46 protein-coding genes, 1 tRNA gene, 3 rRNA genes and 1 other annotated feature (1 of these 51 cut by a window edge) are annotated in these 57,671 nt (G+C 44.3%); of the genes, 40 read left to right on the forward strand and 10 right to left on the reverse strand.

The features are described from left to right. Positions 1-235: 235 nt before the first annotated feature. Both MAHAU_RS02960 and MAHAU_RS02965 read right to left on the reverse strand, forming a co-directional pair. The gene (locus MAHAU_RS02960) at positions 236-703 is read right to left on the reverse strand and encodes a hypothetical protein (RefSeq protein WP_171804957.1); all 468 of its coding nucleotides are present in this window, start codon (positions 701-703) and stop codon (positions 236-238) included. Between the two features lie 632 nt (positions 704-1,335). Beyond that, a complete protein-coding gene (locus MAHAU_RS02965; protein ID WP_245543935.1) occupies positions 1,336-2,451 on the reverse strand; it encodes an ISNCY family transposase in 1,116 nt (371 codons plus the stop codon). 297 nt (positions 2,452-2,748) lie between these two features. Between MAHAU_RS02965 and MAHAU_RS02970 the strand changes: the two genes are divergently transcribed. The 31 genes from MAHAU_RS02970 (at position 2,749) to MAHAU_RS03120 (ending at position 39,325) form a co-directional block, all read left to right on the forward strand. Further along, a 16S ribosomal RNA gene (locus MAHAU_RS02970) occupies positions 2,749-4,287 on the forward strand. Positions 4,288-4,428: 141 nt separating this feature from the next. Next, positions 4,429-7,345: ribosomal RNA gene (locus tag MAHAU_RS02975) — 23S ribosomal RNA — on the forward strand. 42 nt (positions 7,346-7,387) lie between these two features. Next, a 5S ribosomal RNA gene (gene rrf, locus MAHAU_RS02980) occupies positions 7,388-7,504 on the forward strand. The 16S, 23S and 5S rRNA genes sit together here, the layout of an rRNA operon. A 121-nt stretch (positions 7,505-7,625) precedes the next feature. Continuing rightward, positions 7,626-9,323 (forward strand): arginine--tRNA ligase, encoded by a 1,698-nt coding sequence (argS, locus tag MAHAU_RS02985; RefSeq protein ID WP_013780243.1) that lies wholly within the window; start codon positions 7,626-7,628, stop codon positions 9,321-9,323. A gap of 48 nt (positions 9,324-9,371) precedes the next feature. After that, positions 9,372-9,569, forward strand: a binding site (T-box leader). 52 nt (positions 9,570-9,621) lie between these two features. Further along, on the forward strand, positions 9,622-11,535 hold the full coding sequence (gene thrS, locus MAHAU_RS02990; protein ID WP_013780245.1) for a threonine--tRNA ligase: 1,914 nt from the start codon (positions 9,622-9,624) through the stop codon (positions 11,533-11,535). Positions 11,536-11,770: 235 nt separating this feature from the next. Beyond that, on the forward strand, positions 11,771-12,274 hold the full coding sequence (gene infC, locus MAHAU_RS02995) for a translation initiation factor IF-3 (RefSeq protein ID WP_013780246.1): 504 nt from the start codon (positions 11,771-11,773) through the stop codon (positions 12,272-12,274). Between the two features lie 22 nt (positions 12,275-12,296). Further along, positions 12,297-12,494, forward strand: a complete 198-nt coding sequence (gene rpmI, locus MAHAU_RS03000) for a 50S ribosomal protein L35 (protein WP_013780247.1) — start codon at positions 12,297-12,299, stop codon at positions 12,492-12,494. A gap of 37 nt (positions 12,495-12,531) precedes the next feature. Beyond that, entirely contained in the window at positions 12,532-12,891 is a 360-nt protein-coding gene (gene rplT, locus MAHAU_RS03005; RefSeq protein ID WP_013780248.1) for a 50S ribosomal protein L20, read from the forward strand. 88 nt (positions 12,892-12,979) lie between these two features. Beyond that, positions 12,980-13,054 (forward strand) — tRNA-Glu (locus MAHAU_RS03010). Positions 13,055-13,228: 174 nt separating this feature from the next. Next, positions 13,229-15,628 carry a stage II sporulation protein E gene (gene spoIIE / locus MAHAU_RS03015; RefSeq protein WP_013780249.1) on the forward strand — a complete coding sequence of 800 codons (2,400 nt, stop codon included), beginning with the start codon at positions 13,229-13,231 and terminating at the stop codon, positions 15,626-15,628. Positions 15,629-15,700: 72 nt separating this feature from the next. Then, on the forward strand, positions 15,701-16,384 hold the full coding sequence (locus MAHAU_RS03020) for a vWA domain-containing protein (RefSeq protein ID WP_013780250.1): 684 nt from the start codon (positions 15,701-15,703) through the stop codon (positions 16,382-16,384). 1 nt (position 16,385) lies between these two features. Continuing rightward, positions 16,386-17,261 carry a protein kinase domain-containing protein gene (locus MAHAU_RS03025; protein WP_245543950.1) on the forward strand — a complete coding sequence of 292 codons (876 nt, stop codon included), beginning with the start codon at positions 16,386-16,388 and terminating at the stop codon, positions 17,259-17,261. Positions 17,262-17,364: 103 nt separating this feature from the next. Next, positions 17,365-18,726, forward strand: coding sequence for a tRNA lysidine(34) synthetase TilS (tilS, locus tag MAHAU_RS03030; protein WP_049783328.1), 1,362 nt, complete (start codon positions 17,365-17,367; stop codon positions 18,724-18,726). An 11-nt stretch (positions 18,727-18,737) separates the two neighbouring features. Further along, complete coding sequence (gene hpt / locus MAHAU_RS03035) at positions 18,738-19,274, forward strand: hypoxanthine phosphoribosyltransferase (RefSeq protein ID WP_013780253.1); 537 nt, start codon at positions 18,738-18,740, stop codon at positions 19,272-19,274. Positions 19,275-19,341: 67 nt separating this feature from the next. Next, the gene (gene ftsH / locus MAHAU_RS03040) at positions 19,342-21,150 is read left to right on the forward strand and encodes an ATP-dependent zinc metalloprotease FtsH (RefSeq protein WP_013780254.1); all 1,809 of its coding nucleotides are present in this window, start codon (positions 19,342-19,344) and stop codon (positions 21,148-21,150) included. Between the two features lie 99 nt (positions 21,151-21,249). Beyond that, entirely contained in the window at positions 21,250-21,660 is a 411-nt protein-coding gene (locus MAHAU_RS03045) for a thioesterase family protein (protein WP_013780255.1), read from the forward strand. A gap of 2 nt (positions 21,661-21,662) precedes the next feature. Continuing rightward, positions 21,663-22,055: a hypothetical protein gene (locus tag MAHAU_RS03050; protein ID WP_013780256.1), complete on the forward strand. Its 393-nt coding sequence runs from the start codon at positions 21,663-21,665 to the stop codon at positions 22,053-22,055. Continuing rightward, positions 22,036-22,404 (forward strand): ArsR/SmtB family transcription factor, encoded by a 369-nt coding sequence (locus MAHAU_RS03055; protein ID WP_049783330.1) that lies wholly within the window; start codon positions 22,036-22,038, stop codon positions 22,402-22,404. The genes MAHAU_RS03050 and MAHAU_RS03055 overlap by 20 nt, the downstream gene beginning before the upstream one ends. A 58-nt stretch (positions 22,405-22,462) precedes the next feature. After that, positions 22,463-23,140: a TVP38/TMEM64 family protein gene (locus MAHAU_RS03060; RefSeq protein ID WP_013780258.1), complete on the forward strand. Its 678-nt coding sequence runs from the start codon at positions 22,463-22,465 to the stop codon at positions 23,138-23,140. A gap of 5 nt (positions 23,141-23,145) precedes the next feature. Beyond that, positions 23,146-23,871, forward strand: a complete 726-nt coding sequence (locus MAHAU_RS14870; protein WP_013780259.1) for a TVP38/TMEM64 family protein — start codon at positions 23,146-23,148, stop codon at positions 23,869-23,871. A gap of 406 nt (positions 23,872-24,277) precedes the next feature. Next, complete coding sequence (locus MAHAU_RS03070) at positions 24,278-24,592, forward strand: hypothetical protein (RefSeq protein ID WP_013780260.1); 315 nt, start codon at positions 24,278-24,280, stop codon at positions 24,590-24,592. 2 nt (positions 24,593-24,594) lie between these two features. Further along, on the forward strand, positions 24,595-26,577 hold the full coding sequence (locus tag MAHAU_RS03075; protein ID WP_013780261.1) for a V-type ATP synthase subunit I: 1,983 nt from the start codon (positions 24,595-24,597) through the stop codon (positions 26,575-26,577). A 4-nt stretch (positions 26,578-26,581) separates the two neighbouring features. Next, the gene (locus MAHAU_RS03080) at positions 26,582-27,055 is read left to right on the forward strand and encodes a V-type ATP synthase subunit K (RefSeq protein WP_013780262.1); all 474 of its coding nucleotides are present in this window, start codon (positions 26,582-26,584) and stop codon (positions 27,053-27,055) included. Positions 27,056-27,060: 5 nt separating this feature from the next. After that, entirely contained in the window at positions 27,061-27,669 is a 609-nt protein-coding gene (locus MAHAU_RS03085; protein WP_013780263.1) for a V-type ATP synthase subunit E, read from the forward strand. After that, a complete protein-coding gene (locus tag MAHAU_RS03090) occupies positions 27,670-28,659 on the forward strand; it encodes a V-type ATP synthase subunit C (protein WP_013780264.1) in 990 nt (329 codons plus the stop codon). It abuts the gene before it with no gap. A gap of 1 nt (position 28,660) precedes the next feature. Then, a complete protein-coding gene (locus MAHAU_RS03095; protein ID WP_013780265.1) occupies positions 28,661-28,984 on the forward strand; it encodes a V-type ATP synthase subunit F in 324 nt (107 codons plus the stop codon). 4 nt (positions 28,985-28,988) lie between these two features. Next, positions 28,989-32,315, forward strand: a complete 3,327-nt coding sequence (locus MAHAU_RS03100) for a V-type ATP synthase subunit A (protein ID WP_013780266.1) — start codon at positions 28,989-28,991, stop codon at positions 32,313-32,315. A gap of 10 nt (positions 32,316-32,325) precedes the next feature. Beyond that, complete coding sequence (locus MAHAU_RS03105; RefSeq protein ID WP_013780267.1) at positions 32,326-33,720, forward strand: V-type ATP synthase subunit B; 1,395 nt, start codon at positions 32,326-32,328, stop codon at positions 33,718-33,720. Positions 33,721-33,723: 3 nt separating this feature from the next. Continuing rightward, on the forward strand, positions 33,724-34,365 hold the full coding sequence (locus tag MAHAU_RS03110) for a V-type ATP synthase subunit D (RefSeq protein WP_013780268.1): 642 nt from the start codon (positions 33,724-33,726) through the stop codon (positions 34,363-34,365). 87 nt (positions 34,366-34,452) lie between these two features. Beyond that, on the forward strand, positions 34,453-37,095 hold the full coding sequence (locus MAHAU_RS03115; RefSeq protein WP_013780269.1) for a GH116 family glycosyl-hydrolase: 2,643 nt from the start codon (positions 34,453-34,455) through the stop codon (positions 37,093-37,095). A 106-nt stretch (positions 37,096-37,201) separates the two neighbouring features. After that, positions 37,202-39,325, forward strand: coding sequence for a GH92 family glycosyl hydrolase (locus MAHAU_RS03120; RefSeq protein WP_049783332.1), 2,124 nt, complete (start codon positions 37,202-37,204; stop codon positions 39,323-39,325). Positions 39,326-39,376: 51 nt separating this feature from the next. Here MAHAU_RS03120 and MAHAU_RS03125 read toward each other — a convergent pair whose 3' ends face one another. Further along, the gene (locus MAHAU_RS03125) at positions 39,377-40,198 is read right to left on the reverse strand and encodes a metallophosphoesterase (RefSeq protein ID WP_013780271.1); all 822 of its coding nucleotides are present in this window, start codon (positions 40,196-40,198) and stop codon (positions 39,377-39,379) included. A gap of 654 nt (positions 40,199-40,852) precedes the next feature. Here MAHAU_RS03125 and MAHAU_RS16015 point away from each other — a divergent pair. The 5 genes from MAHAU_RS16015 (at position 40,853) to MAHAU_RS03145 (ending at position 44,574) form a co-directional block, all read left to right on the forward strand. Then, positions 40,853-40,987, forward strand: coding sequence for an ABC transporter ATP-binding protein (locus MAHAU_RS16015; protein WP_013780272.1), 135 nt, complete (start codon positions 40,853-40,855; stop codon positions 40,985-40,987). 89 nt (positions 40,988-41,076) lie between these two features. After that, complete coding sequence (locus MAHAU_RS03130) at positions 41,077-42,204, forward strand: ABC transporter permease (protein WP_013780273.1); 1,128 nt, start codon at positions 41,077-41,079, stop codon at positions 42,202-42,204. A gap of 16 nt (positions 42,205-42,220) precedes the next feature. Beyond that, entirely contained in the window at positions 42,221-43,492 is a 1,272-nt protein-coding gene (locus MAHAU_RS03135) for an FtsX-like permease family protein (RefSeq protein ID WP_013780274.1), read from the forward strand. A 1-nt stretch (position 43,493) separates the two neighbouring features. Then, complete coding sequence (locus MAHAU_RS03140; protein ID WP_013780275.1) at positions 43,494-44,171, forward strand: ABC transporter ATP-binding protein; 678 nt, start codon at positions 43,494-43,496, stop codon at positions 44,169-44,171. Then, positions 44,164-44,574 (forward strand): hypothetical protein, encoded by a 411-nt coding sequence (locus MAHAU_RS03145; protein WP_013780276.1) that lies wholly within the window; start codon positions 44,164-44,166, stop codon positions 44,572-44,574. The genes MAHAU_RS03140 and MAHAU_RS03145 overlap by 8 nt, the downstream gene beginning before the upstream one ends. A gap of 37 nt (positions 44,575-44,611) precedes the next feature. On the opposite strand, the gene MAHAU_RS03150 is transcribed toward MAHAU_RS03145, so the two are convergent. After that, positions 44,612-45,451, reverse strand: a complete 840-nt coding sequence (locus MAHAU_RS03150; RefSeq protein WP_013780277.1) for a 2-oxoacid:ferredoxin oxidoreductase subunit beta — start codon at positions 45,449-45,451, stop codon at positions 44,612-44,614. Beyond that, on the reverse strand, positions 45,444-47,129 hold the full coding sequence (locus MAHAU_RS03155) for a 2-oxoacid:acceptor oxidoreductase subunit alpha (RefSeq protein WP_013780278.1): 1,686 nt from the start codon (positions 47,127-47,129) through the stop codon (positions 45,444-45,446). Before MAHAU_RS03155 ends, MAHAU_RS03150 begins: the two co-directional genes overlap by 8 nt. A 190-nt stretch (positions 47,130-47,319) precedes the next feature. Between MAHAU_RS03155 and MAHAU_RS03160 the strand changes: the two genes are divergently transcribed. Then, entirely contained in the window at positions 47,320-49,551 is a 2,232-nt protein-coding gene (locus MAHAU_RS03160; protein ID WP_083809936.1) for a glycoside hydrolase family 3 C-terminal domain-containing protein, read from the forward strand. 131 nt (positions 49,552-49,682) lie between these two features. Here MAHAU_RS03160 and MAHAU_RS03165 read toward each other — a convergent pair whose 3' ends face one another. The 4 genes from MAHAU_RS03165 to MAHAU_RS03180 all read right to left on the reverse strand — a co-directional run bounded on the left by MAHAU_RS03165 (position 49,683) and on the right by MAHAU_RS03180 (position 53,786). Then, a complete protein-coding gene (locus MAHAU_RS03165) occupies positions 49,683-50,510 on the reverse strand; it encodes an SDH family Clp fold serine proteinase (RefSeq protein WP_013780280.1) in 828 nt (275 codons plus the stop codon). Positions 50,511-50,538: 28 nt separating this feature from the next. After that, on the reverse strand, positions 50,539-51,234 hold the full coding sequence (locus MAHAU_RS03170; RefSeq protein WP_013780281.1) for a rhomboid family intramembrane serine protease: 696 nt from the start codon (positions 51,232-51,234) through the stop codon (positions 50,539-50,541). A gap of 84 nt (positions 51,235-51,318) precedes the next feature. After that, complete coding sequence (locus MAHAU_RS03175) at positions 51,319-52,557, reverse strand: Nramp family divalent metal transporter (RefSeq protein ID WP_013780282.1); 1,239 nt, start codon at positions 52,555-52,557, stop codon at positions 51,319-51,321. Next, a complete protein-coding gene (locus MAHAU_RS03180; RefSeq protein ID WP_013780283.1) occupies positions 52,554-53,786 on the reverse strand; it encodes a magnesium transporter MgtE N-terminal domain-containing protein in 1,233 nt (410 codons plus the stop codon). Before MAHAU_RS03180 ends, MAHAU_RS03175 begins: the two co-directional genes overlap by 4 nt. A 233-nt stretch (positions 53,787-54,019) precedes the next feature. On the opposite strand from MAHAU_RS03180, the gene MAHAU_RS03185 reads away from it, so the two are divergent. Together MAHAU_RS03185 and MAHAU_RS03190 are read left to right on the forward strand one after the other, a co-directional pair. Further along, positions 54,020-55,015, forward strand: a complete 996-nt coding sequence (locus MAHAU_RS03185; RefSeq protein ID WP_013780284.1) for a Gfo/Idh/MocA family protein — start codon at positions 54,020-54,022, stop codon at positions 55,013-55,015. A 20-nt stretch (positions 55,016-55,035) separates the two neighbouring features. After that, the gene (locus MAHAU_RS03190; RefSeq protein WP_013780285.1) at positions 55,036-56,193 is read left to right on the forward strand and encodes an MFS transporter; all 1,158 of its coding nucleotides are present in this window, start codon (positions 55,036-55,038) and stop codon (positions 56,191-56,193) included. On the opposite strand, the gene MAHAU_RS03195 is transcribed toward MAHAU_RS03190, so the two are convergent. Further along, entirely contained in the window at positions 56,194-56,673 is a 480-nt protein-coding gene (locus MAHAU_RS03195) for a protease complex subunit PrcB family protein (protein ID WP_013780286.1), read from the reverse strand. It lies immediately after the preceding gene. A 150-nt stretch (positions 56,674-56,823) separates the two neighbouring features. On the opposite strand from MAHAU_RS03195, the gene MAHAU_RS03200 reads away from it, so the two are divergent. After that, positions 56,824-57,671, forward strand: the 5' portion of a protein-coding gene (locus MAHAU_RS03200; RefSeq protein ID WP_013780287.1) for a homocysteine S-methyltransferase family protein. It continues 394 nt past the right edge of the window; only the first 848 of its 1,242 coding nucleotides appear in the window; its start codon is at positions 56,824-56,826; its stop codon lies off the right edge, out of view.

The following is a 57,671-nucleotide window of genomic DNA, read 5'->3' on the forward strand; positions in this document are numbered from 1 at the left end:
GCTCCTGCTGTCTCAAGAAAGCCGCGATGTGGTCGTAATAGGCAACGATCCAAGGGAATTTGAGTAGTTGGGATTCGGATTTAATGAGGAAGGATTTTTTAATTTTATATCGAGTATCTATAATAAGCAAGCTAAAAACAGGGCTGATGCAAATGATAGTGTGTGTATGGAAGCACAAGAAACTTTCGGAACTGAAAGCAAAACAATAAAGCCTGCAAGCCCAAATATATAAAGTCTATTCATGATGTATCGTGAAGTTGTTAAAAAATTCATATTTTATTTCGCTTTTAAGATTGTCATAAACCTCTTTATAGAAATCATCGTCGTCATAAACTGAAAAATCGCCGCTATTATAGCGTTTCTCCAACCATTTGCCTATAGTCAGCAAATCGGCTACGTCGGTGGTTATCTGATCTATATGCTCATAGTTACCACCTTGCCCGCTTATGAGATACTGCCTATAATCGCGAATGTCTTTCAAATAACCGTTTGATATAAGCCATTCTGATTGCGAAAATCCCGCCGATGTATCGGCAAGTTGAAATTGGGAAACGCAATGAGTTGCCACATTATAATATGTCTCGGCCATCTGTATGTATTCTATCATATTATTTATATTTTCCAAATTTCCGATATAATCCTCAAGATTTTGTTGTGTCAAGCCTACCAATCCATTTGAAAACGTCGCTTCAGCATTGCTCATATGATATCCTGCCAAGTCATAAGCCTTTTGTCTCTCATCTAAAAGTCTGCTGTATTGATATGCATTAAAACATATTGAAATTATGAGGAATATGCTTAACAACGCAACTATATGCTTTTTCAATTTACACACCACCTAATTTGCAAAAAAATTATAATTGAATTATAGCATATACCATCGATATATACAATCCCAACTTTTACAATTGTTATTATTCTATGATGTTGTCATAGTGAAATATTCTGCGATAATGTCTATCTGAGGAGAGAGCGATGTTGCGATCTGTTTTTCCGTTGTCAATGGTCAACGAAAATGTCATAGTAAATGGCTGATATTTATTCAGCGAAAATTTCATAACGAGGCATAGATTTACTATAATTGGAACATTAAATATAGATTATATTACAGTAAGCTGGTTATATAACTTTAGCAACTTACATTAATATGATATGAGAACATATATTACCACCAAATGAGCAAAAAAGATAATACTATCTTAAGGCTTACTGCTTTGCTAAATTCTAGCTGCTCCATTCCCGTGCGTAAAGGGTAAAATAAACAAGCTCCGCTTGCCCTTGACGCACGTTCATTTCGCAGCTATTATATAATTAGGCTGTAAGCCTTAATACTGGCTAGTGCCAGGCGCGTGAGGAATTATACAGAGCCTCTAAAATCTCTCTGTCTGATTCCTCATACCAATATGATGGCGCCTTCTGCCAACCTTGTTTCCAAGGATGAGTGGGAGAAGGCTTATAAGGCTTAGCTGTGCTCGATGAACTTGCCTTATTAGCTTTCTGAGCTTTCTTAGGCGGTTCATCGAGCTTTTTCACAGCATATATATTATTGCCATACTGCACCCGTATACCTATCCTAGGGCTGGTAAGAACCGTTATCTTAGCTCTAGGAACGATAGGTGCAACGGTTTTGCCATCATCACATACAACTTGATAATATTGGCTGTGTAGAGAAAATACGCCGCCATTATCAACTTTTCTAGATAACTTAACACAAAGTATATTATCTAAGTCGATATCCGGCGGTAATTCTCTAAAAGCAGGCTCGGGATCTTGAGGCTCTATGGCGAACCTTTTATTATATCTCTCCAGGAACTTAGGCAAAAACTCATTGGCCTTTTCCATAGAATCAATGCCATAAATCCTCAATTCTGCCCTGAGCCTATCCTGCAAAGTATTCCATAGCCTCTCTACGCGGCCCTTAGCCTGAGGGGACCTGGCATTAATGATAGATATACCCAATGTACTCATAGCCATTTGGAACTGGGTTTCATTTACCACTTTACCCTCAAGCTGCTCCTCGATAGAGATTTTACCCTTATTAGGAGAAGCAAATATAGTATGCTTATCGGCATATAGAGATATAGGGATACCATATTGGCCAATGATGGTACGCATGAGCTCAAAATAGCCATTCATGCACTCGTTTTCAGTAAAATAGAGCGCGAGGACCTGACCGGTGGCATCGTCTATGGCACCGTGGAGAGCCATATTACCTACAGAAGGAATCCATTCAAAAGAGGTGCAATCGATTTGCACCAACATGCCAGCCTGAGGCATACGTTCCCTTCTAGCATGAATCTTACGAGGGCGTCTATGCTTTCTAGGGCTTTGAATACCGGCATTATCAAGGATTCTATAAACCGAGGAATTACTAAGAATAATACCCTTATCATCCTCAAGCAAATCTCTAAAATGAGAGAAATTCGTATCAAAATACTGTTCCTTTCTCATAATGACATTATCGCAGAATAATTTTACTATGACAATATCATAGAATAATAACAGGAGCAAAATTACCATTTGACAATACATATGAGAAGTGGTATATTAATAAAGCCGCCGATGAAGGCGGAGAAATAATAGCAGCATAAAGGTCGAAAAAAGGGTATTGACAAGGGGTAAATAAGCTGCTAGAATATAAAAGTCGCTCACGAGAGCGGCATGGACATTGAAAACTGAACAGAATGAAAGAACACACAAAACGCTTTGCGGACCAAAGAGTCAAGGATAAAAGGTGTACTCTACCACAAACAAGAGAGTTTGATCCTGGCTCAGGACGAACGCTGGCGGCGTGCCTAAAACATGCAAGTCGAACGGATATACTAACATTAAGCGATTAATGGGAGTATATTAGTGGCGGACGGGTGAGTAACACGTGAACAACCTGCCCTGTACAGGGGGATAACAGACCGAAAGGACTGCTAATACCCCATGAGACCACAGCATCGCATGATGCGGGGGTCAAAGGAGCAATCCGGTATAGGAGGGGTTCGCGGCCCATTAGCTAGTTGGTGAGGGTAGAAGCCCACCAAGGCGACGATGGGTAGCCGGCCTGAGAGGGTGAACGGCCACACTGGGACTGAGACACGGCCCAGACTCCTACGGGAGGCAGCAGTTGGGGATATTGCGCAATGGGCGAAAGCCTGACGCAGCGACGCCGCGTGAGGGAAGAAGGTCTTCGGATTGTAAACCTCTGTCGAGTGGGAAGAAAGAAATGACAGTACCACTGGAGGAAGCCCCGGCTAACTACGTGCCAGCAGCCGCGGTAATACGTAGGGGGCTAGCGTTGTCCGGAATTACTGGGCGTAAAGGGCGTGTAGGCGGTAGAGCAAGTCAGGTGTGAAACCCCCGGGCTCAACTCGGGGCATGCATCTGAAACTGCGATACTTGAGTGCAGGAGAGGGAAGCGGAATTTCTGGTGTAGCGGTGGAATGCGTAGATATCAGGAAGAACACCGGTGGCGAAGGCGGCTTTCTGGCCTGCAACTGACGCTGAGGCGCGAAAGCGTGGGGAGCGAACAGGATTAGATACCCTGGTAGTCCACGCTGTAAACGATGGATACTAGGTGTAGGTGGTATCAAAGCCATCTGTGCCGAAGTTAACACATTAAGTATCCCGCCTGGGGAGTACGGCCGCAAGGTTGAAACTCAAAGGAATTGACGGGGGCCCGCACAAGCAGCGGAGCGTGTGGTTTAATTCGAAGCAACGCGAAGAACCTTACCAGGTTTTGACATGCATATGAATTATGCAGAAATGCATGAGGCTTATCGAAAGATAAGACATATGCACAGGTGGTGCATGGTTGTCGTCAGCTCGTGTCGTGAGATGTTGGGTTAAGTCCCGCAACGAGCGCAACCCTTATTGTTAGTTGCCAGCACGTAGAGGTGGGCACTCTAACGAGACTGCCGTGGATAACACGGAGGAAGGTGGGGATGACGTCAAATCATCATGCCCCTTATGATCTGGGCTACACACGCGCTACAATGGCCGGAACAAAGAGGAGCGAAGCGGTAACGCAGAGGGAATCTCAAAAAACCGGTCTCAGTTCAGATTGTGGGCTGCAACCCGCCCACATGAAGAAGGAGTTGCTAGTAATCGCGGATCAGCATGCCGCGGTGAATACGTTCCCGGGCCTTGTACACACCGCCCGTCACACCATGAGAGTCTACAACACCTTAAGCCGGTGAGCTAACCGCAAGGAGGCAGCCGTCCAAGGTGGGGTAGATGATTGGGGTGAAGTCGTAACAAGGTAGCCGTATCGGAAGGTGCGGCTGGATCACCTCCTTTCTAAGGAGTAAGACCTTGACGACAAAAAAGGACGCAAAGCCAGAGTTCACTCATTCTGTTTAGCTTCCAGGGTCCATGACCTTGGGGACAAGATTGCACATTGAAAACCGCATAATGCAAGAGAAAAACAATTTTCCGGGCGATCAAGGAAGAAAGAGCATAGGGTGGATGCCCAGGCACTGGGAGCCGAAGAAGGACGTGGTAAGCTGCGAAAAGCCATGCGTAGCCGCAAACAGGCGAAGAGGCATGGATATCCGAATGGGGCAACCCGCTGCAGGTAACGCTGCAGCATCGCATGATGAATACATAGTCATGCGAAGGGAAACCGGGGGAACTGAACCATCTAAGTACCCCGAGGAAAAGAAAGAAACATCGATTTCCCAAGTAGCGGCGAGCGAACAGGAAAGAGCCCAAACCATAGCGATAGAGATATCGCTATGGGGTAGAGGACCGGCAGACGTAGGGAACAATATAGCCGAAGGCGGAAGGGAAGCCGCGCCACAGAAGGTGACAGCCCTGTAGGCGAAATATTGGTAACTACAGCCGGTATCCGGAGTACCACGGGACACGAAGAATCCCGTGGGAATCAGGGAGGACCACCTCCCAAGGCTAAATACTACCCAGTGACCGATAGCGGATAGTACCGTGAGGGAACGGTGAAAAGAACCCCGAGAGGGGAGTGAAAGAGAACCTGAAACCCTATGTTTACAAGCAGTGGAAGAGGAATAAAAACCTCGACCGCGTACTTTTTGTAGAACGGACCGGCGAGTTGCTTTATGATGCGAGGTTAAGGACAATAAGTCCGGAGCCGAAGGGAAACCGAGTCTGAACAGGGCGAATAAGTATCATGGAGCAGACCCGAAACCAGGTGACCTATCCATGGACAGGGTGAAGCGCGAGTAAGATCGCGTGGAGGCCCGAACCACGTTGTCGTTGAAAAGGCATGGGATGAGCTGTGGATAGCGGAGAAATTCCAATCGAACCTGGAGATAGCTGGATCTCCCCGAAATAGCTTTAGGGCTAGCCTCAATCGATGGACCAAGGAGGTAGAGCACTGAATGGGCTAGGGGCCTAACGGTTACCGAACCCTATCAAACTCCGAATGCCATGGGACTAAGAGATTGGGAGTCAGACTGCGAGTGCTAAGATCCGTAGTCAAAAGGGAAACAGCCCAGACCATCCGCTAAGGTCCCCAAATCCAGATTAAGTGTAAAAGGATGTGTAATTACTCAGACAACCAGGATGTTGGCTTAGAAGCAGCCATACATTAAAAGAGTGCGTAACAGCTCACTGGTCAAGTGAATATGCGCCGAAAATGTCCGGGGCTAAATCTGGTACCGAAGCGGTGGCAGCGCGAGAAGCGCTGGGTAGGGGAGCAATGTATGCAGGGACGAAGCATAAGCCGGGAGGCGATGTGGACCGCATACAAGAGAGAATGCCGGTATGAGTAGCGAAAGGGTGGTGAGAATCCACCCCGTCGAAAGCCTAAGGATTCCTGAGCAAGGCTCGTCCGCTCAGGGTAAGTCGGGACCTAAGCCGAGGCCGAAAGGCGTAGGCGATGGACAACGGGTTAAGAATCCCGTACCCCCAAGAGTCGCAAAAAGAGAAGCAGGGACACAGGAGGATAACAGCAGCGCGCTGATGGTAGAGCGCGTTCAAATGCAAAGCCGAGGCAGGCAGGCAAGACCACCTGTCGATGGTGAAGCATGATGAGGACCGAAAAAAAGTAGGGAAGGCTGCGAATCCACACTGGCGAGAAAAGCTGCTATCGAGACTTGCGGGGCCCGTACCGCAAACCGACACAGGTAGGCGAGGAGAGAATCCAAAGACGCGCGGGAAAACCCTCGTTAAGGAACTCGGCAAAATGACCCCGTAACTTCGGGAGAAGGGGTACCACGAGAGTGGTCGCAGAGAAATGGCCCAAGCGACTGTTTAGCAAAAACACAGGTCTCTGCCAAATCGGAAGATGAGGTATAGGGGCTGACGCCTGCCCAATGCCGGAAGGTTAAGGGGAAACGTAAGCGGGAGACCGCGAAGCGTAGAACCGAAGCCCCGGTCAATGGCGGCCGTAACTATAACGGTCCTAAGGTAGCGAAATTCCTTGTCGGGTAAGTTCCGACCCGCACGAAAGGCGTAACGACTTGGGCGCTGTCTCAACGAGGGGCCCGGTGAAATTGAAGTACCAGTGAAGATGCTGGTTACCTGCGACTGGACAGAAAGACCCCGTAGAGCTTTACTGTAGCCTGACATTGGACTTTGGCACATGATGTACAGGATAGGTGGGAGGCAAAGAAGCATAGGCGCCAGCCTATGTGGAGCCGCCGTTGGGATACCACCCTTCATGTACCGAGGTTCTAACCTAGGCCCGTTAACCGGGATAGGGACACTGTCAGGTAGGCAGTTTGACTGGGGCGGTCGCCTCCAAAAGAGTAACGGAGGCGTCCAAAGGTTTCCTCAGGATGGTTGGGAATCATCCGAAGAGTGCAAAGGCAGAAGGGAACTTGACTGCGAGAGAGACAACTCGAGCAGGGACGAAAGTCGGGCTTAGTGATCCGGCGGCATTGCGTGGGCAAGCCGTCGCTCAACGGATAAAAGCTACCTCGGGGATAACAGGCTGATCTCCCCCGATAGTCCACATAGACGGGGAGGTTTGGCACCTCGATGTCGGCTCGTCGCATCCTGGGGCAGAAGTATGTCCCAAGGGTTGGGCTGTTCGCCCATTAAAGCGGCACGCGAGCTGGGTTCAGAACGTCGTGAGACAGTTCGGTCCCTATCCATCGCAGGCGTAGGATATTTGAGAGGAGCTGTTCCTAGTACGAGAGGACCGGAACGGACGGACCGCTGGTGTATCAGTTGTACCGCCAGGTGCATAGCTGAGTAGCCAAGTCCGGATAGGATAAACGCTGAAAGCATCTAAGCGTGAAGCCAACCTCAAGATAAGATATCCCATAGCGAGAGCTAGTAAGACTCCAGAGAGACTAACTGGTAGATAGGTCAGAGGTGTAAGCGCAGCAATGCGTTGAGCTGACTGATACTAATAAGTCGAGGACTTGATCCAACGGAAGATGGCATTATGCGGTTTTGAGTGTGCAAAACAAGACCGGGTGACAATAGCGAAGGGGAAACACCTGTACCCATTCCGAACACAGAAGTTAAGCCCTTCAGCGCCGATGGTACTGAGCGGGAAACCGCTTGGGAGAGTAGGCCGTTGCCCGGTCTTTTTTATTTTTCTCCATCCATGTGCTTGTCTATTGCAGTGGCAAATGCTATAATAAATCGATAATTACTGAGACATACATATGTGATGCTAGGAGGAGAGAGCCGTTTAACGGCGTAACATGATGATTTTTGATATACAACTGGCTGATGAATTAAGCGCCATTGCGCATTTACCGGTTCAAGAAATAAGCGATATGTTGGAGATACCGCCGGACAGGCAATTGGGCGACCGAGCCTTTCCGTGCTTTAAGTTAGCCAAAACCATGCGGAAAAATCCTCAGCTTATTGCACAGGAAATCGCTGACCATATAAAAAAACCGAATTTTATTGAACGGATAGAAACCAAGGGCGCTTATGTTAATTTCTTTTTTAACAGGGCTGTATTTGCCCAAACAGTATTAGAAGATATTTTGAATAAAGGCGAGCGCTATGGTTCATCTGATAAGGGAAACGGAAGTGTCATATGCATTGATTTCTCGGCTCCCAATATAGCCAAGCCCTTTCATATAGGTCATCTTCGTTCTACCGTTATAGGGAATTCACTCTATAAGATATATGAATTTTTGGGCTATAAATGTATAGGTATAAATCATCTTGGGGACTGGGGCACTCAGTTCGGCAAGCTTATAACAGCCTATAAGCACTGGGGGATAAAAGATGACCTGGAGAAAGAGCCTATAAGAGCCCTATTAGATATATATGTGAAATTTCATGATGAAGCCGAAAAAGATCCTTCACTGGAAGACGAAGCACGCATGTGGTTCAAACGTATGGAGGATGGTGATGAGGAGGCTCTCAGCTTATGGCGTTGGTTTAAGGATTTGAGCTTGCGCGAATTCAATAAGATATATGACATGCTCGGCGTTAAATTTGATTATTATACGGGTGAAAGCTTTTATAACGATAAAATGGATAGGGTGGTAGAATTGCTCCAGGAAAAGGGCTTGTTGACAGAGAGCCAGGGAGCACTTGTCGTGGATTTAAGCCAATATGATATGCCGCCGTGCATGATAAAGAAAACCGATGGCACCACGCTTTATGCTACGAGGGATATAACAGCCGCCATATATCGCAAAGAGACATTTGACTTCGATAAATGCCTGTATGTCGTAGCTTATCAACAGGACCTGCATTTCAGGCAATTGTTTAAGGTTATAGAGCTTATGGGTTTTGATTGGTATGACAAGCTGTTTCATGTTCCTTTCGGGATGGTTAGCATGGAAGAAGGTACGCTCTCTACGCGCAAAGGACGCGTTGTTTTCCTCGAAGATGTGTTGCAAAAGGCTGTCGATAGAACGCTCGATATAATAAAAGAGAAAAATCCGGGTTTGGAAAATAAAGAGGATGTAGCAAAACAGGTTGGCATTGGGGCGGTTGTATTCCATGACCTCATAAATAATCGCATAAAGGATATAGTATTCTCATGGGATCAAGTCCTCAATTTCGACGGAGAAACCGGTCCGTATGTGCAATATGCTCATGCACGGGCTATGAGCATATTGGCAAAGGCGACGCAAACAATAACCGGTGAAATGGGAGGCGATCTACTTACAGAAGATGAGACACTGGAGTTGATAGATCTTTTGGCTCGCTTTCCGGAAGCCATAGAAGCTGCATGCCAGGCTAATGAACCATCTATTGTGGCACGGCATACTATAGATATAGCGCAGGCTTTCAATAAATTCTATAAAAACCATATGGTTATAGTAGAGGATGATGAGCTGCAAAGGGCAAGGCTTACGCTGGTATATGCCACAGCTCAGGTTATACGTATTGGTTTGGGCCTACTCGGCATACAAGCACCGGCTAAAATGTGATTATTGACAGATTGCCGGTAATGCTGTATCATATAACAAATACAATATATAAATACGATGAAGAAGAAGAGTACATCAAACTCAGCTCGCAGAGAGAGGATGCCTTGGCTGGGAGCACCCTTGAGCGTGAAGGATGGAAGACCGCCTTCGGAGTTGCATAAGCCGCTGGCCAGCGTTAGGGTATAATGAGAGGATACATATGTATCCATAAGGGTGGAACCACGGGAATAAGCTCTCGTCCCTGCTTGAGGGATGAGGGCTTTTTTGATAGAGTTTTTACATGTAGGGAGGAATTTGTTTGATAAAGATAAAGCTAAAAGATGGATCGATTAAAGAATATAGTGAAGGTATTACACCGGCTCAAATAGCAGCCGACATAAGCGCAGGACTGGCGAGAGAAGCATTGGCCGCACTTGTGAACGGGCAGGTAATGGATTTGAGCATGCCAATTTACGAAGATGCCGACTTGGCATTGTTGACCTTTGATGATGAAGACGGTAAAAAAGCCTATTGGCATACTACATCCCATATAATGGCGCAGGCTGTATTGAGGCTTTTCCCTGAGGCAAAGCTGGCTATAGGGCCGGCCATAGACAACGGCTTTTATTATGATTTCGATATCGATAAACCTTTTACGCCTGAGGATTTAATCAGTATAGAAGAAGAAATGCGAAAGATAATAAAAGAGGATTTATCGTTGGAGCGTTTTGAATTACCACGGGACGAAGCTGTAAAATTTATGCAGGAAAGAAACCAGCCATACAAGGTAGAACTTATAGAGGCGCTGCCCGAGAACGCCGTAATATCATTCTATAAGCAAGGGGAATTTGTGGATCTTTGCGCCGGTCCCCATATACCGTCTACCGGTAAGATCAAGGCGGTGAAGCTGCTCAGCGTTGCTGGGGCCTATTGGCGAGGAGATGAGCACAATAAGATGTTGCAGCGCATATATGGTATCTCATTTCCCAAAAAAAGCATGTTGGATGAATACCTCACTCGCATAGAAGAAGCTAAGCAACGCGACCATAGAAAATTGGGGCAGGAACTGGATCTTTTCAGCCTTCATGAGGAAGGGCCGGGCTTTCCGTTTTTCCATCCAAAAGGTATGATCATACGCAATGTGTTAGAAGATTTCTGGCGCAAAGAGCATAGGAAACACGGCTATGAGGAGATAAAAACGCCTATAATATTGAATAAAGAGCTGTGGATACAGTCCGGCCATTGGGACCATTATAAAGATAATATGTATTTTACTAAAATAGACGACCAAGATTATGCTATAAAGCCCATGAATTGTCCGGGTAGCATGATAATGTATAAGCGGACCATGCACAGCTATAAAGAGCTTCCCATACGCTTGTGCGAATTAGGTCTTGTGCATCGTCACGAAAAATCTGGCGTACTACATGGGCTTATGCGTGTGCGCTGTTTTACCCAGGACGACGCTCATATATTCATGTTGCCGTCGCAGGTAACCGATGAGATAATAGGCGTTATAGATTTGATAGATTACTTTTATAGTCTGTTTGGTTTTAAGTATCATGTGGAGTTGTCTACGCGTCCCGAGGACTCCATGGGCACCGACGAACAATGGGAGATGGCCACTGAAGCGCTTAAAGTAGCGCTGGGAAAGAAAGGCTTGGATTATAAGGTGAATGAAGGTGATGGTGCGTTTTATGGGCCTAAGATAGATTTTCACCTAGAAGATAGTATTGGGAGAACATGGCAATGCGGCACTATACAGCTTGATTTCCAGATGCCCGAGCGCTTTGACTTAACGTATATAGGTGAGGATAGCGAAAAGCACCGTCCGGTCATGCTGCACCGCGTTATATTTGGTAGCATAGAACGGTTTATCGCTATATTAACTGAACATTATGCTGGCGCTTTGCCAACCTGGCTGGCACCCGTTCAAGTAAAGATTTTACCCATAACTGATCGTTCGCTCGAATATGCACGCAGTTTACAAATGCACTTGGAAGAACTGGATATACGCACTGAGCTCGACAACCGCAATGAGAAGATAGGCTATAAGATAAGAGCGGCTCAGATAGAGAAAGTGCCGTATATGCTGGTTATCGGGGATAAAGAAGTGGAAAACGTCGCGGTGTCGGTGCGCTCTCGCTCCAAAGGTGATATGGGGAGCATGAGCGTGGATGATTTCGAAAACCTCATAAAAACTGAAATAAAATCGAAAAAAGCCATTGACTGATTTATGGTTTATATGATAAGATAATTGACGTAAAGAAGAAGCTATCCACTTCTCACCTTTCGGCTGGCGCTAAAAGGTTATTGATAGAATGTAAGCATTATATAAAGTGGGTAGTATATACCCGCTTTTATTTTTGCTTATTATTGAATAACCATATAGCGCCGGGATAGATGTATCGGGTAAGTAGAGGAAGCTCCTAAATTTTCGGAGGTGAAGCGTTATTTTTAAAGATTTGATGGTAAATGAGGAGATACGGGAAAAAGAGGTCCGCGTAGTCGATGTGGACGGTAAGCAGTTGGGTATTATGCCGCTTCGTCAGGCGCTGGAATTAGCGCAGAGAAAGCAGTTGGATCTCGTAAATGTGGCTCCTCAGGCAACTCCACCTGTATGCAGGATAATGGACTATGGTAAGTATAAGTATGAAGCCATCAAACAAGAAAAGGAAGCTAAGAAGAATCAAAGGATAATAGACATCAAGGAAATCAGGCTTTCCACTACTATAGAGGAACACGATATAGATGTGAAAATAAAGAATGCTATAAAGTTCCTTAAAAACGGCGATAAGGTGAAGGTGACAGTGAGGTTCAGAGGCAGGCAGATAACTCATCCGGATATAGCCGCTGAAATATTGAAAAATTTTGCTGAGAAGGTAGCCGAAGTGGGTACAATAGAAAAAGCCCCGCAGATGGATGGAAGGAATATGCTGATGATACTGACGCCAAAAGCTGATGTGAAGTGATTTTTGAAAGGAGGATTTATATATGCCTAAAATGAAAACGCACAGAGGTGCTGCTAAACGCTTTCGCGTTACGGCCAGCGGTAAGATCAAAAGAGGTAAGGCTTATAGAAGCCATATACTGACAAAAAAGACTACCAAGCGTAAAAGGAATCTACGCAAAATAGCCTATATGAGCGATGCTGATCAGAAGAATATAAAAGAGCTTTTGCCATATAAGTAAAACGAATTTTAATCAGTGAAAGGAGGATACGTTATAAATGGCTAGAGTAAAATCGGGTGTAACCACCCATAGAAGGCATAAAAAAGTATTAAAATTAGCTAAAGGTTATTGGGGCGGAAAAAGTAAGCAGTACAAAGCAGCTAATGAAGCTGTTATGAAAGCGTTGGCATACGCTTATGTCGGTCGTAAACTGCGCAAGCGTGATTTCCGCAGGCTCTGGATAGCGCGTATAAATGCCGCATCTCGCATGAACGGCTTATCATATAGTAAATTTATAAACGGTCTTAAGAAAGCCGGAATAGAGATAAACAGAAAAATGCTGGCTGAAATGGCCGTAAGCGACAGCAAGGCGTTTACCCAATTAGTAGAAGTGGCCAAACAGCAAATGGGTGCATAAAAATTTTTTGATTTAAACCTTGCGTTTTTGTCGCCTATATTGTATAATATCCATTGTCGGCTCGGTTATGAAGAATGCCGACAATAATGGCCCCGTGGTCTAGCGGTTAGGACATCACCCTTTCACGGTGGTAACATGGGTTCGAGTCCCGTCGGGGTCACCATAAGATATTGATAAAGCGGTCTTTGACCGCTATTTTTTTGTCCTTTCATATTCGATTAACGCATATTATGATAAAAACTTCTATTATTCAACGCCAAGTAATGACAAACAATACAGCCTATGATCTGTTATAATATCCTTTGTCTTGAGAATAGGTATATGGATGGTGGTATTTATGATAGGCAAAGGACAAGCAGCTTTATATAAGCGCAATTTGTATAAAAGCCATGATATAAGGAAAGCGACTTTTAATATATCATGGCATGAAACCATTATATTATTTGCGACGTTCTTTATAGGCAGGGTATCCATCATAGAATATTTAATGCCTTTTAGCATAGCCTTTTTGGCTGTAGTATTTGCATTTTACAGGCGCGATGTTATATTTGGGATAGCTGCTGCCGCGGGAATACTGACGGCTCACTTTGACGTAGATTCTTTTAAGTACATATTGACCATAGTTCTGCTGTATACGGCATTCCATCTTTATGTGGAAAATGAGCGTTCAAGGCTGGACGAGCATTCGATCACATGGCGTGCCGCTGTATCGGCCTTGATATGCGTGTTTGTATCGCATATTGTATTCAATGTCTTTAAGGGCATCACATTATACAATATGTTTCTTGCACTGAGCGATGCCCTTATAACCTTCATATTTATCTTAATATTCAAAAACGTGCAGAACGTGCTCTTTATGCCTGCTCGCCGCCGTATACTCTCATCTGAAGAGATAATAACTCTAGGAATTGTTATAGCATTGGTAGTAGAAGGTTTTTTCGATATAAGATTATGGGATATATCGCTGAAAAATGTGATAAGCTTGTTCACGGTCATGACTTTGGGGTATATATGGGGTACAGGCGTCGGATCTTCGCTGGGTATTACCGTCGGCATTATAATGTCGCTTTCGGGTTCTATACCGAGCTATGCCATAGCCGATCTCGGATTTTGCGGTATGCTGGCCGGCGTATTCAACCATCTGGGTCGGTGGGGTTCTATAGCTGGTTTTATAATAGGCAATGCCATATTGACCTATTATATGAACGGATCTTCGGCTGTTATAATGCCGTTTGAAGATATCATAATAGCTGGTATTATATTGATAGCACTTCCGCGTAAGGTTATAGAGTTCTTGAAGGAATATACAGGTTTCTACAGGCTGGAGGCTCAAAAGGATTATATAAGTAAGATAAAGGAGTTTTTAAACAGGCGGCTGATGGGGTTTGCTAAAATGTTCGATGAATTGGCTCGTACTTTTGATACAAATAAACAGGATATCGACGACTTGCGCCAGCAAAATGTATCAAATATACTAAATATAACGACCAGCAAAATATGTCGGTACTGCTCTTCCTATAAACAATGCTGGGAACAAGAGCCATATAATACATATCAAAATATGCTGACATTGATGAAAATAGTTGAAGACAAAGGCAAAACAAAAAAAGGCAGCATATTAATGGATTTACGCAGAAAATGCCCCCATGTAAGCGAAATAAAACGGGCGATGGAACAAACGTATGCCAGCAGCGGCTTTGATTATAAATGCCAGCAGGTTATGGAGGAAAGTCGGAAGCTGGTGTCGGATCAACTGGCTGGCATGTCCGAAGTTATAGCCGAGCTGGCGTCTGATATAGATATTTATATGAGCTTCGACAGCGCTGTAGAGGATGCAATCATGGTGGCATTGGATCAAAAAGGTATAAGGGTGAGCAACGCGGTGGTTACGCAAAACAGCGACGGCAAACTGGAGATAGAGTTGGTGTGCAGACAGTGCGATGATAATCTTTCGTGTGCCCACCGTGTAAGCGGCATTGTATCCGCAACGCTGAATAAAGATTTCATGGTGAGAAGCAGTGCTTATACCGGCAGTGACCGGACTGAATGCGTAATACGTCTGGTGGAAGCTGAGCGTTTTAATATTGTCACCGGAGTGGCTCACAGAGTAAGGCATGGGGCAGTGGTATGCGGGGATAATTACACCTTTATGCCTTTCAAAAACGGCAAATATATTATGGCTGTAAGCGATGGTATGGGAACAGGACAAAAGGCGGCTGCTGAAAGCCTAACTGCCATAACCTTGCTGGAACAGATGCTGGAGGTCGGCTTTGACAAAAATCTTATTATAAAAACCATAAATTCTGTATTAATGCTGCGCGATCCCGGTGAGATGTTCGCGACCATGGACATATGTTTGCTGGATATGATAGAGGGAGTGGCGGAGTTTATAAAGATAGGGGCATGTCCATCGTTTATAAAAAGCAACGATAAAGTAGAGATAGTTTGTTCTACATCACTACCTATCGGTATAGTGGCTGATGTGGAATTTGACAGTATAAAACGCAAATTCAGAAGCGGCGATTTTATAATAATGATTACCGATGGCGTATTGGATGCAAATAAAAAAATAGAGGACAAGGAGAGATGGCTGGCCGACCTTATAGAAAATATTATGACACCTAATCCTCAAGAAATGGCGGAGCGCATATTGTATAACGTGTTGGAAGAGGCGGAACTGGACTTTCCTGAGGATGATATGACAGTACTGGTTTCACGCTTATGGGAAAGCAAATAATCTTTCATCTCGGTTGAATAGATATAGCATCTATGGTAAAAAATACTATATATGCTATTGGAGGTGAAAGATATGGAAATGAAGCAAATTCTGCTTATTACCGATGGACGATCCAATGTCGGAGGGGACCCGGCCAGAGCGGCGGCCTATGCCGCTCAAAACGGTATAACCGTAAATGCTGTAGGTATTATAGATGGTGATAACGATGTGTTATCGAGCGATGAGATAAAAGCGATAGCTTTAGCGGGGAATGGCACGTGGCAGATGGTACCGCTTGGCATGCTGTCGGCTACTATGTGTACTGTAACGTACAGATCAATGCATAATACGCTGGAGAATATCGTGAACGCTCAAGTCAAAAAAATAGTGGGGTCGGATATGTTGGATATAGAGCCGGCTATGAGACTGCCACTGGTGCGATATGCTGATACTCTGGCCGATGAAACGCCGTTAAGATGCGTTATACTGGTGGACTGCAGCAATAGTATGGCAGTAAAGCTCAAAACAGCTCGTGCTGCTATACTCGATTTACTGGCTTCGTTTAAGGTGAGAAGGGCCGGTGGTAATCTGGCGGTTATCGCATTTCCAGGGCAAAGTGGCAGCCATTATCAGATGATTTGTCCTTTTACGGATGATATGGAATTGCTAAAAGGGCACTTAAATGAATTGAAGCACCGAGGAAATACGCCTACCGCTCATGCCATCAATGCAGCTATATCGTATATATTGAACGATGAGCAGCCGTTTTTTGTTTAAAATGGAAGATATACATTTAGGTTCTGATATATGTGGACGCTGGCACAATCGATGTTATAAGGTAAGCAAGCTGTTGGGGCGGGGAGGTACGGGCAGTGTCTTTTTGGCGCAGCGCGTAGATGACGGCAAAAAAGTAGCTTTGAAAATCTCGTGTGTGGGAGAGGATTTGATATACGAATACCATTCGCTGACCGATATGGCATGCTTATCTATGGTGCCTGAGGCCATAGAGCTGGATGAGTGGCATGGCTACACATTTCTTGTGCTCGAATATATAGAAGGATATGACCTAAGCTATTATATAGGAGCAGGCAAATGCTCATATGCTGGAGCCGTGCGTTTGGGTTGTATACTAGCTTTTTTGATGAGCAAGGTGTGGGGGAAAGGATACTGCCTGACCGATGTAAAGCCGGAAAATGTGATGGTGGATATAGCTAACCGAAGGATTATAGTGATAGATTGGAGCAGTCTTACCGAAGCCGGTGCCCCTGTAAAAGAATTCACTCCTACTTATGATATAGCGAGTTGGGGTGTCGGCCGGCGCCTGGCCGATCAAAGATATATGGTATTTGCCATATCGATGATCATGACGGTGCTAATAATGGGTAAATCGTACAGCCCTGTAAGTGTATCCATAGATGAGGTTACAGGGGATATGAAACATACCAAATGTCCGATTGGAGTAAAAAATATCCTAATTGCCGGCTTAAAGGGTAGGTACGATACATTGCAACAATTTTATAATGCAATGAATGCGCTCGATATGTATGATCGATCATCCGAAAATGATCGAATGGATAAAATAATAAATATTACACTGGCAGCAGCCGCATTATTTGCTTTTTTGTCTATTGCAAATTGGCTGATATTGATTTAAAATATCATTTAATATAACAGGTAAGGATTTTTATATATTGCAGGGTAATGATATTTTATCGTCGGTTCAAAATAGGGTGATGTTATATATAAGGAAGTATAAAATGATACAGCCAGGCCAAAAAATAGTGGTGGGCGTATCAGGAGGTCCGGATTCGTCGGCATTGCTGCATGTATTGATGAGCCTGCGCGGTAAACTAGATGCAGAGCTTATAGTGGCACATGTGGAGCATGGCATGAGGGCTCAGCAATCGGTCGAAGATGCTCAATATGTCGTCTCGATGGCACAGCGCATGGGCTTGTCAGTATATGTAAAGCATTGCGATGTACCGTCGTATGCAAAAGAGCATGGTTTATCGCAAGAACAGGCAGGTCGTATCATAAGATATGACTTTTTCAGACAAATATGTAGGTATAGAGGTTGCAACAGTATAGCGGTTGCACACAATAAAGATGACAATGCCGAGACCATACTTTTGCATATATTGAGGGGCAGTGGCCTGGATGGTTTGGTAGGCATAAGGCCGGTGCGCGGCGATATAATACGTCCTCTTCTGGATGTATCCCGGACCGATATAGAGGCATATTGCGCCGCTGCGGGCATGAATCCCCGCCGCGATTATACAAATAATGATCCGAGCTATATGCGTAATCGTATACGACTGAAGCTCATACCGTTTTTGAGTCAAAATTTCAACCCCAATATAGTAGACTCTTTGGTGCGCATGTCTCATATCTTAAGCGATGACAATGAATTTTTAAGTATGTGCGTCGAGGAGGCCTTTAAAAGGTCGGTTCATATAGATGATGATATAGCAGTATTGCATATACCTGATTTTAAAACCCTTCATAAAGCTTTGCAGCGTCGACTGTTAAGATATATTATATCCAAACTTAAAGGTGATGCAGACAGCATAGAATACCTGCATATAGAGCAGCTCATGGCATATATCGAGCAAGGCTGTGTCGGTCAGAAACTGACCTTGCCTGCTGATATCATGGCCGAACACGGAAATGATAAGGTGTATATATATCTGCAATGCGCTGTTCGGATCATGTCGGAGCCTTTTTGCTATACTATATCGGTTCCCGGCGATACTTATGTAAAAAATGGTCAAGCCGTTCTATCAAGTTGTATTATTGACAAAAGCGATATTACAGATTACAATTCTAATGTATCTGTTGCATATATGGATGCGGATAAGGTGCATTTTCCCATATATATACGTAATAGAAGGCCGGGTGATCGCTTTATGCCTATAGGCAGCAATGGTCATAAGAAACTCAAAGAATACTTTATCGATGAAAAGATACCGAGGATATACAGGGACAGCATCCCTCTTATAGCATCGGATCATGAGATATTGTGGGTCATAGGCCACAGATTAAGCGATACATGTAAGGTTAATGAGTCTACCCGGAGAGTTTTGAGGCTGACATATAAAACTACAGGTTATAACGAATAGCGGAGGTATGCATGGAGGAAATATTAGAGCGCGTTTTGCTGGATGAAGAACAGATTAAAAAGCGCATTAGAGAATTGGGACGAGATATAACTGAGGACTACAAGAATAAGGATCTCTTAATGATAGGAGTATTAAAAGGGGCTATAGTGTTCTTCAGCGATCTTATAAGGGCTATAGACCTTCCTTTAACCACTGATTTCATAGCAGTATCGAGTTATGGAAGTTCAACTAAATCGTCGGGTATAGTGAGAATATTAAAAGATTTGGACGAGCCTGTGGACGGTAAAGATATTCTCATAGTAGAGGATATAATAGATACAGGGCTGACACTCCATTATCTTGTGGATAATATAATCACCCGTAATCCTAACAGTGTGAAAATATGCTGCTTGCTTGATAAACCGGAGAGACGGCTCACGGATGTGGATGTCGATTATGTTGGATTTGCCATACCCGATGAGTTTGTGGTAGGGTATGGCTTGGATTACAATGAGCGCTATCGGAATTTACCGAATATAAGCGTGTTGCGATTGGAGCAGGGGTATTGATTTTGACCGGCATTGATGTTAAAATATTAAGATACAAAAAGGTAAAGCCGGGAAGGAGGTTTTTATATTGCAACGTTTTTTAAGAGGACCTGGTATTTATATATTAATATTAGCTATTATAATTATAATGGCGCAATTATGGGGTACACCGACTGAGGCCCCGTTGGAAATAGAATATTCCACATTAGTGACTGATATAAATAACGGTAAGATCACCAGCATTAACATTACGGGCAATGAAGTAACCGGTCGTTATGCTACGACTGGCAGACAATTTAAGGCTTATGTGCCGCCGATGCTTATGACAGCGTTCGGCGATTTTGTGGATTCAAAGGCGCAGCAGGGGCTTATAAATCTTACTACCGCTCCTGAGCCGCAGCCATCTATATGGCTTAGCTTATTGCCTTTTATCATACTCATAGGCATTATGCTGGTATTCTGGTTCGTATTTGCGCAGCAGGCTCAAGGCGGTGGCAATAGGGTTATGTCTTTCGGCAAAAGCAGGGCCAAGATGCATACCGATGATAGGAAACGCGTGACCTTCAACGATGTTGCAGGTGCAGATGAAGAAAAGCAGGAATTAAAAGAAGTGGTTGAGTTCCTGAAAAGCCCGAGAAAGTTTCTCGAATTGGGCGCCAGGATACCTAAGGGTGTGTTGCTCATAGGCCCACCGGGAACGGGCAAAACTTTATTGGCGAAGGCGGTAGCAGGTGAAGCCGGCGTACCGTTCTTCAGCATCAGCGGTTCGGATTTTGTCGAGATGTTCGTCGGCGTAGGTGCTGCGAGGGTGCGCGATTTATTCGACCAAGCCAAAAAAAACTCGCCATGCATAGTATTTATAGATGAGATAGATGCCGTCGGGCGCCATAGGGGTGCGGGCCTGGGTGGTGGCCATGATGAAAGGGAACAGACGTTAAATCAGTTGCTCGTCGAAATGGACGGTTTCAGCGATAATGAGGGTATAATAGTGATGGCGGCTACAAATCGCCCCGATATATTGGATCCAGCCCTTTTGCGTCCGGGCCGTTTTGACCGTCATGTAGTAGTAGGTGCACCCGATGTAAAAGGCCGCGAGGAGATCATGAAAGTTCACTCAAAAGGCAAACCGCTGGCGCCTGATGTGGATTTGAAAGTATTGGCGAAGCGTACGCCAGGCTTTACGGGAGCAGATATAGAGAATATGCTCAACGAGGCTGCTATATTAGCTGCCAGAAACGGTAAAAAAATTATAACAATGCAGGAATTGGAAGAGGCTATAACGCGTGTTATAGCAGGGCCGGAAAAGCGCAGCCGCATAGTCAGCGAGAAGGATAAAAAGCTCGTGGCCTACCATGAAGCAGGTCATGCTGTAGTAGCCAAACTGTTACCTAATGCCGATCCGGTACACGAGGTTTCTATAATACCGCGTGGTATGGCCGGAGGCTATACTATGACGCTTCCCGAGGAGGATCAGTACTATGTGTCCAGAGAAAAGCTGTTGGATAGAATAACTGAGTTATTGGGTGGACGCGCTGCCGAGAGCCTAATCATGAATGATGTAAGTACGGGAGCGTCCAATGATATAGAAAAAGCTACGAGTATGGCCCGAAAGATGATAACCGAGTATGGCATGAGCGATGTTATAGGCCCAATAACGCTGGGTACCAAGGAAGAAGAAGTGTTCTTGGGAAGAGATTTGGGAAGCTATCGCAATTACAGCGAAAAGGTAGCGGCGCTCGTCGATGGGGAGATAAAGCATATAGTTGAGGAATCCTATAAAAAGGCCGAAAACCTGTTGCGCAATAATATCAATAAATTGCATAAGGTAGCGCAGGCCTTGATGGAAAAAGAAAAACTCGGAGAGCAGGAGTTCAACGAGGTTTTTGCCAGTGCGTAATGTCGTATACGTAATAGAGGGTGAAATAGCCCTCTATTTTTTTTGCCTTTTATGTTATAATATATGAAGTTAATATACAAATGGAGGACTTATGCTAAATTGGATCAAGAATTTCACATTCAGATTGGGCTTTGCGCTGCAGTGGAGACCATCGTTGCGGAAAAGGACACCGCTATAACTTTTGGTAGCGGGGCTATAAGCGTTTTCGCAACGCCAAGCATGATAGCTCTTATGGAAAAAGCTGCTCTATCGGCTGTGGATCTTCATCTTCCGAAAGGATACGCCACAGTAGGCACACGCATAGAGGTAGAACATATTGCTGCTACACCTGTGGGTATGAAGGTTAGAGCTGATGCCGAGTTGATAGAGATAAATGGGCGTGCTTTAACGTTTAAGGTACGTGCTTTTGACGAGAATGAGATGATAGGCCAGGGCGTTCATCAAAGGTATATAGTAAATATAGAGCGTTTTATTAACAAAGCGAATTCTAAGTTTAAGAGAGAGCGATAAATATGGTTTCATTGACAAAGTCGATTGATTTGGCTCAAGCAAAAGAATTATTAAAGAGCGTAGGCGTTAAAAGCCCATTAGCCATTGATATTATGGCCAAAAAAATGATTCATTTGCTTATAAGGTTAAGCGATGTTCCCCCTATGGCAGCTAATATAATAAAACAGGAAATGCTAGCGATAGGAGGAGATGCAGCTGTTTCTCATGGTGCGCTCGACCTTTCGGTGGATAAGACCGACGTGCTTATAATGGGGACGTATGATCAAATATTAAAGGCGCTGCCTCAAATAAAACTGCAGCCATTTGGATTAAAGCGTATATGCGCCGAAATAGAAAAAGCGTTGGCGGCAGATGGCTTGCCCCCGAATAAGGAGGATGGTACGGTTGATAGATAATACGGGCGATTGTGAAGAAGTATGTGTGCATCATGATATAGTAGATCCGGTAAAAGCCAATATGCTTTCGGATAAAGAGGCAATCGGGCTGGCCGAAATATTCAAGGCGTTAGGTGATGTTACGCGCGTCAAGATACTCTATCTTTTGGCAAACGCCGAGCTTTGCGTTTGCGATATAGCCGATGCGCTTAATATGACGCAGTCGGCTATTTCGCATCAGCTACGAGTTCTGCGAGATTTGCGCCTTGTTAAATTTCGCAAAGACGGGAAATCGGTATTCTATTCATTGGACGACGAACATATATTGCAGTTGTTTAGTCAGGGTCTGGAGCATGTGGAACATCAATAAAGGATATGGTTCAAATGCGTTGTTACAAAAGTAACAAATAGAGCAAAGGGGGTGCTTTATGCGCGCTATATGGAAAGATATAAAATTATACGTTTTAATAGCTGTCGTAGCGCTGGCAGCGTTTATAATTTATAAATATTCTTTGTTAAGCTATTTGAGTGAAGAAAATATGGAGCGGATAGTCCGAGCAGCCGGACCGTGGGGGCCGCTGGTGTTTATAGGTATAAATGTATTAAGGCCGCTTTTATTGCTGCCTGTGGGCTTGTTTTCGGTAGTAGCTGGCGTCATGTTCGGTACCGTTTACGGCACCATATATACGTCTGTAGGCGTGGTTATAGGTTCTATATTGGCTTTTTATATAGCTAAATATTTTGGCCGTGATTTTATCGTGCGCCATTTTGGTGATAAACTGAATAACTTTGATCGAATAAGCAGCGACCATGGTTTTATCATAATTATGTTGCTTCGCATAACACCTATCTTGCCTGTTGATGCTATAAGTTATGGAGCAGGCTTATCGAAAATAAGCGTTTGGGATTTTATATTGGGTACGGTTATAGGTATACTGCCTGGCACTTTTGTTTACGTATATATGGGAGCCATTTTAAGGGCATTAAGTATTGAAAAAATAATAATTGCCATAATATTATTTATAGCGGCTATGCTCATACCATTGATATGGAAGGATAAGATAAAGTATCTGATATCAGGCAATAACGACAAGAAAGGCATGTAATATCTATGATGGAAAGACTGCTAAAGAAAGAAAATATAGGTATCATCATATTGGCGGGGATGATTTTATCGGGCGTATACTTAGCCAACAAATATCATGTGAGCCAATACATGGATCCAAACAAACTCGGTGGCACGCTGCAAACCTTTGGCGTGTGGGGTCCGTTGGTTTTCATGGCTTTATGTGCGTTGAGGCCGTTATCGCTTTTGCCGGTCGGCTTATTTTCTTTTGCTGGTGGCTTTATATTCGGTTTTGTATATGGTACGATATATACTTATATAGGCATCGTGACGGGAACGTTTATAGCCTTTGGTCTGGCTAGATATTTTGGCAGCGGTTTTATTAATAAACTGCTAGAGCGTGCTCTAAAAGGTAAGGCTGCTGATGTTTTTGCACAGGTTAGAGAGGAGAAGGCTTTCAGTACCGTTTTCTTATTGAGGGTGGTGCCAATATTGCCCGTGGACGCTGTGAGTTATGGTTCGGGATTAACTAATATAAAGTTCAAGGATTATGCATTAGCCACAATGCTCAGTATGGTTCATGGAACGGCAGCTTACGTATATATGGGCAGTATGGCACGGCATATAACGGTAGACAGCGTGGCCATATCGATTTTGTTGTACATAATTGTAACTGTAGTACCTATCGTATTGGCTATACGCTTTAATAAAATACCTATATTGAATATACTGCTTAAAGATGCTTTTAATAAGTTAAAGAATAGAACATAAAATTTTCCATCTTATGAATTGCAGTTTTGCATCTGCGGTTTGTGATATGTAACTGAAACGGGTGATATAAAGCGATGCAAATGATATAAAGCCGGAGAACGCCTTGAAATATTGCGTAGGCGTACTCAATGAGTGTAGCGTAGAGCAAGCGTAGGTCGGGCATGGACGCCCGACCAGCCGGCACTAAGCATGGACGCGAATTGCCGGCGTTAGCTTGCTCAAGCGAAACGAATTGTAAGTACGCCAGCAATATTTCATGAGAGGGCGTAGGATTTATATCATTGCACGCGCTGAATTTCCTATATTACGAATTGTAGTTTTGCATACCGAGGGTTGACTGCAGCATTGATATAGTATAAACTAAGATAATGTAAGGAATTTATAATGAAAAACGGGATGTGATATAGTGGCGTTGCAGGTCATAGATGACATAAGACAAGCCGAGGCTAAGGCTGAGGCTATAGAGCAGAAAGCCGCCGAACAGGCTCGCGATATAATAAGACAAGCCCGGCATGAGGCTGATGCCTTGATAGCTGAGTCAGAGAAAGAAAGCCACCGGAAGGCGATTGAGATGCTAGAAAGAGCAAAAGCCGAGGCCGAGGCAGAAATACAACCCGAACTGCGAGCAAATGAGCAGCGCTGTGATCAGCTTAAGGAACAGGCTTTAAGCCGCATGGATGCAGCGGTGGAGTTGATATTGGATAGGCTCGGGGGTACATAATAATGGCTATCGTCAAGATGAAAAAACTCACACTGGCGGGATTGATAAGCGATGAGAAGGCTATCGTACAGACGCTGCACCGTATGTCATTGGTAGAGATAACAGATGTAAAAGAGCAGCTTTCGGATGAGCAGCAGAGCATTATAGATATGCAGCAGGTTCAGGATAAGTTAGAGCAATTGGATAACGATATATCCAGAATAAAATATACGTTGGATTTTTTGGAACGTTTTGTGCCCGATAAAAAGGGTATGTTTACCGGTAAGCCTCTGGTTAAAGCTGACGATTATAAAATGGCGGTACAAAAGCTAGACGAGCTCGTGAGGGTTTATGAAACGTGCCGCGGTCTTGATGAAAAATTAACTTCAATAAAAGGTCAACGCATGCGCATAAACAATGTTATAGGCCAAATGAGCCCATGGGTAGCATTGGATACGCCTTTAAGCGAAGTAAAGGACACGCGTTTCGTGCGCCTTGTATTGGGGACCATGCCCGTTATGCTGATAGACAGCTTTAAGAAGGCTGTCGAAGAGAATGGCATAGGCTGTTATATACATAATATCTTTCAGGATCGTAATACAGCATATCTTTTCATAGTATTCCATAAAGATGATCAAGAGATTTTGGAGCCGATACTCAGACAATATGAATGGAATGATGCCGATTTGGCCGAATACTCACTGAAACCTGCGCAGCATATAGAACAATGGCAGCATGAGCTGGAGAAACTAGAACGCTCGGAAAATGAAATTATAAGACAGTCGGTGGAATTGACGAAGTATAGGCTGGATCTTAAATTGGCAAATGATTATCTTATGATACAAAAGCAGCGCGCCGAAGTGCTATCTGACTTTGCTGCTACCAGACAAACGTTTATATTGACAGGCTGGGTGCCTGCAGAGAGGATGGATGAGCTGCAAGGTAGGGTTTCGTCCATCACCGATGCTTATTGGCTGGATTTTGAAGACCCTGTCGAGGGAGAGCCCTTTCCCGTAGCGTTTAAAAACAATAAACTGTTAAGACCGTTTGAAATGCTCACTGAAATGTACAGTATGCCGGCACCCTATTCCATTGATCCTACGCCGGCTGTGGCGCCGTTTTATTTCATTTTCTTCGGCATGATGATAGGCGATGCCGCTTACGGCATATTGATATCTGTAGCCTTCTTTGCAGCCATGCACTTTATGCGCACCAAAGGCATGGGGCAAAAGCTCATAATGTTGCTGGCATTATGCGGTATATCCACGATATTTTGGGGCGCTATGTTCGGGAGCTGGTTTGGCGATCTCTTTCATATAAAGCCACTGTGGTTTAATCCTATGGAGCAACCCATGCTCATGATGGTTGTAAGCCTGATATTCGGTGTAGTCCATATATTGGTGGGCATAGGCTTAAAAGCCTATATGAGTGTGAAAGATGGTCATGTAGCCGATGCCATATTCGATCAGATGTCATGGATGATGGTACTGGGAGGGGCGTCGGTGTGGTTGGCGCCACTGTTGTCGAATATGCTGTTGTCGACGCCAGCACCGCAACTGGAAGGCGCGGCGCAGATCGGGCTTTATGTGGCTGTTGCGGGCGTGGTCATACTTTTGGTTACTCAGGGCAGATCTCAAAAAAACATCTTTATGAAGGTTTTTTCAGGTGTGGGCAGCCTTTACAATATAACCGGCTTTCTTAGCGATATATTATCGTATTCGCGGCTATTTGCACTGGGCTTGGCATCCGGCATGATAGCAACGGTCATAAATATATTGGCCGGTTTGGTGGGCATGAGCGGTATAAACCTTATCATTTCCATACCAATCTTGATAATAGGCCATTTGTTTAATCTGGCCATAAACGGCTTGGGAGCATATGTTCATTCCAGCCGACTTCAATACATAGAGTTTTTTGGCAAGTTCTTTGAAAGCGGAGGTAAGGCCTTCAGGCCTTTCCATATAGAAACAAAATATACAGATATTGAAAATGAGGAGGCTGTTTAATCTTATGGAGTTAGGACAATTTTTTGCATTTGCTGGTATAGCGGTAGCCACGCTGTTGGCTGGCATAGGATCGGCTATGGGGACCAGCTTGGCTGGGCAGGCTGCAGCAGGCGTGGTTACTGAGGACCCGGATAAGTTCGGTCAGACATTGGTACTGCAGGCGTTACCGGGTACGCAGGGTATATATGGATTGATAATAGGCGTTATAATGATGTCTCAGCTAGGCGTATTCGGAGCCAATATACCGGATCTCAGCGTACAACAGGGGCTTATGTATTTGGCTGCGGGTTGCCCTATCGGCATAGTGGGCTTGATATCTGGTATATACCAGGGAAGGGCCGCTGTGGCCAGCATAGGCATCATAGCCAAGCAACCGGGCCAGTTGGGCAAAGCCATAATATTCCCGGCTATAGTGGAAACCTATGCTATACTGGCACTTATCGTTTCGTTACTGATGACGCTAGGTATAAGGGTCTGATAAAAATGGCCGGTATAGATAGTATAATTCGTCGCATAGAGGATGATGCCAGGGATAAGGCTGAACAAATACTCAATGATGCTCGCGTCGAGGCCGATGATATAGTCGATGCAGCCCGTAAGAAGGCACATGATATTGAGAGCAGCATATTGAGTGAAGCCGAGTCCGATGCTGCTGAAGTAAAACGGCGCATGCATATGGCTGCCCAGTTGCGCATGCGCAAAGACATACTGGCGGCCAAACAGGAAATGATAGATAAAGCCTTTGAGCAGGCGCTCCAGCGTATCGAGGCCATGGATGCCGAACATTACAACCAATACATAAAGCGTTGGATATTATCGTCAGATATAGACGGCGACGAAGAGATCATCATATCTGCTGCTGATAGAGGGCGTATAACGCCTGAATTTATAGCCTTGATAAATGAGGAATTGAAGGCTGCCGGCAAAATCGGCTCTATGTTTTTATCGGAAGAGCATCGCGATATTCGAGGCGGTTTTGTATTGAGAAAGGGCGGCATAGAGATCAACAGTTCTGTAGAGGCCCTTGTGCGCATGGATCGTGATGAATTGGAGTCGGATATAGCGCGAGCGCTATTCGGCGAGGTGGAATAGATGCCTGTAGATTTTACATATGCAGTAGGGCGCACGAGGGTATTGGAAACCAGGCTTTTGGATAAAGACCGTATAGAACGCATGGTAGCAGCCGCTAACGCGGATGAGGTGTTGCGTGTCCTGGCCGAAACGGCATATGGCTCTATAGCATCGCAGATAAACGCCGACGAATATGAGATTATGCTTAATGCCAGGCTTAAAGAAGCGTATGAACTCGTACGGCACATATCGCCAACGCCGGCAGTGGCCGATATATTGGCATTAAAATATGATTTTCATAATTTAAAAGTTTTGCTTAAGGACAGGTATCTCAAGCAGTATGATGATGAGATATTGGTGAAATTGGGCACCGTGGACATTGAGAAACTTAAATCGTATATGCAGGAAGATGATTTCAAGGGAATGCCCGGTGTATTGAGAGATGCTATAATTGAGGCGCAGGCAGCTTTTGAAGTAAGCCGCGACCCTCAGGATATAGATATGACACTGGACAAGGCGTATTATGAGGCTGTATATGCCATAGCTGACGATATGCACAGCGATTTTGTAAAGGAGCTTTTCAGGCGGCAGGCCGATATGATAAATATAAGGACTTTTGTACGAGTAAAAGCCATGGGAAAGGACAGCCGATTTTTGGTCAAAGCGCTTTTGCCGGGAGGGTACCTCGATGAGACCTTCTTTATAGAGCTTATGGACCAAACATTGGGTGCCCTTATAGACAGGCTGAGGTTTACGCATTACGATGGCCTTGTTGATGGTATTGCCGAGTTTGAACGTACCGGGCGGCTTACGGTTTATGAAAGGCTTATGGATGACAAATTGCTCTCTTATATACGCGACAACAGGTCGGATCCTTTCGACCCGGCTGCTGTCATAGGATATTTGTGGGCGCTAGAGAACGAAACGCGTATAGTGCGCATAATAATGGTAGGCAAGATAAACCATATGCCTTCCGATGCCATAAGGCAGAGGATTAGGGAGGTGTATTGAATTGTATAAGGTAGGCGTGATAGGCGATAGGGATTCGGTGGTAGGTTTTCGATCGCTGGGCCTCGATGTGTTTGCCGTATATAATTTTGATGAAGCTGCGGCATGCATAGATACTCTGGCCAAAGAGGATTACGCCGTATTGTTTGTAACCGAGAATATGGCTGAAGGAATAGAGAATGTTATAGCAAAATACAGGGACAGGGTGTTCCCTATTATAACGCTTATCCCCAGCAATCAAGGGGTGAAAGGCATAGGCATGCAGGACCTTAAGAGAAATGTGGAAAAGGCTGTAGGCGCCGATATTCTATTTGGGAAAGAAGGGTGATGGTTTGAGTCAAGGCAGCATAGTCAAGGTTTCCGGACCGCTAGTGGTGGCGCAGGGCATGGGCGATGCCAATATGTACGATGTGGTGCGCGTCAGCGGTATGGGATTGATAGGAGAGATCGTCGAGATTCACGGCGATATGGCCTATATACAGGTATATGAGGAGACGTCGGGATTGGGGCCGGGAGAACCGGTGGAAAGCACCGGCCAGCCGCTCAGCGTGGAATTGGGGCCGGGCCTCATAGAGGCTATATACGATGGCATACAGCGGCCGCTTAACGCCATACGCGAGCAGGCGGGCGACCGTATAGCGAGGGGCGTAAGAGCTCCTTCTTTGGACAGGGATAAAAAATGGCATTTTACGCCGGTTATAGAAAAAGGAGCTCATGTGACGGCCGGCGATATAATAGGTGTGGTGCAGGAAACGCCTATAGTAGAGCATCGCATAATGGTGCCTTATGGGATAGAGGGCACTGTAGAAGAGATATATGAAGGGGATTTTACCGTAGAGGATACGGTGGCAAGGGTAGCTGTAAAAGGCGGTATAAAAGAGATTACAATGATGCAGCACTGGCCTGTCCGTCGCGGGCGGCCTTATAAGCGCAAACTTCCGCCAGATAGACCGCTTATTACCGGCCAGCGCGTCATAGATACCTTGTTTCCTGTGGCAAAGGGTGGTACAGCTTGCATACCAGGCCCCTTCGGAAGTGGGAAATGCGTATCAGGTGATACACCGATTGTTTTGGCCGATGGCACATTGACTACCATGGATGAGCTTTTTGAAAACGCTTTGTGCCGTGGGAAGGTGCAAATGCAGGGCTGTGAAACATTGGTAGAGTTGGATCAGCCACTATCCGTTTTGACCATGGACAATGGCGTGGGGATTGAGGCGCAGGCACCGATTGTGTATAAGGGCAAGAGCGATACATTGTTGTGCGTGCGCACACATAGTGGCCGTTCGGTTAAGGTCACACCCGTTCACAAGCTTTTCAGGATAGACGATAGCGGTCATATAATAGAAACCCAAGCGGGCGATCTTAAACCAGGCGAGTTTATAGCGGCGCCGCGCCGGCTTAAAGCTGATGCTGGCGATGCCGCGTTTGAGTTGGAGATATCGCCGAATGTACGCGTTATGGATGATGATGTGCGGCGCAATATATCGGTTATACTCCGCAATATGCGGGCTAACGGTACTTTGGATTCTGTAGTAGGGCTTAGCCGCGCATCGGCCGAGAGCATTATTTACGGTAAGCTCACGGCATCGGTAGAAACAGTGGGCAATATATACGCCGCTGCCGAGTTGGAACTACCACGGTTTAATAACCTGCGCGGCGCTCGTGCCGGCCATATAGTAAGGCTGCCGCAAAAGGTTACGTCTGAATTGGCCGAACTGGCGGGGCTTTTCATAGCCGAAGGCCATATACGCGATGAAGGAACGGTCATATTCACCAATTCCGAAGCGAGGCTGCGCCAAAGATTTAAAGACCTGATTATGAAGGTGTTCGGCATACCCTGCAAGGACGTATTGCAATCCGGAAAAACGCCGTCGGTAGCTGTGTTCAGCACGACTTTAGTTTGTATATTTGAAGCTATGGGTATGGCGGGTAATTCGAAACATAAATCAGTGCCTCCTGTTATAATGCGCTCGAGCGACAAGGCATTAGCGGCATTTTTGCGCGGATATTATCTGGGCGACGGCAGCTTTTCGGAAGGTGAGATAGAATTCAGTACAGCCAGTCCAAGATTGCAGATAGCTGTTTCTTATGCTCTGACGCGTCTGGGTATATTCCATACAATGGCCAACAGTGGGCGCAGGCATCGTATATTTGTACGCGGGCGCGATAATCTGCGTGCTTTTTATGAGTTCACGGCCGGCGGGTTTGCCGATCATTTAAAGTTCAACGCTATTATGGAATATGTGAATTCCAAGAAGACGACTTATACAGCCCACGATATAGTGCCTGTAGGGCCTGAATTGATAGAAAGGGTATATGAGGCGGCAGGCCGTCCCTATGCAAGGTTGAAGAAAGCCGGTATAGAGATAACGAATTATACGCGCAACGGCGAGAGGATGAGCGCCGATAAATTTAAGAAATTCGTTGAGATAACCGGTGACCCCACGGGAGAACTGGAACAGCTTTGTCTGTACCTCGATGATTTTTTCTGCGATGAGATAGTAGCGATCGATGAGATGGAAGGTCCGTTCGACGTGTATGATGTTACAGTGCCTGAAACTCATAATTTCATAGGGGGAACGGGCGCGTTGGTACTGCATAATACTGTGGTTCAGCACCAGCTGGCTAAGTGGGCTGATGCCGATATAATTGTATATGTAGGCTGCGGTGAGCGCGGCAACGAGATGACCGATGTTTTGATGGAGTTTCCGGAGCTAAAGGATCCTAGGAGTGGCCAGCCTCTCATGAAGCGCACAGTCCTCATAGCAAATACGTCCGATATGCCGGTGGCCGCGCGTGAGGCTTCCATATATACCGGCATAACCATAGCGGAGTATTTCCGCGATATGGGGTACAGCGTGGCGCTAATGGCCGATTCCACATCGCGCTGGGCCGAGGCTCTGCGCGAGATGTCCGGCCGACTGGAGGAGATGCCGGGTGAAGAAGGCTACCCTGCTTACCTGTCCAGCCGTCTGGCCGAGTTCTATGAGAGGACCGGTTATGTAAAATGCATGGGCAGCCAGGAGAGAGAGGGAACGCTTACGGCGGTAGGTGCCGTTTCGCCGCCCGGCGGCGACATATCCGAGCCGGTGACCCAGGCGACGTTGCGCATAGTCAAGGTATTCTGGAGCTTGGATGCCCAGCTTGCGCGTGCCAGGCATTTCCCAGCTATAAATTGGTTGCTAAGCTATTCGCTTTATATAGATAATATACGGGATTGGATGAACGAGAATGTGGCGCCGGATTGGATGGATTTGAGAATGCAGGCCATGAGGCTGTTGCAGGAGGAGTCGTCGCTGGAAGAGATAGTGCGCTTGGTGGGTATAGACGCCATATCAATACGCGATCGCTGGGTACTGGAAGCGGCACGCTCAATACGCGAGGATTTCCTGCATCAGGTGGCATTCGATGAGGTCGATACTTATACCTCGATGAATAAGCAGTACCGCATGCTCAAAATTATAATGGATTATTATAAGCGAGGCCAGCAGGCATTGGACGAGGGAGTGGAACTGGATGCTATCACCAACCTGCCAGTTAGAGAACGCATAGACCGGGCCAAGTATATAAAAGAAGAAAACATGAACCAATTCGATGATATAGAGAAACAAATGGCTGAGCAGTTTGCACAGCTTTTGGAAAGCAGTAAGGCGTAAGGAGGCAAATATGCTAAAGGAATACAGGACCATACGCGAGGCGGCCGGCCCTCTTGCGCTGGTCGAACAGGTAGAAGGTGCTAAATACAACGAGCTAGTGGAGATAGAGGAGGCCGATGGCAATATACGCCGCGGTAGGGTGCTGGAAGTGGACGCCGGTAAGGCGCTGGTGCAGCTCTTTGAAGGCTCTCAAGGCCTGAATATAGCCGGTAGCCGGGCCAGGTTTCTCGGCAAAGGCATAGAGCTAGCGGTATCCCCGGATATATTGGGTCGCGTATTCGATGGACTGGGACGTCCCAATGACGATGGTCCTAAGATTATACCGGATAAAAGGATGGATATAAACGGCGAACCGATGAACCCAACTGCGCGCGATTATCCATCTGAGTTTATACAAACCGGTATATCGGCCATAGACGGGTTGAATACATTGGTGCGCGGGCAAAAGCTGCCGATATTCTCTGGCTCTGGGTTGCCGCATGCACAACTTGCAGCGCAGATAGCCAGGCAGGCCAAGGTATTGGAGGGTGAGAGCCGATTTGCAGTGGTATTTGCGGCCATAGGTATCACCTTTGAAGAAGCCAATTTCTTCATATCGGATTTTCAGCGTACAGGTGCTATAGAGCGCGCCTGCGTATTTATAAACCTGGCCAATGATCCCGCTATAGAGCGCATATCGACGCCTAGGACGGCCCTTACGGCAGCCGAATATCTAGCATTTGATCTCGGCATGCATGTGCTGGTAATCATGACCGATATGACCAACTATGCCGAAGCACTGCGTGAGGTGTCGGCGGCGCGCAAAGAGGTTCCAGGCAGGCGAGGATATCCTGGCTATCTGTATACCGATTTGGCCAGCATGTATGAACGTGCCGGGCGCATAAAGGGCAAAGAGGGTTCTATAACCTTGATACCCATATTGACCATGCCAGAGGATGATATCACCCATCCTATACCCGACTTAACGGGCTACATAACCGAGGGACAGATTATATTGGGCCGCGAGCTGTTTAGAAAGGGCGTTACACCCCCAATAGACGTGCTGCCGTCGCTGTCGCGCCTTAAGGATAAGGGCATAGGCCGCGGCAAGACGCGCGAGGACCATGCCGATACAATGAACCAATTATTCGCCGCCTACGCGCGAGGCAAACAGGCCAAAGAGTTGTCGGTGATACTGGGAGAAGCGGCCCTTTCGGATACCGACAAAATATATGCCAAATTTGCAGATGGATTCGAGGAGGAATATATATCCCAGGGATGGGATGCCAACCGCTCGATAGAGCAAACATTGGATATCGGATGGAAACTATTGTCCATATTGCCGCGTACAGAGCTTAGACGTATACGAGATGAATTCCTCGATAAATATCTGGGCGACACCCAGAAGGCAGACTCGGGGGTGTAGCCGTTGCCACAGATGAACGTTAATCCAACGCGCATGGAGCTTACGCGCCTTAAAAACCAGCTTGCCATCGCTGTGCGCGGGCATGGCCTCATGAAGGATAAACGCGATGAGCTTATGCGGCGGTTCATGGATCTTATAAGGGAAAATAAAGAATTACGCGAAAAGGTCGAGGTGGAATTGACCGAAGCGCTGCATGGAGTTCTGCTGGCGCACGCTGTCATGTCGCGAGAGATGCTGGAAGAGGCGGTTATGTATCCGACACGGCGTATGGATATAGATGTCAAGATGATCAATCTTATGAGCGTTGAAGTACCTTCTATAAAATATAAAGAAGATGACTCTGCCGATGTATCGATGTACCCCTACGGATTCGCGAATACGTCCGGAGAATTGGACAGCGCTATAGCCAGGCTGCACGAAATATTGCCCGATATGCTGGAGCTGGCTCAGGTGGAGAAGACGTGCCAGAGGCTGGCCGATGAGATAGAGCGTACCAGGCGGCGCGTCAATGCGCTGGAGTATATAATGATACCGCAGCTTGAAGAAACCATACGATATATAACAATGAAACTCGATGAAAATGAGCGTAGCACCTTGACTAGGCTCATGAAGGTAAAAGAGATGCTGCAGGAGAGGAATTTATAGCCTGTCCTGCAGCGTTTGCACATATCCTAAGATTATTCTCTATATAGCCCACGGCATACGCCTTAATAATGAAATGAGGTCTAATTTATGGATAATTCGTATTTTATTTATGGGGGAAAAAGGCTGAATGAAATATCGTTTCCGCTGGGAGGAATAGGTACGGGGTGTATAGGCTTGGCGGGAAACGGTCGGCTGATAGATTGGGAGATTCAAAACAGGCCCAATAAGGGCAGTTATAACGGATACTCTCATTTTGCCGTAAAAGTAGAAAAAGAAAATGAAGTAATAGACACGCGAATATTGAATGGTGATTTGCACCCGCCTTATTCGGGCAATTATGCCGCTTCTCATTTTAACAGCTTCGGTTTTGGGCCTCCAAGAGCCTATTTATCAGGCGTGCCGCATTTTAGGGATGTGGAATTTAAAGGGGAGTTCCCTATTGCAGAGCTGTCCTTTATAGACAAAACATTTCCGGGCAATGTGAAGATGACGGCATTTAACCCATTTATCCCGCTTCATGATAAAGATTCAAGTTTACCAGCAGCGTTCTTTGAGATATCTATAACCAATACTACAAATGAAACCCTGCATTACACTGTTGTTTCCTGTATGGGGAATGTGAATGGCGGATATAATGAGTATGCCAAAAAAGGACCGGCCCAAGGGATCAAGATGACTTGTATAGGTCTTACTCCGGATGATGTACGCTACGGAGATCTCACTGTTGCTACTGATATGGATGATGTAAGCTATCAGGAATATTGGTATAGAGGAAGCTGGTTCGATGATCTGGAAATATACTGGAGCGATTTAAATAAGCTTGGTAAATTTATCAATAGGAGCTATAAAGATAAAGGATACAGCAACGGAACAGGCTCGGGTAATGCGGTGGATATGAGCACTTTAGCGACACATTTTTCATTGGATGCGGGGCAAACTAAAAACGTGAGGTTTATTTTGACATGGTATTATCCCAACTGTGCCAACTACTGGTCTCAAAACAGCCAACAGAGTTGTTGCGGGTGCCAAACATCACAAAAAGGGCAATGGAAGAACTATTATGCGAGCTTGTTTGAAGACTCGTTTGCCTGTGCCCAATATTGCCTTAAAAATTGGGACCGATTGTATGAGCAAACTCTTTGCTTTAAAAATGCATTATTTTCATCAACACTTCCATCGGCCATTATAGATGCCGTATCAGCAAACCTATCGATACTTAAAACCCCTACGTGTTTGCGCCTGGAAGACGGATCATTTTATGGCTTTGAAGGATGTCATTGCGATAGCGGCTGTTGTGAAGGATCATGTACGCATGTATGGAACTATGCATATGCGTTGCCGTTTTTATTCCCCAAGCTGGAGCGTTCGATGCGTGAACTGGATTATAAATATAATATGCGAGAAGATGGGGGTATGTCTTTCAGGCTTCAACTTCCGCTTGGAAGCCCGCGTTCATCTTTCAGGCCATGTGCCGATGGCCAGTTCGGAGGAGTGATAAAGACATACAGGGAATGGAAAATTTCAGGCGATGATGAATGGTTGAAATCGCTGTGGCCGCGAGTAAAAAAATCTATCGAATATGCATGGGTTGATACCAATGAAGATCGCTGGGATCCGGAACAGAAAGGGGTATTGACAGGACGACAGCATCATACATTGGATATGGAACTCTTCGGGCCCAATTCATGGCTTACAGGTTTTTATCTTGCTGCCTTAAAAGCGGGAGCAGAGATGGCAAGTTATGTTGGTGATGAACAAGCCGCACAGAGATACACAGACATATTCCGTCGTGGTAAAGCATGGGCAGACTCCAACTTGTTTAACGGAGAATACTATTATCATCTGATTGATCTCCAGGATAAATCGATTCTGGAACGCTTCGATACTGATAAAACCGGTACTCTAATAGGGGATTCAACAATTAAAGCGTACTGGGATGAGGAAAGAGGACAGATCAAATATCAGGTAGGAGAAGGCTGCATTATCGACCAAGTACTGGCACAATGGCATGCCAATTTAATAGGGTTGGGAGAAATATTTGATCCGGGTAACACTCGAAAGGCTGTATATGCTGTCTATAAGAATAACTTTAAAAAGATGAGGGAAGTTTTCAATCCATGCAGAGTTTTCTCACTAAACGATGAAAGTGGCATGATAATATGCTCATATCCTGCAGGGCGGAAAAAACCAGCTATATCGGTGCCATATGCTCAGGAAACGATGAACGGTTTCGAATACCAAGCGGCGGAACATCTCATTCAGAAAGGATTTATAAGAGAAGGGGAAGAAGTGGTAAGGGCTATCCGCGAAAGATATGATGGCCAAAAGCGCAATCCATGGAATGAATTTGAATGTGGAAGCAATTATGCTAGGTCCATGGCAAGTTATGCGTTACTCCTGAGTTATTCGGGATTTGTATTCGATATGACCAAGCATCTTATAGGATTTAATCCGGTTATAGACGACACGCCGTTTCGGGTGTTCTGGTCCTTGGAATCTGGATGGGGAACTTTCGAAAGAACTGAAGATGGGGTTGAGTTAAAAGTTTTGTATGGATATTTGGATATAGCCACATTGCGTTTGCCTTTTATAAGAAACCGGCATATCGACTCGATTGCTTATGATGTGAATAAGGAAGCAAATTATCACAGGAATGAAGATGATATTGTATTTGACAGTACTGTAAAAATTGAAGCAGGTTCATCGTTGGCTATAAAGTTACGATCGTGAAGCCCCTATCGAAAGATCATTCTTTAATTCTGACTTCATTTATGATAACATGTTCATGCTGCTAAATATAGAAATACAAAGTTATATAAGATGGAGGATGAATTTTATGACGGACTATGTGGATTACGTAAATCCGTATATAGGTGCTATCGGGCATTTGCTTACAGCTACAGCTCCCACGGTTATGCTTCCTCACAGCATGGCGCAGGTATCTCCTGTTTTTACCCCAGGAGTAACTGACAGATATCTGGCCGATAGAATATTCGGTTTTCCTGCAGGAGCTGTTACTATCATGCCTTTTTGCGGAGGAAGGGAATCTGGGCAAGTCGCCTCATCGTTTGATCATGACTTTGAGACTGCGACGCCATATTATTATTCTGTACTGCTTGAGGACTATGGTATCATAACCGAGTACAGTGTCACCGCTCACGCTATATATTATCGTTTTACTTTCCCGCGTTCTTCAAATTCTCGAATACTCGTAAAAGGACTGAAGTCTGGCGACCTTGAAGTCACGAATTCCAAAATAATCAGAGGACACGGAGAACTTAAAGGCGTAAAGCATTATGTATATATGGAGTTTTCAAGAACATTTACAAATAAATCAACCTATCCGAATTCTGATGGAGAAGGGACTGATCTTGTTGTCGATTATAAAACGGAAGATAATGAGTGTATTGAGCTTAAAATAGGCCTATCGTATATAGATGTTGACCAGGCGTATCAAAATCTGATGAATGAAATACAGGACTGGAATTTTGAGCATGTAAAGAATAGCGCTAAAGAAACGTGGAATAAAGCATTGAGTTCTATAGAGGTAAAGGGTGGCACTCAAAAGCAGCTCGCCATATTTTATACCTCGCTTTACAGAGTCATGACGCGTATGGTAAATGTAACGGAATATGGCGGGTATTACAGCAATTATGATAAAAAGGTTCACGATAGCGAAGGCCATGATTTTTATGTGAATGATGGTTTATGGGATACGTATCGCTGTATGCACCCACTGCAGCTTATAATAGATTCGAAAAGGCAGATGGATATGATACGATCTTATTTGCACATATACGATAATACGGGGTATCTTCCGACATTTCCTGATCTGGACGAGGATCATCACGCCATGATCGGTAACCACGGTGCCGCTTTTATAACCGATACGTACATAAAGGGCTACGATGATTTCGACGTAGAAAAGGCCTATGAGGCGATGAGAAAGAATGCTTTGGAATGTACAAAACTGCCTTGGGGAAAAGGACCGCTTACCGAGCTGGATAAAATATATATGGAAAAGGGATTTTTCCCCGCACTCCGTAAAGGCGAGCAGGAAACGGTTAAGAAAGTACATCCGTTTGAAAGACGTCAGGCAGTATCCGTTACTTTGGAGCATTCTTATGATGACTGGTGCATAGCTCAGATGGCTAGAATATTAGGTAAAGAGCAAGACTATGAATATTTCTCGAAATCCAGTCGAAATTACAGGAATTTGTACGATGAGCGGATCGGATTCATGGCGCCTAAGGATGCCGATGGTCGATGGGTAGAAGATTTCGATCCAAAATTCGGCGGAGGACTTGGCGGCAGAGATTATACGACCGAGTGCAATTCGTGGGTGTATACCTTTCATGTGCAACACGATGTAGAAGGTTTGATAGACCTTATGGGCGGCAAAGAAAAATTTTCGGAGAGATTAGATTCCTTATTCAATGAGCAATACAATGGGTCTAAGTACTGGTTTTTAGCCCAATTTCCTGATTCCACAGGTTTGATAGGGCAATATCCCCAAGGCAATGAGCCTTCTTTCCATATACCTTACTTGTACAATTATGCTGGCCAACCTTGGAAAACGCAGCGCATTGTACGGCAGATAATGGACGTATGGTACGGCGACGGGCCGTTGGGCATATGTGGCGATGAAGACGGTGGGGCCATGTCCTCTTGGTATGTATTTTCTGCTATGGGATTCTATCCAGTATGTCCGGGCAAACCGGTTTATGATATAGGAAGTCCTATATTTGAGGAGATAAAGATACGTGTGGACGGGGATAAAGTCTTTACCATAAAAGCTGTGAATGCGTCTAACAAGAACAAGTATATCCAGTCTGCCGAGTTGAATGGCCAACCGTTGGATACGCCGTGGTTTGCACATAAAGATATCGTTGCCGGCGGTACATTGGTGCTGTATATGGGCGAGCGTCCAAATAAAGCATGGGGTGTATTAGAGAAATGAGGTCATAGAAGGCTGAACTTATATAATCCGCTACAGCGCAGATAGATAAGGCTAATGTGCCTTATCTATCTGCAACACTGTCAATTCCGGACGGTTAAATAGCCTAAGCGGTATGGGGTAATTGCCAAGACCTGCATTTACGTACAGATATGTATTGCCTAGTTTGAATAAACCTTTATCATATATATCTTTGTCAGATTTCAACTTGGGCAACACAACACCTTGATATGTTATCGGTCCTATAAACGGAAGCCGCACCATTCCGCCGTGTGTATCTCCAGAAAGTATGAGGTCTGCGCCCCAATTCGCAAAAACCTCTTTGTAAAAGATATGGCTCAGCAATATATTATATCTAGATTTATCCAGCGCGCCGAGCTTTTTAAAGGTATCTGAGGCTGATGAGTAGTATCCGGAAGTAGGATAGCCGTATATGCTGATCTCTGAGTCGCCTATCTTTATATCTGCCTTTTTGCAATCTAAAACAAATATGCCGGCATCTACGAAGTCGTCTAAGCTGCTTGTGTAAACACTGCCTTCGTGTTCGCCACGTGCGTAATACACGGGATATTTTTTTGACAGTGTTTTCAATAGCTTTAAAGCCCTTTTCCTGGCGCCTCCATTGCCTTTGTCGAACATGTCGCCCGTTACCGCTATGACGTCCGGATGCTGCCTGTCAATCATTTTTAATAAATAAGAGTTGTTGATGCCGAATATATATCCGTGGAGGTCTGAAATTTGTACTATAGTTATAGTATTATTTACTTTAGTGCTTTTAATGTGAGTGGTGGTGACATCAATTATAAAATTTTCAAAAAACCAGAAAACTATCAGTACAACAACTGCTATCAGTATTTTCTTTTTCTTGCGTTTCATATCATTTCCTTCCATCCTTGTTCTACGATAAATTGAAAAGTACGAGTATATTATAAATTAAGCAGTTCATTTTGTACAGATCTTAATTTGAGGGGCCATTCAAGTGCTATGACGCATAGGCGACGGTAAGGATTAGCTTCAAGGCGATTTTGTTACGGCTTAACATATATGTTAAGCCTTCTGTAAAAAGATAGCAGAAGCATCGGTATATGTCTGGAGCAGACCTTAGAACATTTCGTTGTACGCTCTGCAAGCGCAACGTTGAACAGACGTGGCCGAAGGCATGGAGGCAGGAGGCATGAGCCGGAGGCTAATTAGTTACCAAGCCTATAATATTACCTACTACGAAAATGGTTTATGCCATTTTCATTCGCGGTTGTGATCATAGGGTCATGAGGCGCTGAACAGTCATTATTTCAAAAATGTAAGGGACGAAATATAAATAGACTTGAAAATCTTATGCTAGAAGATTATCCTAAACAATCCAAACGGCATAAACAATATACGGTCAAATACATTTTTTATGTACAGCCTTATTATTTATTCCACTGTAATTCGCTGTTATAAAAATTATGAATTTAAGGATACTTATGAACCAAAATCCGTTTCTTTCGTCTTATATTTAGAAAAGACGAAATCGCAGGAGGATATTTGATGGAAATACATCTTGACGACGTGACCAAGGCATATCGCAGGGGTGCAAAGGCATTAGCCAGCGTGACGCTGGATATACAAAGCGGCGTATTCGGCCTGCTCGGACCGAACGGCCCGGCAAGAGCGCCATTATGAGAAAGTATTACTAAAGCCAATGACCATTGGATGTATCTACTTCCAACAATTGTGCAGATACTTTATTATAGCTTAAAGGGGATGAATGTGTGGTCGCTGTTTTGAAAAGAAGTTTTAAGCATTTATTTCGTTATCCGATTTCCACCATATATATTATTTTGGGTTTGCTCGTAGCTTTTATGGCATTGTTCGATGGGGTGAATATTTATAGCCAGGTATTGGGAAAAGCAAATGATGACGGGCAATATAACTATAAATACGCCATGTATCTGCAGATAGATACACAGGGAGGCGGCAAGAACAATATAAAAGACTTGATAAGCGACAGGAAGGTCAACGTGAAAATCTGTAATTTTGCTGTATGGCCAGAAGGCAGTAAAGGCATGCCTTACATGGACATTATTTTGACAAACAATGAAAAGGAGAAGTATGTGCTTAAAGAAGGCAGACTGCCCGATGATGCGGAGATAAAAGCCCGCGAAAATGTTGTTTTGGTAGGAGATTCATATTTGTCAAAGCTCACGCGAGATAATAAGGGCAACAGGTTTATAACCATCAACGGCAGCCGATATAAAGTGGTGGGTATTATGGATAACAATATTTCTCCCGCTTTTAGTGCTAATCTTGTTACATTTTACGAATGCTTGAGCGACGATATGAAGCAAAAAATATTGAATAGCCCTCACTTGGATTTGATGATTGAAAGCGATTCAGAGGATGTCTATCCTGTTTGCGAGCAGATCAAGGCCGATATTCTTAAAAGGGATCCTCAAGCCGTAATAGAAGGATATAAAGTGGATTATAAGGAGCAGCAAGCGGAAGCTGCGAAACTTCAACTGGCACAGTCACCGGTAAATATCTATTTTTTAATTTATTTTTTTGCAATTATTAACTGCATTATTGTCTCGGAATTTTGGATTGAGCAGAGGAAACGGGAAATTGCCATAAGGAAGGCGTTTGGCATGTCTAATTTACAGATAATTGGCATGCTGTTCAGGGAGATGTTGGGAATATCATGTTTTGCGGCAATATTATGCGTATTTTTGCAGATTATATTTTCCAAACTTATCGGCAATATTTTCAATATATATATTGGGGCTTCATTTGGCGACGTTATTACAATGATTGCTATGATTGTGGCGACATCGCTGGCGGTCATTCTGGTACCGGTATACAAGATAATAAATATGTCCCCGTCGCAGGCTGTTATTTCATAGGGAAAGGGTGACGATTATGAGATTTGCAAATGTGCTAAAATTTGTCATAAAGTTTTTGCTAAACCGCAAATTTATGACTTTATTAGTCCTGATAGTAAGCATAGTTTCTTTTATTTTGCTTGGACAGATGATAACGTACGCTTTTACAGGCCAGTATCATGCGAAAGAGATAGAGGATAAACTCAGTTATGGTATCGATAAGACTTGCCAGATCCAATTCCCCTATAAAGAAGAAACGAGCGAATTTAGAGACAAGGTGAATCAGCTCATAGCTTATGGCAATACGCTTGAGGGCGTCAAAGGCTGCGGGTATTATGATTTTTTCGGTGCCAGTTTTACAGAATTGGCGAATAATAAAAACTATATTGAAAAGAACGAGCTTCTTTATAAAAACACGCCGTATGGACGACATCCGGAAAGTTCGCAGGTGCTGTTCGTAATGGAGGGCATATCCGACCTGTGCAGGGTAAATGTAATAGAGGGCTCGGACGAATTTAAGCGCTGCGATGACGGTGCTTTGCCGCTGCTCGTGGGCTATGAGTACAAAGATATAGTTCCTATTGGCACCGAACTTACAAATGAAGATACGGGCACAAGATACAAGGTTACAGGGGTCATGGCAAAGGGCTCGAAATGGCTAGGTGATGTAGATTATCTGGGCACGGATACAGAGAAGTTGGATAATAAATTCGTCGCCATGTATGACCCAAAGTATATAGATGCCACTATGTCAGTATTGAGCTCACTGGACACGTGTTTTTGTATTGTTGAAGATGGAGCTGATATTAAAGGAATCAGCGATAAGATTTCGGCAAAGGCCAATGAGCTGAAACTGGGGGTTTTTTGTAAGCCTGTAAGGGCCGTATTGGACGAATACGAGGCGCCATATAAGGCGGACATGGGATTAAAAGTATTATTGGCAGTGATGTTTACCTTTTTTTCAATTTTGTCTGTATCATCATCGGAGACAGTATCCATATTATTTAGGAGGCCGGAATACGGTATTATGTATGCTAATGGCATGAGCACAGCCGATATAATCAAGATGGTAGTGGCAGAGAACATTTTAGTAGTTGCCGCAGCGTTTATTGTAGCTTATGGGTGGGAGAGCTATAGCCTTCTAAAAGATACAAGTCCGTTTAGAACTATAAAGCTTAGTATTCATAGGGAACTGGTTTCTGTATATCTGCTTGTTGTGGCGGCAGTTATCGTGGCAGTTTCATGCATTGTGCCCATTGCTATAATTAAAAGGCTGAAACCGGTGGAGCTTATTAAAGGGAGAGAATAGAATGATAAAGATAAAAAATTTAGTTAAGGTATACAAAGGAGAAACTTATGAGACAAGAGCACTCGACGGCATCGATTTGACCATTGAAGACGGCGAATTTGTAGCCGTCATGGGGCCATCAGGTTCAGGCAAATCTACTTTGTTAAATGTAATAGGCTGTATGGATACGTTGACGGAAGGAGAGTATTATCTGGATGATTATGAAATTCATAAATTGAAACTAAAAGAATTACATAAGGTGAGAAGAGAAAAGATAAGTTTCGTGTTCCAGCATTTCGCCTTAATGAGTAATTTTTCTGTGTATGAGAATGTAGAGGTGCCGTTGCTGGCTAAGAATGTAAATAAATCCCGTAGAAAGAAAATCGTTTATGAGAAATTAAAAATGCTTGGCATAGATAATCTTGCAGATAAATTGCCGACGCAGATATCTGGAGGACAACAGCAGAGGGCAGCTATAGCACGCGCGTTGACAAGCGATAATGATATTATATTGGCTGATGAACCCACAGGCGCTCTTGACAGAAAAACTGGCCAAGATTTAATGAATATGTTGACCGACATAAATGCATTAGGTAAGACGATTATCGTCGTAACGCATGATGATAAAGTCGCATCTGCTACGAAAAGAATTATAAATATAGTAGATGGGAGAATAACGGGAGATGAGAGAAATGCATAGTAAAAAGTTAATCATATTTGTGATGGCATTTTTGATAGTGATGTTATCGGCAGCGTGCCAAGCTAATGATGACCCGTATGGTAAAGAGATTCTGAATATGGAGCGAAATTTTGCTAAAAGTGAGTATGAAGAGCGGTACAAAACGTCATTTGATGAGATAACGGTTAAAAAGAAACACGTATATACTTTTGATTTTTCCGCTACTTTATCCAGCGGCAGTGCTAACATTTCCATCGTTGATGCCAATGATAATAAGCTGTGGGATAAAGAGATAAGAAGCGGCGATTACCAAGAAAAAGTATCATTAAGCGATATACCACCGGGTATTTGTAAAATAGTTATTGATATCAACGAAGATACAGAAGGCCATATAGCATATATAGTAAAGGAAAAGAAAAAATAAAGCTATAGGGAACGGCTTAAGCCATTCCCTATACACTCTATATGAAATCCTCCAGGAGCTGTTTAGCCTCCATTGGGTCCAAGGTGCGGTCTACCAAGGCGGGGCCATCTTTTAAGAAATCTACCTGATCTATATAAGTATCCCTAGGCACATTGTAAATTATACCAGTCGGAATTCTATCGCCCCATTCCATAGCGGTTTTAAGCGCATTGCTAAAATCGGTGGCGTCATAATTGTCGGGGAGGCGATACACGCGCTCTTTATACCATTGGAATGTATTTACCTTATTGAATGATACGCAAGGTTGCAGTATATCGATCATGGCGTATCCATTATAATTTATAGCGGCCTTCATAAGCTCGGTGAGCTGCGCGCGGTCGCCGGCGAAGCCTCTTGCCACAAATCCGGCGCCCATGGTCAAAGCAAGGAATAGAGGACGCACAGGTTCGGCTATCACGCCGTTGAACTGCAGCGATGTTTTTTGCCCTTTTTCAGTGGTAGGCGATGCCTGGCCCTTGGTTAAACCGTATATCTGGTTATCGTGTATGAAGTGCGCTATATTGACATTGCGGCGTATGCCATGTATAAAATGATTGCCGCCCTCCCCGTAGGTATCCCCATCGCCGCTTTCGGCTATCACGGTCAGGTTTTTATTAGACAGTTTTATAGCTGTTGCCGGCGGCACAGCTCGACCATGCAGTCCGTTGAAGGTATTTACGTTTATATAATGCGGCGTTTTGGCCGCTTGTCCTATGCCGGATGATATTACTACTTCGGATGGATCCAGGCCAAGTTGGTCCAATGCGTCTTTTAGCGAGGCCAATATGGCGAAGTTCCCACAGCCAGGACACCACGCCGTTTCATATGTTTCAAACATCAAGAACCTCTCCTTTCAATCTATCGTATATTTCTTCAGGGCTCCATATACGGCCATCGTATTTGAGCAGTTTCTTATCGCAGCTTATAAGGGCCTCCTGCCTTATTAAGCCATCTAACTGAGCGGTTGCGTTTTGCTCTAGGTCGACTATGAGCCTTGCTTTGGAAGCCAAGGCTGTCAAGCGCTTTGTCGGAAAAGGCCAAATATCGCCGAATACCAGCGCGCCTATGGATATGCCTTCATTTACAAGCTTGTCTATAGCTTCCTTCAGCGGGCCATGTAGCGATCCCCAGCTTACTATCAATATTTCAGGATTATCGTCGCCTAGGAGCTCTGGTTCTATTAGTTCTTGACGCAGCAGCTCTTCCTTTTTAAGGCGTTTGTTCACCATATTCGTCCTTATCTCGGCCGATTCGGTTATATGGCCATATTCGTCGTGTTCATCGCTGTCGACGTATATTACCTGGCCTTTTATGCTGCCGGGTATGAGGCGGGGTGATATGCCGCTATCCGTTAACTTATACCTTTTGTATTTTTCATCTTCGGCTATAGAACTGCCATCATCCAGATATCTATCTATAGAAATGCGCGAGAAGTCAAATGGCTTTATCGTTTGTGCATAGTCGGCCAGATACTGATCGCTCACCAATATAACTGGTATCTGATATTTTTCAGCTAAGTTGAAAGCTCTTGCGGTTTGGTAAAATGCGTCTTCGGGGTTGCGCACGGCTATGACCATTTTGGGAAATTCGCCGTGGCCGGCATGTATTATAAAGCGCAGATCAGACTGCTCGGTACGGGTTGGAAAGCCGGTGGCAGGCCCAGGACGCTGGATCTCTGCTATTACTATGGGCGTTTCGGTTATGCCGGCGAGACTGACGCCTTCTACCATGAGGGCAAAGCCGCCGCCTGATGAACCGGTCATAGCTCTTACGCCGGCGTAAGATGCACCAAGCGCCATATTTATGGCAGCTATTTCATCTTCGACCTGTTCCACCACTATGCCCATCTGGTTTGATTTTTGAGCCATGTACGTTATAAGGCTGGTCGACGGCGTCATGGGATAACCGCAGTAATAACGGCAACCGGCGGCTATGGCTCCCAAGGCGATGGCTTGATTGCCGTTTATGAATATATTATCGTCATTGCCTGGGGAATCCAGTTCGTATATTGTACTTACGGCATCATAGCCTTTATTAAGCGCCTGTATATTTGCATCGAGCACAGCGCCGGAGAATTCGCTGCTCAGCAACCTTTCAGCTTGAAGCATCGGTATACCGAAAAGCTTTAATAATGCGCCGGTTGCAACGGTATTTATAACGCGAGGATTACCTATATCAGCGGCTATTTTGGCCAATGGCAAGGCAATGATATTATCGGTTGATGGGCTTACTTTTTCATCGCATATAATCTTACCACCGCTTACCAACCGATTTTCATGCAGTTGTATGGTTTGCGAATCCAATGCTATTATGACATCCAGCTTGCTGGAATGGGAATAGATGGGTGTCGTGCTGAAGCGTATTTGGGTGAAATTATGTCCTCCTCTTACACGGGACATATAGTCTTTGTTAGAGAATACATAAAACCCGCTGCGCTTGAGCGTTTTTTCCAAAATGGTGGCTACCGTATCCATACCCTGACCGGCAGCTCCTCCTACCAATATATTGTGCTCCAATTGAGTACCTCCTTTGGTGAATAAATATTTCTTAATATATATTATCACAAAACAAACTATATTGCAGCAACTTAATGGATTTTTGTTTTTTGGCTTGTCGCTGACGGTCATTAAGAGGTATAATAGCGGTATCATATACAAACAGGAGGTTGGGATCGTGGATAGAGATATCGAAGGCATAGTGTCACAGATGACGCTGGAAGAAAAGGCTAGTCTGTGCTCGGGATTGGATTTTTGGCATACTAAGCCTGTAGAGAGGCTTGGCATTCCGTCTATTACGATGACCGATGGGCCGCATGGTCTTAGAAAACAGGCCGAAGAATCAGATCATTTAGGTATAAATCAAAGCATACCTGCAACGTGTTTTCCATCAGGAGCGGGGCTTGCATGTTCATGGGACAGAGAGCTCATAAAAAAGGTCGGCGAAGCGTTAGCTGAAGAATGCCTAGCCGAGGGCGTTTCTATAATACTGGGTCCTGCTGCTAACATAAAACGCTCGCCCTTATGCGGCAGAAATTTCGAATACCTTTCGGAAGACCCTTATCTCTCTTCTCAAATGGCGGCCAACCATATCAAAGGCGTGCAGAGTAAAGGCGTGGGTACCTCGCTAAAGCACTTTGCTGCCAATAATCAGGAACACAGGAGAATGTCGGTCGATGCCATAATAGATGAGCGTACGCTCAGAGAGATATACTTTGCCAGCTTTGAAACCGCTGTCAAGGAAGCTAAGCCATGGACCGTAATGTGTGCTTATAATAAAATCAACGGTACATACTGCTCGCAGAATGAGTATTTGCTTACAGAGGTGTTGAGGAAAGACTGGGGTTTTGAAGGCTCTGTGGTGTCTGACTGGGGTGCGGTTGATGAACGGGTCAAAGGATTGGTAGCGGGCTTAGATCTCGAGATGCCATCTAGCAACGGTATAAACGATAAAAAGATAGTAGAAGCAGTAAAAAGCGGCAAAATATCGGAGGAAGTGCTCGACAAAGCTGTTAGAAGACTTCTTAATGTGATATTTGAAGCTGTTGATAACAAGAAAGAAAATACAACTTATGATAAAAAAGTGCATCACGAGCTTGCCAAAAAAGTGGCCGAACAATGCATGGTCCTACTAAAGAACGAAGATAACATACTGCCGTTAAAACAAAAAGGGACCATAGCCGTTATAGGCGCATTTGCTAAAAACCCGAGATATCAGGGCGGAGGCAGCTCTCATGTAAATCCAACTGAAATCGATATACCTTATGAAAAGATAAAACAACTGGCTGGAGATGCCGAAGTGATATATACTGACGGCTATAAGCTGGACAGCGATGAAATGGACGAAGCGTTGCTAAACGAAGCGAAAGAAACTGCTGCAAGAGCCGATGTGGCGATTGTATTTGCAGGATTGCCGGAACGCTATGAATCGGAGGGCTACGACCGACCGCATATGCATATGCCTGATAACCACAATAAACTTATAGAGATCGTATCGGAGGTGCAGGCCAATACCATTGTTGTATTGAGCAACGGTGCACCTGTGGAGATGCCGTGGTTAAGCAATGTAAAGGGCTTGATAGAGGCTTATCTGGGAGGGCAGGCCTTTGGGGGGGCTATAGCGGATATACTGTTCGGTTATGCCAATCCGTGTGGCAAATTGGCCGAAACCTTCCCGCAAAAATTATGCCATAATCCGTCGTATTTGAACTTTCCGGGAGAAGGCGACAGGGTAGAGTATAGAGAAGGGTTGTTTGTCGGTTACAGGTATTATGATGTTAAGCAGATAGAGCCGCTTTTCCCATTCGGATATGGGTTGAGCTACACAAGCTTTGAATATAATGATATGTCGGTCGATAAAAAAGAGGTCAATGATACCGAGACGATTACGGTAAAAGTGAAGGTAAAGAATGTCGGGGAAGTGGCAGGCAAAGATATAATTCAACTGTATGTGCAAGACGTGGAGAGCAGCGTTATAAGGCCTAAAAAAGAGCTAAAGGGCTTTTGCAAGGTAGAGCTTGAGCCCGGAGAAGAAAAAGAAGTCGAATTTATGCTGGATAAAAGGGCATTTGCCTATTATAATACCGACGTAAAGGACTGGCACGTGGAAAGCGGCGATTTCGAGATATTAATAGGTAAATCTTCAAAGGATATAGTTCTCAGGGAAACTGTAAAGGTAAATTCTACGGTGCCTGTAAAGAAATACTATCATAGAAATTCATTATTGGGGGATATAATGGCAGACCCGCACGGGGCTGAGGTAATAAAACAACTTGCTGCGCAGTTTAATATACCTATGGGAGAAGGAAATGAGCCGTCCGATGATATGATGATTGCTATGATGAAGTATACACCTCTGAGGGCGTTGGTGGCATTTTCCGGCGGTATGTTCACCGAAGATATGATGAACATGCTGATAAGCAAATTAAACGAGCAATACTAATATGAGTTAAAAGTGTGCCCTGCAAGTGACTGAGATGGGGTATTGACATCTCAGCACATATCCAAAGCTGGTTTTAAAGCTGAACCCCAGCAATCAAAAATTGCTGGGGTTCAGCTTTATGATGCCTGCAATTATTTTTCAGTATTTTCTCGTTCGCCGCGATAACCGGGCAGATATTCCACAGTAGGTGTCTGGCGTACCGGCTGCGGATACAGATTCATGAGCTGGTATATTTCCTTTGGCATATTGGTATTTACATTTAGCCCAAGGCTTTTAGCAACGTCAACTGTGATAGGAAAGTCATGCGTCCAATTGCCCTGTGTCAATATTTTGGCTATACGTTGCTTATCATCCTTGGAGTATTGATCAGGCAGAATGTCTATTATACTGCCTTCTAACTGATTTATGGCTTTTTCTGCTATATTGGCAAGTATGAGGGTCTGGTCATCGATGGCCGATAGCGGTTTTTGTTTCAGTACATTGATAATGGATGGCGCCGGATATTGTCCTATCTGTGGGTCGACTGGCCCCAATACTGATTGCTCGCCCATTACTATTTCATCAGCAGCCAGGGCAATAAGCGTGCCGCCTGACATGGCATAATGGGGTACATATACGGTTGTTTTACCGGGATGCTTCTTGAGAGCACGGGCTATTTGAACAGCGGCTAAAGCCACCCCGCCGGGAGTATGCAATATGAGGTCTATCGGCAAATCCGGATCGGTCATCTGTATAGCCCGTATAACCCTTTCGGAGTCGTCTATGTCTATGTAGCGCATTACAGGAAAGCCCAGTATGCTCATGGTTTCCTGGCGATGTATCATAGCTATGACTCTGGAGTTATGCTTTTTTTCTATGTCATATATTAATCTTTGCCTGGAAGATTCCAACATCTTTTGTTTCATTACCGGCTGCAAAGCCGAGATTACTATGAATAGAAACAGTAAATCAAAGAACATACTCTATACCTCCTTTTGAAATATAAAATTACCATGGCCAATATTCATCGTCCCATATTGGGTAAGAATTCTTACGCCTTATGAATATCCTGTATAAAAGTACACCCCCCAAGAAACCGAATATATGTGCCCACCAGGCTACGCCGCCTACAGCCCTGCCTGCTATGCCCTCTATAATACCAGAATACAATTGGCTTATGAACCATACAAATAAGAATACAGCAGATGGAACATATATAAAAAACGGTATTATGAAAGGTATCAAGGTGATGATTCTTGAGTGAGGGAACAGCACAAAATACGCTCCCATTACTCCGGCTATAGCTCCTGATGCGCCAAGCGTAGGCACGGTAGAATTTGGGCCAGAGAGGAAATGAGCCAAACCGGCTATTAAGCCGCATAATATGTAAAATATAAGAAATCGGATGGCTCCCATTTTATCCTCTACATTATCGCCAAATAACCATAGCGACCACATGTTGCTTATTATATGCATCCAATTGCCATGCATGAACATGCTTGTGAATAGTGGTATATATGCTGCGGGGTTGTTTAAGGATTCAGCCAAACGCGCAGGAATAAAGGCATATTGATATACAATGGCTAGAGCCTGCCTGTCTGGCAATGAGGATTGGTATAGAAATACTATGGCGTTTATTATTATTATAGCCCATGTCATTATCGGCGTATGTTTACTGGGGATGGTATCTCTAAGCGGGATCATGTTGCAATCGCCTGCCTTTCCTCTTTTGGTTAATATTATTATATATCCGGCTTTGCTTATATGCAAGCTATAATAGGCTGGATATCATTGAAACATGAATACGAACATAAGCACGGTAAGCGCTATTGTAAATATTACGGTTATCCATGCTATTGTATTATAAATCGCGGAATTTACATATTCACCCATCAGACGGCGGTTATTCGTAAGCTTAAGCATGTATATCAGTATTACAGGGACCAATATACCGTTTATGACTTGAGCTATAAGCATTATATGCACGAGCAGTTGGCTGGAAAACAACACTATGCACGCACCTATTACGATAAGCACGGTGTACAGTATAAAGAACACAGGCGCATCTTCAAACTTATTGTCAAGACCGCTCTCCCATCCAAACGCCTCGCATATAGCATATGATGTAGACAGGGGTAGTATAGCCGCTGCCATAACTGAGGCCCCGAACAATCCTATGCCGAATACTATAGGGGCATACGTACCCACAAATGGTTTAAGAGCAAGCGCTGCATCTTTTGCGGATTCTATAGTTATGCCGTGCGGATATAGTGCCGAGGCAGTGCTTAATATTATGAAAAACGCTATCACGTCGGCCACTATGGCCCCCAATATGGTATCTATTCGCTCATAAGAATAATTCTTAATCGTTATTCCTTTATCCGCTATAGATGACTGAAGATAAAACTGCATCCAAGGGGCTATGGTCGTGCCAACCGTGCCGACAAACAATGTTAAAAAGTTGGAATTCCATTCCACTGTGGGCATAAAAGTATGGCGAGCGACCTCGCTCCAATCGGGTTTGGCCATAAATCCAGCCACTATATATGACAGCAGCAACATAGAAAAGGCTATGAACACCTTTTCCACTGTTTGATAAGTGCCCTTCAATACTAATAGCCATATTATAAGCGCCATTACGGGTACAGATACATATTTCGATATATTGAATAATTCCAAGCTGGCCGCGATGCCGGCAAACTCAGAGGTAGTAACGGCTACATTAGCGGTAAAAAGCGTCAGCATAGCAAAAAACGTTGATTTAACGCCGAACTGCTCGCGTATTAGATCAGATAAACCCTTTCCGGTTACAGCTCCCATACGTGCTGCCATCTCTTGGACGATGATAAGGCTAAAGGTCATGAGGAATATGGCCCATAGCATTTTATATTGCAACTCAGCACCGACCATAGCATATGTGGTGATGCCACCGGCATCATTGCCGGCGCTGGCGGCTATAATGCCTGGGCCCAATATAGTGAGGAAAACGAGCACTTGTTTGTTAGCAAGCTTTTTCTTAAGTTTCATGCATGTTTCCTCCTTCTTGGCAAAAATACCTCGTCTATAATATCGTTTATAATGGCTACACCCACCAGGACCATATCATCATCGACTACAGGAACAGCTAAAAGATCATACTTGGTTACAACCTCGGTCAGATCATATATACCGTCGGTATCGCGAACGTATATGACGTTGGGATCCATTATATCTTTTAGCAGTCTGTCCGGTGGAGCCACTACAAGATCGCGCAGCGATACCACGCCTATAAGGTGTTCATCTTTGTCTATAACATATAGATAATAAGCCTCATCTGGAGATGGTTGAATAAGGCGCAGTTGATCTATAGTTTGCTGCGCTGTTATATCAGGCGGAAAGGCGATGAAGTCAGTGCTCATCATGCTGCCCACAGTCTTGTCTTCATACTCCATCAGTTCTTTTATCTCTTCGGAGTCTTCTTTATCCATGCGCTCCAGCAGTTTTTGAGCGCGTTCTTCGTCGAGTTCCTCTAATATGTCAGCAACTTCATCAGCAGGCATATTTTCGAGGATGTTTGATGCCTCTTCCTCGCTCATATTTTCTATTATATTTACCTGTACATCAGGCTCTATTTCTTCTAAAGTATCGGCTAGCGTTTGCTCGTCCAAAGCATGAAATACCGCAGAACGATAGTGACTATCCAGGTCTTCTATTATATCGGCTATATCCGCCGGATGAAGCTGCCTTAGTTTCTTATATGGTACAGCCAGCTTGAGATGGCGCTCTTCAGATACAATCGGTTCCACATTATCCCAGGCTATTATATTATCACCTAGGGGTATGTGCAGCAACTTGCATAAGAATTTAATCGGGCGCTCTATGCCCAGGCGCCGGAGCAGACCGGAAAAGCCTATATCCACACCTATTATAACTATTTTTTGGCTTATAAACGTTGCTTTTAAGTCGTTTACCCTTACTACCTTTCTGCCATTTACATCTACTATCTGTTTGTCCATAATATCCTGTGCTATATATAGGATATCTTCCGGTAAAGGCGAATGATGTATCTTGTTGAGTATGATAGCATCCTTTTTTACAACGTTTATATCAGCATCTAGGACCAGTATCACTTTAGGACCAGCCGATATGACAATAGAGGTTACTATCGGTGGTTCCTTATATATAGAGGCTATAGCATCCTTTAACTTACCTATATACGTGCCTTGCTGCGTGAATACTGGTTTACCTACCAATTGGCTGAAAAACATATCTTGCATTTATTACACCACGCTTTCTATTTTATTATTGCCTCACCTCCTCGTAAAGATGAGGCGGGATATACTTGTATAATTTTCCAGGACCACCGTCGTCCTGCATAGTTCCCACCACCCTTTAAAAATATATTTTAATGTGCAAATGTTTCAGATATATGATACTATAAATATGATAACATGGCTTTATATGTTATACAATAGAGATTATGATATTTACTTTATCGGGGGGAATAGTGATGAGCGACAAGATAAATTGGGGCGTGCTAGGGTGTGCCCGCATAGCAGTGGAAAAGGTTATTCCTTCTATGAAACTATCGCGGCATTCACAATTTTATGCCATAGCCAGCCGCGATAAATCCAGGGCCGATCGCATAGCCGACAGGTTGGGAGCGTCTAAAAGTTACGGAAATTATGATGAGCTGTTGTCTGACCCGGATATACAGGCGGTTTACATACCACTGCCCAATCATTTGCACGAAGAGTGGACCATTAAAGCGGCTCAAAGGGGCAAACATGTTCTATGCGAGAAGCCTATGGGTATTACAGCTATGGCTTGTCGGCGCATGATAGATGTCTGCCGTGATAACGGCGTGTATCTTATGGAAGCTTTTATGTACAGGCTCCATCCGGCTACCCAAAAGGTAAAGCAGCTCATAGACCAAGGCGTCATAGGCGAAATAAGGCTATTTGAAGGCTTGTTTTCGGGAATGTTTGCAAACGATAAAGATTACAGGATGTATAAAGAATTCGGCGGTGGTTCGCTATATGATGTGGGCTGTTATGCTGTCAATGCAGCCAGATATTTTATAGGTAAAGAACCGCTATCAGTATTTGCTCATGCACGCAACCGCAACGGCATAGATATAGACACGTCGGTATCGGCTGTAATGATGTTCGATGACATGGCCATAGCATCCATTTACAGCGGATTCGATAGCAGCGATGTTAATAGGTATTCTATTATAGGGACTGAAGGGGTTATAGATGTTCCCAGCGGTTTTGCTTTCTGGCCGGTAGGCGATGTTAATTTTGTTGTGACGGTAGGCGGCAAATCACAGCCTATAGTTATTCCTGCTATAAACCAGTACGTATGCGAATTGGATGAATTCTCTACAGCTATACTAGATGGTCGGCCGCTGACGCTGGATGTCGAGGATGCATATAAAAACGCCAGAGTTATAGAGGCATTGCATTTGTCGTGGAGGAATAATGCTGTAGTGAACATAGAATAAGCTAAAAAGAGGAGATCATCATGGAGGAAAGAAATAATTATCTGTATTACTTTATATCTTTCTATGCATTGAGTTATATGGTGAATGCTGTATACGGCACTTTTATGCCGGTGTATTTGGATCATATAGGATATGGGCAGACGGCTATAGGGACACTATTAGCGCTGGGGCCTTTTATAGCCATGATAGCGCAGCCTGTATGGGGCATAGCGGGGGATAGGGCCAAGGCCAAAAATATAATTCTGCAGACATTGCTTCTAGGCAGTGCTATAAGCATAATAATGTATCCATTATCCGAAAGCTTTTATTATCTCGTATTTATAATGGCTATGTATACTTTTTTCCAAACATCGATTGGGCCTTTGATAGATGCTATAACGCTGGAATACATAGAAAAAACTCACTGGAAGTTTGGCCTGATACGAATGGCTGGTACCATCGGCTTCGCCGTTATGTCGGTTGTGGCAGGTGCTATAGCTAAAAGATATATAAGTGCCATATTTGTGCTGTGCTTTGCTGTTATAATACTAAATTTTATAATATCCTTTTTTCTACCGAAAGTTAAAGGATATCAATTCAATGCACCCAAAGTAGCTATATGGGAGTTGTTCAAAAACCGAGAATTGGTACTGTTAATGATTTTTAACCTTGTAATACAAACCACGCTGGGTTTCTATTACGCTTTTTTTCCAATATACTTTAGGAGTATGGGTGGCGATAATGCTCTATTAGGATGGGCTATGTTTATATCGGCCATGAGCGAGATACCGTTTTTACTCTTTGCCGATAAAATATTGAATAAAATAGGCGTATATTATACGCTGCTTGGCTCCGGTGTTGTGGCCGCCGTACGGTGGTTGATACTTCATTTCGTTACAAATCCCTATGTAGTGCTGCCACTGCAAGCGTTACACGGGCTTATTTTTATCGTATTATCTATTGCTTTAGCTACATACATAAACAGAGAGGTGCCAAAAGCGTTGAGAGCATCAGGCCAAACGATGAATGGGCTTATAGGCATGGGCTTATCGCGTATTATAGGAAGCATGTTGGGCGGAGCTTTGAGCGATATGGTTGGTATAAGGCAGGTATTCCTTTACAGTTCATTGCTAGCATTTGCAACTGTGGCGGCCTTTGGTTTCATTTTTGCAAATGGTGGCAGGCATAGCCAAGCTTGATTATTTTAAGTGTATTATGTCGTTTTGATCTATCGAGGCTATGAGCCGCTCATTTTCATAGAATTCTATGATGTAGCCGGATAAATCCATTGCGTTTGTTTTAGCTACACAATAAGGGTATGTTAGAGTATTATTTATTTCCTGATTTATGGTTGGATTGATATATTCTACCTCTACGCGAATGGTGGCAACATGGTCATTATTGGTTTTATATATGTTGGTTATATTGACGTCATAACCATCGGTAGGCATAACGCCCCTGTTTACGACAAAATATGTATAGTGAGCATCTTCAAATACAGCGACGGTTTCATAATGCTTATTTTCATCTAAGAAAGCGTCTATTGCCTTTGGCAGTTGGTCGGGCTGTGTCAAGGTAAAGCTTAGCATATCGCCGGTAGCTTCGACGGCGCAGCCTACGGATATTATTAATATTATACCTGCGAGTAAAGCTATAGATAACAACTCTCTTAACATCATCAAAAAGCACTTCCTTACATATTCTTATTTTATTATAGAAGAAAGTTTTTACAAAATAATTAACATTCTTTACAAAATTATTGCATTCCTATTTTCTTTCTATGAATTTTTATAAATATTGTGTATAATATTGGGGAGGTGATGTAGAACATGGGGAAAGATTTTATACCATACTTAAATGAGCATTTTGTCATATTTGATGGCGCTATGGGTACCATGTTGCAACAAAAAAAGGCTGGTATTGATAGATGCCCGGAGGAGCTGAATATCGCGGATCCGGATGTGATAATATCTATACATAAGGCCTATAAAAATGCTGGCAGCGATGTGATAGAAACCAATACCTTCGGAGCCAATGCGCTAAAACTTGCCAGGTGGGGATTATCTGCACAGGCAGACGCTATAAACGCCGCAGCCGTCAAATTAGCCAGGGACGTTATGGGCGATGATGGATGGGTTGCGGTTTCTGTGGGGCCTACGGGGCATTTGATGAGACCGTTCGGTGACCTTTCGTTCGATGATGCATATAATGCATTTAAATCTCAAATATTAGCAGCAGCTTCAGCAGGAGCTGATATAATATGTATAGAAACCATGTCCGATATAAATGAGGCCCGCGCTGCTATATTAGCGGCCAAAGAGAATACCGGTTTGCCGATAACAGCCACTATGACGTTTGAAGCCAACGGCAGGACGCTGATGGGAAATGATGCCGTCAGCGCGACTTTAGCCTTGGAGTCGGCGGGTGCTGATGTGGTGGGCGTGAATTGCTCGGGCGGTGTAGAAGTGGCATATGAAGCTATAAAGCAAATGGCTGATTACAGCTCAGTGCCTCTCATGGCCCAGCCCAATGCCGGTATGCCGCATGACCAGGACGGTATTACGGTATATCCTTTGGGTCCTGAGGAAATGTTACGATGGATGGATGACTTTGCCAAGGCTGGCGCTGCTGTACTGGGCGGTTGTTGCGGTACCACACCTGAGCATATAAAGCTTTT

The sequence above is a fragment of the Mahella australiensis 50-1 BON genome, from assembly GCF_000213255.1.
GTDB lineage: Bacteria > Bacillota > Clostridia > Mahellales > Mahellaceae > Mahella > Mahella australiensis.

Excerpts from the sequence above, each read along its gene's own strand:
- MAHAU_RS02960 (WP_171804957.1), bottom strand. The coding sequence starts at position 703 with ATGAGCAATGCTGAAGCGACGTTTTCAAATGGATTGGTAGGCTTGACA.
- MAHAU_RS02965 (WP_245543935.1), bottom strand. The coding sequence starts at position 2,451 with ATGAGAAAGGAACAGTATTTTGATACGAATTTCTCTCATTTTAGAGAT.
- argS (WP_013780243.1), top strand. The coding sequence starts at position 7,626 with ATGATGATTTTTGATATACAACTGGCTGATGAATTAAGCGCCATTGCG.
- infC (WP_013780246.1), top strand. The coding sequence starts at position 11,771 with ATGGTAAATGAGGAGATACGGGAAAAAGAGGTCCGCGTAGTCGATGTG.
- rpmI (WP_013780247.1), top strand. The coding sequence starts at position 12,297 with ATGCCTAAAATGAAAACGCACAGAGGTGCTGCTAAACGCTTTCGCGTT.
- rplT (WP_013780248.1), top strand. The coding sequence starts at position 12,532 with ATGGCTAGAGTAAAATCGGGTGTAACCACCCATAGAAGGCATAAAAAA.
- spoIIE (WP_013780249.1), top strand. The coding sequence starts at position 13,229 with ATGATAGGCAAAGGACAAGCAGCTTTATATAAGCGCAATTTGTATAAA.
- MAHAU_RS03020 (WP_013780250.1), top strand. The coding sequence starts at position 15,701 with ATGGAAATGAAGCAAATTCTGCTTATTACCGATGGACGATCCAATGTC.
- MAHAU_RS03025 (WP_245543950.1), top strand. The coding sequence starts at position 16,386 with ATGGAAGATATACATTTAGGTTCTGATATATGTGGACGCTGGCACAAT.
- tilS (WP_049783328.1), top strand. The coding sequence starts at position 17,365 with ATGATACAGCCAGGCCAAAAAATAGTGGTGGGCGTATCAGGAGGTCCG.
- hpt (WP_013780253.1), top strand. The coding sequence starts at position 18,738 with ATGGAGGAAATATTAGAGCGCGTTTTGCTGGATGAAGAACAGATTAAA.
- MAHAU_RS03050 (WP_013780256.1), top strand. The coding sequence starts at position 21,663 with ATGGTTTCATTGACAAAGTCGATTGATTTGGCTCAAGCAAAAGAATTA.
- MAHAU_RS03055 (WP_049783330.1), top strand. The coding sequence starts at position 22,036 with ATGGTACGGTTGATAGATAATACGGGCGATTGTGAAGAAGTATGTGTG.
- MAHAU_RS03060 (WP_013780258.1), top strand. The coding sequence starts at position 22,463 with ATGCGCGCTATATGGAAAGATATAAAATTATACGTTTTAATAGCTGTC.
- MAHAU_RS14870 (WP_013780259.1), top strand. The coding sequence starts at position 23,146 with ATGATGGAAAGACTGCTAAAGAAAGAAAATATAGGTATCATCATATTG.
- MAHAU_RS03075 (WP_013780261.1), top strand. The coding sequence starts at position 24,595 with ATGGCTATCGTCAAGATGAAAAAACTCACACTGGCGGGATTGATAAGC.
- MAHAU_RS03080 (WP_013780262.1), top strand. The coding sequence starts at position 26,582 with ATGGAGTTAGGACAATTTTTTGCATTTGCTGGTATAGCGGTAGCCACG.
- MAHAU_RS03085 (WP_013780263.1), top strand. The coding sequence starts at position 27,061 with ATGGCCGGTATAGATAGTATAATTCGTCGCATAGAGGATGATGCCAGG.
- MAHAU_RS03090 (WP_013780264.1), top strand. The coding sequence starts at position 27,670 with ATGCCTGTAGATTTTACATATGCAGTAGGGCGCACGAGGGTATTGGAA.
- MAHAU_RS03105 (WP_013780267.1), top strand. The coding sequence starts at position 32,326 with ATGCTAAAGGAATACAGGACCATACGCGAGGCGGCCGGCCCTCTTGCG.
- MAHAU_RS03115 (WP_013780269.1), top strand. The coding sequence starts at position 34,453 with ATGGATAATTCGTATTTTATTTATGGGGGAAAAAGGCTGAATGAAATA.
- MAHAU_RS03120 (WP_049783332.1), top strand. The coding sequence starts at position 37,202 with ATGACGGACTATGTGGATTACGTAAATCCGTATATAGGTGCTATCGGG.
- MAHAU_RS03125 (WP_013780271.1), bottom strand. The coding sequence starts at position 40,198 with ATGAAACGCAAGAAAAAGAAAATACTGATAGCAGTTGTTGTACTGATA.
- MAHAU_RS16015 (WP_013780272.1), top strand. The coding sequence starts at position 40,853 with ATGGAAATACATCTTGACGACGTGACCAAGGCATATCGCAGGGGTGCA.
- MAHAU_RS03135 (WP_013780274.1), top strand. The coding sequence starts at position 42,221 with ATGAGATTTGCAAATGTGCTAAAATTTGTCATAAAGTTTTTGCTAAAC.
- MAHAU_RS03140 (WP_013780275.1), top strand. The coding sequence starts at position 43,494 with ATGATAAAGATAAAAAATTTAGTTAAGGTATACAAAGGAGAAACTTAT.
- MAHAU_RS03145 (WP_013780276.1), top strand. The coding sequence starts at position 44,164 with ATGCATAGTAAAAAGTTAATCATATTTGTGATGGCATTTTTGATAGTG.
- MAHAU_RS03150 (WP_013780277.1), bottom strand. The coding sequence starts at position 45,451 with ATGTTTGAAACATATGAAACGGCGTGGTGTCCTGGCTGTGGGAACTTC.
- MAHAU_RS03160 (WP_083809936.1), top strand. The coding sequence starts at position 47,320 with ATGACGCTGGAAGAAAAGGCTAGTCTGTGCTCGGGATTGGATTTTTGG.
- MAHAU_RS03165 (WP_013780280.1), bottom strand. The coding sequence starts at position 50,510 with ATGTTCTTTGATTTACTGTTTCTATTCATAGTAATCTCGGCTTTGCAG.
- MAHAU_RS03170 (WP_013780281.1), bottom strand. The coding sequence starts at position 51,234 with ATGATCCCGCTTAGAGATACCATCCCCAGTAAACATACGCCGATAATG.
- MAHAU_RS03175 (WP_013780282.1), bottom strand. The coding sequence starts at position 52,557 with ATGAAACTTAAGAAAAAGCTTGCTAACAAACAAGTGCTCGTTTTCCTC.
- MAHAU_RS03180 (WP_013780283.1), bottom strand. The coding sequence starts at position 53,786 with ATGCAAGATATGTTTTTCAGCCAATTGGTAGGTAAACCAGTATTCACG.
- MAHAU_RS03185 (WP_013780284.1), top strand. The coding sequence starts at position 54,020 with ATGAGCGACAAGATAAATTGGGGCGTGCTAGGGTGTGCCCGCATAGCA.
- MAHAU_RS03190 (WP_013780285.1), top strand. The coding sequence starts at position 55,036 with ATGGAGGAAAGAAATAATTATCTGTATTACTTTATATCTTTCTATGCA.
- MAHAU_RS03195 (WP_013780286.1), bottom strand. The coding sequence starts at position 56,673 with ATGATGTTAAGAGAGTTGTTATCTATAGCTTTACTCGCAGGTATAATA.